The sequence below is a fragment of the Aromatoleum sp. genome, from assembly GCF_035254505.1.
Classification (GTDB): Bacteria; Pseudomonadota; Gammaproteobacteria; order Burkholderiales; family Rhodocyclaceae; genus Aromatoleum.
Genome location: NZ_DATFAO010000017.1, coordinates 57,042 through 111,000, shown reverse-complemented (window position 1 = coordinate 111,000; position 53,959 = coordinate 57,042). Strand labels below are relative to the sequence as shown.

Sequence of the window (53,959 nt, the reverse complement as noted above, 5' to 3'; positions counted from 1 at the left end):
GAACATCATCGTTGCCCCGACCAGCGCGGTATTGCCGCTGGGGTCGAACGGCGGCGACACTTCGACAACGTCTCCTCCGACCAGATTGAGGCCACGTAGGCCACGCAGCATCTTTTGGCAGTCAAAGGTGTTCAGGCCACCGATCTCGGGTGTGCCGGTACCGGGTGCATAAACCGGATCGAGTGCATCCACGTCGAAGGTCACGTAAGTGAGACCGTCACCGACTACGCGTCGAACTTCCGCGATGACGGCGTCCGGCCCCAAGTCGTTGTATTCCTCAATGGTGATTACGCGGATACCCTGCTCAAGTCCCCAGTCGCCGTCGTTTGCGTCGTATACGCCGCCGCGGATTCCGATCTGGATCGTGCGCTTCGGATCAAGGACTCCTTCTTCGATTGCGCGGCGAAACGGCGTGCCGTGGGTGTACTTGTAGTCGCCGAAGTAGGTGTCCCACGTGTCCGTGTGGGCGTCGAAATGAACCATGCCCATCGTTCCGCGCTGATGAGCCAGCGCACGAAGGATCGGCAAGCTTACCAAGTGGTCGCCACCTGCAGATAAGGGCGCAATTCCTCGGCTTACAAGGTCCCGATAGAAGGTCTCGATCATGTGGATGGTATCGTCGATGCTGACCGGGTTAACGGGCGCATCGCCCAAGTCGACACAATTTGCCAACTCGTAGGGGCTCATCCGCAAGACCGGATGATAATTGCGCATGAGCGAAGACAGCTCACGCACTTGCCGAGGCCCGTGTCGCGCGCCGGGTCGGTTGGTCGTGCCGCCATCCCACGGTACACCGATCAAACCGATATCGGCGCGATCCGCATCACTTGGTGACCGATACGGAAGCCGCATGAAGGTGGACAGACCCGCGAAGCGAGGTACGATTTCCGAGGGAGTAGGGGTGTAGAGAATCTCTTTCGCAGACATATTTCACCTTTTGTCAATTTGCTTGAACGGAGCCGACGGTTTCTCGCGGAGGGCGTGATTCCGACGTAGAAAAAGTATCTGCGTGAGCGTATGTTTCAATAAATGATTTTTATTGAACATTTGGATGACAAACATGGAAACAAAAGCGGTCAAGCGAAAGGGCCTCTATGGGAAGGTCAGCGACATGGATATCCACTTACTGCGGGTGTTTCGAACCGTAGTGGAATGCGGCGGCTTTTCCGCTGCTGAGGTCGAGTTGAACGTCGGGCGTTCGGCAATTAGTCGGTATATGAAGGATCTGGAGATAAGGCTCGATCTAAGACTGTGCATGCGGGGGCGGTCGGGCTTCACGCTCACAGATCACGGCCGTGTCGTGTACGACGCTACCCGGCAGCTGTTCTTGGACCTCGAACGCTTTCGCACCGCAGTTAATGCCGCCCATAGTCGATTGGTGGGCACTCTGACCTTGAGCTTGACCGACGATATAATTACGGACACAAACGCGCGAACCAGCGTTGCGCTGGCGCGATTTCACGAGATTGCGCCGGACGTGAGGATCGATTTAAATGTCGGTTCGCCGAATGAGGTAGAGCGCGCCGTCATTGAGGGGCGTGCGCTCGTTGGAGTCGTTCCGTTTCATCATCAGCTTCCAGCGGTGCAGTATTTCCATCTGTATGATGAGACGCAGTTTCTGTACTGCGGGGCGGGGCATGACATCTTTCATGTCGCAGATGCGGATCTGAGTGTCGATTTGATCAGGGATCAGGACTTTGTGGTTCCAGGCTACACGCTCAATGCCAAGTTCCAGGCGCTCTTCCCCGATAAGAGCCCAGCTGCCCGGACAAACAAGATTGAAGGTGTGACCACCTTGATTCTGAGCGGAAAGTACATCGGTTTTGTGCCGGAGCAGTTTGCACAACGATGGGTGGGTGAGAACAGATTGCGATCCCTGTTACCAAGGAGTCTGTTCTTTCACTCGCCATTCGTGGCTATCACGCACAAGGACGCTCAACCCAATCTGCTGCGCGATGCATTCTTGGCGGAGTTGCGCACAGCACATTCAAGAACCTACAGAGAGAAAAAAGGGTCAGGTCTAGAATAGCTGCACTCCCGCCATTCTCACCTACACTCAATCCATGCGCAGACCTTTGCGACTGGAATTCTTCGGTGCCCTATACCATCGGCACTCAGCGACATATGGGTAGCTGCGGTAGCCCTGTTCGCCTATATGCTTTACAGGCGCAATCTCGAATATGTGTTACTCATGTCTCCCGACGATTTTGCCACCTATGTCCCCAGCCCCAATGCGTTTTGATTTACGGGCTATTAGACGAAATGCTGCATTTGGCGGTGGTTCGTGCATCCGATCAGCGTTTTGCACTTGTCTTTCAACGCTTGAAACATAACGGGCACCGGTTGTTGCCGATGCCCGTTATGCCGGCTTAACGGTTCCGTCCTGGACCCATGCCACCCATGCCACCCATGCCACCCATGCCACCCATTCCGCCTCCCGGTCCCATCTGGCGCCCCTGACCAGCGCCTTGGGCCGGCGGCGTATCCGGTAAGGTGACTCCTCGCTCCTTCGCGCGCAATTGCATCTGTTCATGATGCTGTAGCCGAATTTGCTCGCGTTCTTCAGCGGTTTTCGCCGCCCGAAGCTTGTTGCGATGTTCGATACGTTCCTGACTCGTCATCAACTGGCTACCGTAAATTGGCGGCTCCTCAGCCAGAACGCCAACGCTGAAGCCGACGGCAGCGAGCGCGAGCAGCAGTGCTTTGATATATGTCTTTGTCATTTATTCTCTCCTTGCGACTGAGGTTAATCGTCTGACTGGAGCAAACGATGAAGGCAACCAGGCCGGTATTTGACCCGATTGTGGGATTGCCTTAGGACCACATCGAGACGCGAGACTAGATTTGTGCGCTAACGACTTCGCCTGCCAATTAATTGAAACTTCACTCTTCTTATAGCCTGTCATATTAGAGATAGATTATTAAGAGATGATTTGTTGCAGGTCTCGGTGGGCGAAACCGTGAGTTCAGGCAGGAGGACCGCACAGAAATGGGCCGCTGAGTCCACCTACCTGTTGACGGCTGAGAGCTGGCGGCAGCGCACCCTATTGAGTGATGGCGAATCCGTCACGTGAGTCGATCTACAATATCTCCGTCATTGCTCCGCAACATCTCCCCCAACCGCGTAACAGCCCGCTCGATCTCCTCAGACCACGGGTGCCCGAAATTCAGCCGTATGCAATTCCGGTATTCCCGTTTCGCCGAAAAGATCGGCCCAGGCGCGAGACTGATCCCTTCGTCGAGCGCGCGCCGATGCAGGGCGAGCGCATCGCAGTTGGGTGGCAGTTCGACCCACACAAAGTAGCCCCCGCGCGGTCGGGTGATGCGCGTACCCACGGGAAAGTGGCGTTCGATGGCTGCGGCCATCGCGGCTTCCTGGACTTCGAGAGCACCGCGCAGGCGCCGCAGATGGGTGTCGAAGGCGCCTTGCCTGAGGAAGTCGGCAATCGCGATCTGTACCGGAATGGTCGTCGCAAGGCTCGCGGAGAGCTTCAAGCGCTGGATCTTCTGCGCGTAGCGGCCGGCCGCGACCCAGCCGACGCGGTAGCCCGGTGCGAGGCTCTTGGAGAAGCTCGAGACGTGCAGAACGAGCCCGGTGCTGTCGAGCGCCTTGGTCGCGAGTGGGGCCTGGCGGTCGAAGTGCAGTTCGGCGTAGGTGTCGTCCTCGATCAGAGGCACATCGTGACGGCGCATTAGGTCGAGGAGTGTGCGGCGGTTGTCGTCCGGCACGAGGCTGCCCATCGGGTGCTGGAAGTTGAGCATCAGCAGGCAGGCCTTGACCGGGTGGTGGCGCAGCGCGTCGGCGAGCGCGGCGAGACTCACGCCGTCGCGCGGATGGGTGGGGATCTCGATGACCTTGAGGCCGCGCCGTTCGATCATCTGCAGGCCGGCATGGAAGGTCGGCGATTCGACTGCGACGAGGTCGCCCGGTTGGGTGACGGCTTCGAGGCAGAGGTTGAGGGCTTCCATCGCGCCGGAGGTGATGACGATTTCGTCGGGCGCGAGGGCGACGCCGCCGGCGAGGTAGCGCAGCGCGATCTGGCGGCGCAGTTCGTCGTTGCCGGGCGGCAGGTCGGTGACGGTGGCGCGCGGGTCCATGTGGCGCGAGGCGGCGGCGAGGAAGCGGCCGAGCTTGTCGAGCGGATACAGGTAGGGGCTGGCGAAGCTGGAGCCGAGCGGGACGACGGCCGGGTCCTTGACCGCTTCGAGGATCTCGAAGATGAAGTCGCTCACCTGCAGTGCGGTCGAGGCGCCGACGGGGTGCGTCATGCGCGGCTCGGGCAGAGCGCCCAGCGCGCGTGGGCGGACGTAGTAGCCAGACTGCGGGCGGACTTCGATCAGCCCGCGACTTTCGAGCAGGTAGTAGGCCTTGAGGACAGTCGAGGGGCTGAGACGTTGCGATTCGCAGGCCTTGCGCACCGAGGGCAGGCGTTCGCCCGCGCGCAGCACGCCGTCGCGGATGCGTTGTTCGATGTCGAGGGCGAGGCGGTCGTAGAGATTCAAAGCGCCTCCAGGCGCGGAAGACGAAGTGCGGCGAGATTGCAGCAGCATTGCCACTGTGCCCGCAGGTTCGGTCGGACAACATTGATTTCGGTCACGTTGTCTCTGCCGGCACCAGACTCCGCAGGTTCAATCGCATGTTTTCGATTGCACGGTCGAAGGGCGTGCTTTCCCACGGGAAAAACGACAGAGGCATGCGTAAAAAGGCAGCGTTTGCTTTTCGGCGCACTAGAATGGGGAAGCAGAATACCGAAAACAACTGCACGACGTACCCCCCGACAAGGAGTAAGGACGATGAGGCACATTGCACTGCTGGCTACCGGCCTTCTGCTGTACGCGCAGACGTCGATCGCGAACGAATTCGCCACCACGAAAGATGCCGAGGCGATGGTTGCGAAAGCCGTTTCGGCTATCAAGACGAACAAGCAAGCGACTTACGACGAGATCACCGCGAAGGACCCGAAGTGGATCGATCGCGACCTTTACCCGGTCGTCTACAATCTTCAAGGCAAGGTGCTGGCCCATGGCCAGAATGCCAAGCAAGTCGGCAAGGACCTTATCGACATGAAGGATCCCGACGGCAAGCTCTTCGTCAAGGAGCGGGTCGATCTCGCGCAGAGCAAGGGCAAGTTCTGGCAGGACTACAAGTTCACCGACCCGGTGACGAAAAAGGTGCTGCCCAAGCAGATGTACTGCGAGAAGCTCGAAGACACCGTCGTCTGCGCAGGCGTCTACAAGCGCTGACTCTTCTTCCTCACGACGTGCTGCGCGTCGGCGCCGCAAGGTACCGGCGCGGGTCGGCACTCGGATTTCATTCGGATTTGCGCCATGAATCTTTACCAGAAGGCTCTCGTGGCGCCGGCGATCACCCTGGTCTTTCTGTTGTTGCTGGCCGTCGCCGGCCATATGACGATGAGCACGCAGCGTGAGGTGCTCGACGATCTCTTCAATGTCAGGCAGCAATATCTCCAGACCGCGGAAGCGGTGAGGTCCGGCGTTCTGGAGAGTCACGCGCGCGTGTATCGCTTGCTGATGTGGGCGGACCTTTCCGGCTCCGACACTCTGCAGAAAGAGGGCAAAGCAGCGGACGAAGCGCTCGGGCGGATCGCCTCCGATTTCGACGGATGGATGGCAAGGCCGGATCTTGGCAACGATGAAAAGCAGCTTGGGCAGAAGATCGCCGCACAGATCGCGAAGTACCGGAAGAGCGTCGCGCAGGCGGTCGATATGGCGGACAGCGACATCAATATGGGACGCTCCGCGCTGCAGACGGCCGACGATTACTTCAAGGTGCTGGACACACTCACGGACGAGCTCGTACAGGCGGAACAGAAGTTCAGCCAGGCCGACTACGACGCGGCGACGACCGCGTATGCCCAGGCGCGGCTCGCGGTCGCGCTAACGCTGATACTCGCAGTGGGCGGGGCGGCAGTGAGCGCGTTCATGATGGCCCGAAGCATTGCCCGTCCGGTCCGCGAGGCCTCGCTGGTCGCCGAACGCATCGCGGAGGGCGACCTCGGCGCGCAGTTCGCGTCCGCCGGCCACGACGAGATCGGCGACCTGCTGAGGTCACTGCAACGCATGAAGGAGAACTTGCGGCGCATCATCGGCAGCATGGCAGGCAGCGCGGAAGCGCTGCGCGACTCTGCCGGCGGTATGTCTTCGGCGGCTGCCGAGATCAACCGTTGCGTGCAGGATCAGAGCGAGTCGCTGAACGCGATCGCGGCAGCGGTGGAGGAAATGAGCGTCAGCATCACGCATGTTTCGGATAACGCGGAGAACGCAAAGACGGTCGCCGAACGGACAGTTGATGTGGCCGAAACGGGGAAGTCGCTCGTCGGCGAGGCCGTGGTCGAAATCAACAAGATTGCGTCGGATGTCTCGGCAACCGGCGAAACGATCCATCGACTGCAGGAAACCTCGCAACGGATCAGCCATATCGTCGATGTGATTCGGGAGATCGCCGGACAAACCAATCTGCTTGCACTGAATGCGGCGATCGAAGCTGCGCGCGCGGGCGAACAGGGCCGTGGCTTTGCGGTGGTCGCGGACGAAGTGCGCAAGCTCGCGGAGCGGACCAGCTCATCGACGACCGAGATCAACGTGATGATCGAGGCGATTCGGGATCAGACGGAAGCGGCCGTCAAGCAAATGGACGATGCGACCCGTCAGGTCGGATCCGGCGTGAAACTGATGCATGAGTTGCAGGATCCGCTCGACGAGCTGCAACGCTCGGCGTCGGTGGCGCTGAAGAACCTCATCGACGTGTCGGACGCAGCCCGCGAGCAAGCCAGGGCCAGCACGCTGATCGCAGAGAACGTCGAACGCCTGGTGCAGAAAAGCGACGTCAACACCCACGCGGCCCAGCGTGGCGAAGAGATGGCCAACAATGTTCACGGCCATGCCGGAACCCTGCAGGAGCTGGTTGCGCGCTTTCGCAGTTGAAACCTTATAGCGTCGTCAGGCGCGCGATGCGATCGCCGAACCACGTCGTCAGGATCAGCGCGAGCGGCACGCAGAGGATGAAGGTCCGGACGAGCCGCGCGATGAAGGGATGGGCGAGGTGGGCTTCGATGAAGGACCGGGCGACGATCCAGCCTTTCAGCCAGACGATCGCGGCGACCGGCAGTTGCAGCCACGCGGCGTGGTGCGACCACTGTGCGAGCCACAGGCTGAGCAGGGTCAGCGTCACGAGGCCGAGCCAGGAGAGGAAGAGCGGGGCGAGCGAGGTCGACGGGGAGGTGGGGATCGCTTTCATGGTTCAGGCCAGCACGTAGAAGAGCGGGAAGATGATCAGCCAGATGATGTCGGTGGCGTGCCAGTAGCTCGCCAGCGCTTCGAGGCCGTTGTGTTCATCGGCCGAGTAGCCACCCGCGAGATGTCGCGCCAGCACCCACAGCATGCCGAGGATGCCCCAGAAGCCGTGCACAAGGTGGGTGAAGGTCAGGTAGTAATAGACCGTGAAGAAGATGCCCGATTCGCCGTTGATGCCGTGTGCGAGGTTCCACTGGATCTCGAGGTATTTCGCCAGCGGATAGCCGAGTGCCATGACGAGCGCGGCGATCAGCCAGTAGATGGATTCGCGCCGGCGTCCTGCGCGGATGCGGGCGACCGAGCAGGCGACGAAGAAGCTGCTGGTGACCATCAGCAAGGTGATCACGGTACCGGCGACGGTCGACAGCCGTGTCGCGCCGTCCTGGAACGCCGCGGGAAAGTGCGCGCGGGCGACGAAGTACACCGTGAAGAGCACGAGAAACTCGACGAACTCGCAGGTAATTCCGACCCAGATCCCGTGATTGCCGGGGACGCGTCCTGCGCTCTCGGGTTTGCCGCCGGCATCGAATACCGGTATCGCCGCTGCTGTCATGCTCTTCCTGCCGATGGGTACGTCAAGGCTGCCATTCTTTCACTCCGCGGGCACCAAGCACAGACACAGGTGCGACGGTTTTCGAGCGGAACAGTTGACCGGAGTTCCTCCGTGTCGCATTTCGGCCCGCGTATCGGCGCGCAGGCACTATGCTGGATTATTGCTCGTGCTCCGCGCACGGCCGGTTTGCTTTCGAACAACAACGAGGGAGACAACCATGCCGGACAACCTGATTGCCGCCGCCACGTCGGCCTATGCCTATCCGCTGCTGGTCAAGCAGTTGCTGCTGAACTCCGTGAGCCTGTACGGCGATCAGGAGATCACCTATCGCGGCGAAATGCGCTACCACTTCCGGGACTTCCGCGAGCGCATCGGCCGCCTCGCCTCAGCCCTGAGCGCCCTGGGCGTGCGGCATGGGACGACGGTCGCCGTGATGGACTGGGACAGCCATCGCTACCTCGAAAGCTATTTCGCGATCCCCATGATGGGGGCGACGATGTTCACGGTGAACGTGCGACTGTCGCCGCAGCAGATCGCCTACACGCTGAACGATTCCGAGGCCGAGGTGGTGCTGGTGCATGCGGACTTCCTGCCACTGCTGGAGCAGTTGAAGCCCGAGCTGAAGTCGATACGCCAGATCGTTGCGATTGCGGACGGGAAGCCGCTGCCGGAGTGCAAGCTCACGTTCGCAGGCGAGTACGAGGCGCTCGTCGGCGGGGCATCGCCCGACTACGAGTTCGTCGACTTCGACGAGAACACGAAGGCCGCGACCTTCTACACGACGGGCACGACGGGCGATCCCAAGGGCGTGTGCTACAGCCATCGGCAGATCGTGCTGCACGCGCTGACTACCGCGTTGAGTCTGTGCGCGCCGCGCGAGGGGCAACGGCTGCATCGCGAAGACGTGTATATGCCGATCACGCCGATGTTCCACGTCCTCGCCTGGGGCGTGCCCTATCTCGCGGTGATGCTGGGCTTGCGGACCGTGCTGCCCGGGCGTTATGTGCCGGACGCGCTGCTCAAACTGAAGCGCGACGAGAAGGTCACGTTCTCGCATTGCGTCCCGACCATCCTCCAAATGCTGCTGCACGCCGCGGCGGGAGGGGAATTCGACCTCTCGGGCTGGAAGGTGATCATCGGCGGCGCCGCTTTGCCGGCGGCGCTGTGCAAGGCGGCCGTGGAGCGCGGGATCGATGTGTTCGCCGGCTACGGCATGTCGGAAACGGGGCCGATCGTCGCGCTCGCGCAGATTCGCGATGCGGATGCGCCGGCAGACATCGACGCCGAAGTGCGCCTGCGCAGCCTGACCGGTCGGCCCGTGCCGCTGATCGATTTCCGCGTTGTCGACAGCGAGATGCGGGACGTGCCGCGCGACGGCACGAGTCAGGGCGAAATCGTGCTGCGCGCGCCTTTCCTGACGCAGGGCTACTTCAAGAAGCCTCAGGCGTCCGAGGAACTGTGGGCCGGCGGCTACCTGCATACGCAGGACGTGGCGGTGATGCAGCCGGACGGTTTCGTGCGCATCGTCGACCGCATCAAGGACGTGATCAAGACGGGTGGGGAGTGGGTGTCGTCGATCGCCATCGAGAGTCTGATCGCGGAGGTGCCGGGCGTGCAGGAGTCGGCGGTGATCGCGGTCAGGGACGAGAAGTGGGGCGAGCGGCCGATGGCCTACGTGGTGCGCAAGCCCGGCGCCGAGGTGGCGCCTGAGGCGATCCGCCAGCACTTGCTACGGCAGGTCGAGACGAAGCGCATCAGCAAGTACGCGGTGCCGGACGCTGAGCACGTCCTGTTCGTCGAGGAGATCCCGAAAACCAGCGTCGGCAAGATCAACAAGAAGCTGCTGCGCGAACGCTCGGCGTGATCCTTCAGCGCGACGCCGCGTTGTAGGAGGCGAAGAGCTCCGCAATCCATTCGACGAAGACGCGGACTTTCGCGCTGACGTGGCGGTTCGGCGGATAGACGATGTAGATCGGAATGCTGGGGGTGAGCCAGTCTTCGAGCACCGGAACCAGTTCGCCGCGCTTCACATGCTCCTCCAGTACGCCGGCGCCGCTCTGGATGATGCCGAGCCCCGCCAGCCCGGCAGCCATGTAGGCGTTGCTGTCGTTCACGGCTACCGCATATTGGCCGACGACTTCGATGCGCTCCCCCGCGCGCTCGAACTCGAACGGCGAGAGGCGTCCCGTGCCGGCAGAAAAATAGCCGACGACGCGGTGCGGTCCGTCGAGCTCGGAGGGGTGCGTCGGCACGCCGTATGTCCTCAGGTAGGCCGGCGCTGCACAGGTCATGAATTCGATCTGTCCGATGCGTCGCGCGACTAGTGATTCATCGACGAGCTTGCCGCCCCGGACGACACAGTCGACGTTGTCGGCAATGAGATTTACCAGCCGATCCCCGACGCCCATGTCGACCTGGATGTCGGGATACCGCGCGTGGAAGCTGTGCAGCGCGGGAAGGATGACGCGGCTGGCGACCACGGCCGCGACGTCGACGCGGATCCGCCCTTTGGGCGCGGCCTGGGAGTTCGACAGGCTGGCGTCGATTTCCTCCAGCTCGGTGAGTAGCCGCGCAGTGCGCTCGTAGTACGCGGCGCCGTCTGCGGTGACGGTAACGCGGCGCGTCGTGCGGTTGAGAAGCTTCACGCGCAGGTGCGTCTCGAGGCTCTGGATCAGCTTGGTCACGGTCGGCTTGGGCATCCCGAGCGAGTCGGCAGCCTTCGTGAAGGTGCCCGCTTCGACGACGCGCGCGAACACGCGCAGTGCCTGAAATTGGTCCATTCGCTTCTCCCTCGATATTCCGGTGACGATTGCTGCGTTGCGATTATTCATCAACAGAAATAAAGAAGCCACGAATTCCATATTTATTCATCGTCGGACCATAACTATCTTTCAGGGCGTCAACAAACCACCGGCCGATCTCGAAGGTCGCAACGACGATGCCCCGCTCTCCGCAATCCCGGTCCACCACCCCGACGCCGATGCCGGCCGCCACGGACAGCCGCATCGACGTCGGCCTCTCCGCGTCGCTGGGCGTGCGGATCTACGGGCAACGTCGCGCAGGCGCCGCGCTGGTCGTCCATTTCCACGGAGGCGCTTTCGTATCCGGTTCGCTCGACAGCGGCGCGATCGTGGCTACGCTGCTGGCCGAGGCGGGTGCAGTCGTCGTTTCGGTCGATTACCCGCTGGCCCCAGCGAATCCGTTTCCCGCGCCGGTCGAAGCGGCCTACGCCGCCTTGCAGTGGGCACATCGCAAGCGCGCGCGGCTCGCGGAGCAGGGCGCCGAGGTCTTTGTTGCGGGCGAGGAGGCGGGCGCGAACCTCGCCGCCGCCGCCGCGCTGATGGCCCGCGATCGCCACATGCCGCCGCTCGCCGGACAGATCCTGATTTCGCCGATGCTCGACCCCTGCCTCGGCACCGCCTCGCTGCGCCGGAGCAATCAGGGCCCCGCCGACTGCCCGCTGGCCACCGGCTGGTGCAAGTACCTCCGCGAACCCGCCGCCGCCGAACACCCTTACGCGATCCCCAGCCGCTCGGTGCGCCTCGCGGGCCTGCCGCCAACGCTGCTGCTCACGGCCGCCGACGATCCGCTGCGTGACGAGGCGCTCGCCTACACACGTCGGCTGGTGGGCGCGGGCGTACCGGTATCGGAGTTGGTGCTTCCGGCCCCCACTGGGTGGCCCTGCTCCCTGATGGAGGCGGCGGGCGCGGAGAGCCCGTGGGCAGAGGAGGTCGGCATTCGCCTGAAGGCCTTTCTCGCGCAAACCACCATCGCACCGACGCCGGAATGAACGAGCCCGCCCTTCGAAAGGGCTGTTGACTCCGTACTTAACTACGGACTTTAGGATGTCCCCGACCCCGCGACCGCCGCTCATAACAATTCAACAAGGAGTTTGTCATGTCACCAGAGAGCCAATCGAAACGCCGCCGGATGTGGACCGCCGGCCTTGCCGTCACCGCACTGACCGCCGTTTCCGCTGTCGTCCTGGGCCTGCGCCCGGCGCCGGTCGCAGCGAATGCGCCGGCAACCGCACCGGTCGCAACACCCGTGTCGGTTGCAGCCGTCGAAGTTCGCGACGTCTCGACCTGGGACGAATTCTCGGGCCGCCTTGAGGCGGTCGAGCGCGTGGACATCCGCTCGCGCGTCGCGGGCACGGTGCAGGCGGTGCATTTTCGCGAGGGCGGGCTCGTGAAGGCGGGCGACTTGCTGATCACGATCGATCCCGCGCCCTATGCCGCCGAGGTCGACCGCGCGACCGCGCAGGTCGCCGCCGCCCAGGCCCGGGTCGCCTTCACGACGAGCGAACACGAGCGCGCACAGCACCTGTGGGAGCAACGCGCGATCGCCGAACGCGAACTTGAGGAGCGTGCCAACGCCCACCGCGCCGCTGACGCCGAGTTGCGTGCCGCACAGGCAGCGCTGCAGTCCGCGCGTCTGAACCTTGGCTACACGCAAGTGCGCGCACCGGTGGCGGGCCGGGTAGGGCGGCTCGACGTGACCGTAGGCAACCTCGTCGCGGCCGGCCCTGGCGCGCCGGTGCTGACGACATTGGTTTCGGTGAGCCCGATCTACGCGAGCTTCGATGCCGACGAACAGGTCGTTGCGCGCGCGTTGCAGGATCTGCGTGAAGCCCATGGCAAGTCGGCGCGGCTCGAAAGCATCCCGGTGCAGATGGGCACCGCGACCACGACCGAATTGCCTTTCGACGGCCATCTGCAGCTCGTCGACAACCAGGTCGATGCGCGCAGCGGCACCGTGCGCGTGCGCGCCGTCTTCGACAACCCGGACGGCAACCTGATGCCCGGCCAGTTCGCGAAGCTGCGCATGGGCCGCCCGAAGGCCGCGACCGCAGTCCTCATCGACGAGCGCGCGGTCGGCACCGACCAGAGCCGCCGATTCGTGCTGGTCGTCGACGCCGAGAACAAGACCGAGTACCGCGAGGTGACGCTCGGCGGCACATCCGACGGCCTGCGTATCGTCACAAACGGCCTGCAGCCGGGCGAACGCATCGTCGTCAACGGCCTGCAGCGCGTGCGTCCGGGTTCGCTGGTCGCGCCGCAAGCGGTCGCGATGGACGGACGCAAGGCGGCCAAGGACGCCGCCGCGACGGCCGCCGCGCCGCAATCCTGATCCCCGAGGTTTCGTCATGAATCTATCCCGCTTCTTCATCGACCGCCCGATCTTCGCAGGCGTGCTGTCGCTGCTGATGTTCATCGGCGGCTTGATCGCCGTGCGCGTGCTGCCGGTGTCCGAGTACCCGGAAGTCGTGCCGCCCTCGGTCGTCGTGCGAGCGCAGTATCCGGGCGCGAACCCGAAGGTGATCGCCGAGACGGTCGCGACGCCGCTCGAGGAATCCATCAACGGCGTCGAAGGCATGCTCTACATGGGCAGCCAGGCGACCACCGACGGCCTGCTGACGCTGACCGTCACCTTCAAACTTGGTACCGACGCGGACAAGGCGCAGCAGCTCGTGCAGAACCGCGTCTCGCAGGCCGAGGCGCGCCTGCCCGAGGAGGTGCGCCGGCTTGGCGTCACGACGGTCAAGAGCTCGCCTGACCTGACGATGGTCGTGCACCTCTTGTCGCCCAACGCCCGCTACGACATGACCTACCTGCGCAACTACGCGCTGCTCAACGTCAAGGACCGCCTCGCGCGCATCGAAGGCGTCGGCCAGGTGCAGCTCTTCGGCTCCGGCGACTACTCGATGCGCATCTGGCTCGACCCGCAGAAGGTCGCCGCGCGCGGCCTCTCGGCGGGCGACGTGGTCCGTGCAATCCGCGAGCAGAACGTGCAGGCCGCGGCCGGCGTCATCGGCGCCTCGCCGGGCTTGCAGGGCATCGACCTGCAGCTGCCGGTGAACGCCCGCGGCCGTCTGCAGAGCGAAGAGGAGTTCGGCGACATCATCGTGCGCACCGGCACCGACGGCGCCGTCACGCGTCTGCGCGATCTGGGTCGCATCGAACTCGGCGCCTCCGACTACGCGCTGCGCTCGCTGCTCGACAACAGGGATGCCGTCGCGATCCCGATCTTCCAGGCTCCCGGCTCGAACGCGATCCAGATCTCGGATCACGTCCGCGAGACGATGCAGCAGCTGAAGCAGAACATGCCCGAAGGTGTGGACTACGAGATCGTCTACGACCCGACGCAGTTCGTCCGCGCGTCGATCGAGGCGGTCATCCATACGCTGCTCGAAGCGGTCGCGCTCGTCGTGCTCGTCGTGATCCTGTTCCTGCAGACCTGGCGCGCGTCGATCATCCCGCTGCTCGCCGTGCCGGTATCGATCATCGGCACCTTCGCCGTGATGCATCTCTTCGGCTTCTCGATCAACGCGCTCTCCCTCTTCGGCCTGGTGCTCGCGATCGGCATCGTCGTCGATGACGCGATCGTCGTCGTCGAGAACGTCGAGCGCAACATCGAGGCGGGGCTCTCGCCGCGCGAAGCGACCTATCGGGCGATGAAGGAAGTCTCCGGCCCGATCATCGCGATCGCGCTCGTCCTGATCGCCGTGTTCGTGCCGCTCGCCTTCATCACCGGCCTCACCGGCCAGTTCTACAAGCAGTTCGCGCTGACGATCGCGATGTCGACCGTGATCTCGGCGATCAACTCGCTGACCTTGTCGCCCGCGCTGTCTGCGCTGCTGCTGAAGGGCCACGACGCCCCGAAGGACGGGCTGACGCGCGGCATGGACAAGGTCTTCGGCCGCTTCTTCACCGCCTTCAACCGCACCTTCCGCCGCGGCGCGGAAGCCTACGGCGGCGGCGTGCGCGGCGCGATCGGGCGCAAGGCGGTGATGATGGTCGTCTATCTCGCGCTCATCGGCCTGACGGTAGGGCTCTTCAAGGCGGTGCCCGGCGGCTTCGTGCCCGCGCAGGACAAGCAATACCTGATCGGTTTCGCGCAGCTCCCGGACGGCGCCACGCTCGACCGCACGGAGGAGGTGATCCGCCGCATGGGCGAGATCGCGCTGCAACAGCCGGGCGTCGAGCATGCGGTCGCTTTCCCTGGCCTGTCGATCAACGGCTTCACCAACAGCTCGAACTCGGGGATCGTCTTCACGCCGCTGAAGCCCTTCGACGAGCGCACGGGCAAGGAACTCAGCGCCGGTGCGATCGCGATGGAGCTGAACAAGAAGTTCGCCGGCATCGAGGACGCGTTCATCGTGATGTTCCCGCCGCCGCCCGTGCAGGGGCTCGGAACGACCGGCGGCTTCAAGCTGCAGCTCGAAGACCGCGCCTCGCTCGGATACCAGGCGCTCGACGCCGCGACCAAGGCCTTCCTCGCGAAGGCGTCGAAGGCGCCCGAGCTCGCGGGGCTGTTCTCCAGCTACCAGGTGAACGTGCCGCAGCTCTATGCCGACATCGACCGCACCCGTGCCCGCCAGCTCGGCATCCCGGTCACGGACGTGTTCGACACGATGCAGATCTACCTCGGCAGCCTGTACGTGAACGACTTCAACCGCTTCGGCCGGACCTACTCGGTGCGCGTCCAGGCAGATGCCCCGTTCCGCGCCCATGCGGAGGACGTCGGACTGCTGAAGGTGCGTTCGCAGACGGGCGAGATGGTGCCGCTGTCTTCGCTGATGAATATCCAGTCGAGCTTCGGCCCGGAACGCGCGATGCGCTACAACGGCTACCTCTCGGCCGACATCAGCGGCGCGCCCGCGCCCGGCTACTCGTCCGGGCAGGCGCGCGAGGCGATCGAGCGCATCGCGGCGGAGACGCTGCCGCAGGGCATCTCGTTCGAATGGACGGAGCTGACTTACCAGGAAATCCTCGCCGGCAACTCGGCGGCGTGGGTCTTCCCGCTCGCGATCCTGCTCGTCTTCCTGGTGCTCGCCGCGCAATACGAGAGCCTGACGCTGCCGCTCGCGATCATCCTGATCGTGCCGATGGGGATTCTGGCGGCAATGACGGGCGTGTGGCTCTCCGGCGGGGACAACAACGTCTTCACGCAGATCGGGCTGATCGTGCTGGTCGGGTTGTCGGCGAAGAACGCGATCCTGATCGTCGAGTTCGCCCGCGAGCTGGAGTTCGCCGGACGCACGCCGCTGCAGGCCGCGATCGAGGCGAGCCGCCTGCGTCTGCGCCCGATCCTGATGACCTCGATGGCCTTCGTGATGGGAGTGCTGCCGCTAGTGCTCTCGACCGGCGCCGGCGCCGAGATGCGTAGCGCGATGGGCGTCGCCGTGTTCGCCGGGATGATTGGGGTGACGGCCTTCGGGCTCTTCCTGACGCCGGTGTTCTACGTGCTGATGCGCCGTCTCGCAGGCAACCGGGTGCTGAAGCTGCACGGCCAGGTGCCGCACCTCGAAGCCTTCGCCGCTTCGCCCGTCACCGGCGGCGCCGCCACCGTCCCGGGCCTTGCCGCGCCGCGTGCGCTTCACGATTGACCCGGCCGCCAAGTACCGCTCGACCTGAGCCGGTCGAAGCCCGGCCACCGCCATTCGACAAGCTCAGGGCGACCGGCGGTACTTGATCGCCACACAAGTAACCAGGAGTTCAAGATGGTATTGCTGACTCATCCACTGCGCACCGCGCTTGCGCCGCTCCTCGCCGCGCTTATCCTGGCGGGCTGCGCCACGGCCCCGCAAATCGACCCCGCCGCGCTGCCGACCGCACCGGCGGCCTTCAAGGAAGGCGACGGCCGCTGGACGCAGGTCCTGCCGGCCGAAGCGCAGGCTGACGGCGCTTGGTGGAAGACATTCTCGGACCCGGTGCTGGACGGGCTGGTCGAGCGCGCCCTCGAACGCAACAACAGCATCCAGATCGCCGCTGCCCGCCTCGCGCAATCGCGCGCGCTGCTGCAGGCGACCGACGCCCAGCGCGCGCCGCAAATCGGCCTCGGCGTCAACGCCTTACGGCAGGGCGGGGCGATCACGCCGGCCGGGGGCAACGCCGGCAACCTGTTCCAGGCCGGGGCCAACTTCTCGTGGGAGCTCGACGTCTTCGGCCGGCTCTCGCAGGCGAGCCAGGCAGCGTCGCTCGACACCGACAGCCGCGAAGCGCTTCTCCGCAACGCACGCCTCCTCGTGCAGGCCGACGTCGCCCGCAGCTACCTCGCCTTGCGCGCACTGGACGTCGAACGCGCACTAGTCCGTGAAACGGTCGGCGCCTACCGCGACACGCTCGCGCTCACCGAACGGCGCTTCGAAGCTGGCGACATCGCCGAACTCGACGTCGCCCGCGTGCGCACCGAGCTCGCGGCGACCGAATCCGACGCGCTCGCGCTCGACCGCCGCCGCGCCGAAGTCGAACACGCGCTCGCCGTGCTGGTCGGCGACACCGCATCGGACTTCAACATCGGCGCCGCGGACTGGAACACCGCGCTGCCCGTGATCCCGGCCGGCGTGCCGAGCACCGTGCTCACGCGTCGCCCCGATGTCGCCGCGGCCCGGCAGACGATGCTTGCCGCACAAGCCCGCGTCGGCGTCGCGCAGGCCGCGTGGTTCCCGGACATCGCGCTGACGGGCTCAGGCGGCTACGCCTCGACCGACCTCGGCGATCTCTTCAAGTGGTCGGCCCGCTCCTGGGGCATCGGCGCGCTGCTGTCGCTGCCGATCTTCGACGGCGGCCGGCGCGACGCCGGGGTGAAGAGCGCCAGCGCCGAGCTGGACGCCGCGCTCGCGGGCTATCGTGAACAGGTGCTTGTCGCGTTCAAGGAGGTCGAGGACCAGCTGTCCTCACTGCGGCTGCTCGCCGACCAGAGCGAGGCCCAGTCGCGCGCGGTCGCCTCTGCGAGTCGCGCGACCGTGCTGTCCGACGTCCGCTATCGCAGCGGCTACGTCAGCCAGCTCGACCTGCTCGACGCGCGGCGCAGCGAACTGCGCAACCGCCGCGAGGCGCTGCAGGTGCGTGCCGCGCAGTACCAGGCGACGGTCGGATTGGTGCGGGCGCTCGGCGGAGGCTGGAGCCCGGCCGACGATCGCAACCTCGCCGAAGGACAGACGCGCGCGGTAGTTGGCGGGTAAGCGGCGTGAGGCGGCGCGGAGGGCTCTCCCGCCGCGTGCCGCCCCCGTTCAAACCGTCTCGGCGACGATCCGGTAGCAGGGGTTGTAGACCTTCCCCGGCAGCTTCATCCGCCCCTGCGCGACGAAGGACGCGAGCAGCGCGTCCATCGGCTGCAAGATCTCCGGATCGCCCTGGATCTCGAAACTGCCATGCTTCTCGATCTCACGGATCCCGTCGGCCTTGACGTTGCCCGCAACGACGCCCGAGAAAGCCCGGCGCAGGTTCGCCGCAAGGAGATGCGAGGGCTGATTCTTGTGCAGCGAGAGCTTGCGCATGTTTGCGTGTGTCGGGCGGAAGGGCCGCTGGAATTCGTGCTCGACGCGCAGCAGCCAGTTGAAGTAATAAGCGTCCTGCTTGTCCTTGCGGTAGGCGCGGACCTCCGCGATCCCCGTCTGCATCGCGCGCGCGACCTCGACCGGGTCGTCCACGATGATCCTGTAGCGGCGCTGCGCCTCCGGGCCCAGCGTCTGGGCGATGAAGGTATCGATCTGCCGGAAGTACTCGCCTGCGCTCCGCGGCCCGGTGAACACGAGCGGGAAGGGCAGGTCGGCGTTGTCCGGATGGAGCAGGATGCCGAGCACGTAGAGGATCTCCTCGGCCGTGCCCACGCCGCCGGGAAAGACGATGAAGCCGTGACCCGCCCGGACGAAGGCCTCCAGGCGCTTCTCCACGTCCGGCAGGATGACAAGCTCGTTGACGATCGGATTCGGCGACTCGGCCGCGATGATGCCCGGCTCGGTGAAGCCCAGGTAGCGTGCATTCGTGATGCGCTGCTTCGCGTGGCTGATCGTCGCGCCCTTCATCGGCCCCTTCATCGCACCCGGACCGCAGCCGGTGCAGATGTCCAGCCCGCGCAGGCCGAGCTGGTAGCCGACGAGCTTCGTGTAGTCGTACTCCTCGCGGCTGATCGAATGCCCGCCCCAGCACACCACCGTGTTCGGCTGCAGCGTCGGCTTCACGATTCCCGCGTTGCGCAGGATGTGGAAGACGGCATCGGTGATCGCTTCGGAGCTTCCGACGTCGATCTCGGTGCTCCCGTAGACCACATCGCGCAAGACGGTGAAGAGATGCTCCTGGATACCGCGGATCATCGTTCCATCGACGAAGGCGCTCGCCGGCGCGCCGCGGATGTCGAGCTTGATCCCGCGCGAGCGCTGGATGATGTCGATCTCGAAGGAGCTGTAGCGCTCGAGCAGCTCCTTGGCGTCGTCGATGCCGTTGCCGCAGTTGAGCACGGCCAGCGCGCAGTTGCGGAAGATCTCATGGAGCCCCCGCTGATCGTGGGATGAAAGCTGCGCAGCTTCCGCCCTAGAGAGAACTTCCATGCGTCCGATGGGGGAGATCTGTGCGTCGATCTGTGTGTCGACTACTTCATATTTCATGCGTCTTGCTCTCGTGCTGACTCGATGACGATGGAGAATACATCTTCGGAGCACGGAGGGATGAATCAATCGGCAACCGGTGCCGATGCGGGGTCAGTCGTCGCGGTGATAGTCGTAGGTCACGAAACGCTGATGGTGAGGCGGCAGCTCCAGCCAGTCCTTGTGTTCCAGGCTCGCGCGGATGTCGTCGAGACCGCTCCCCCAGTGGTCATGCATCGTCAGCGGCCCGAACTCGTAGTCCTTCGCCAACCCGTCCCATTCCTTTTCCTGATAGATCAGGTGGATGACGCTGACCTGCCGCCCACAGGACCACTCGGCCGCCTTGCGACACCAGTGATCGGATTCGCGTATCTCCTCCGGCGCGTATTTCAGCATCTCGTGCACGAGATGGCGCAGCTCCTGTTCGCGCGCCATCAGATCGGTGATCGCGCGCGTGCGGCTCGAATACTGGATGTCCTTCTGGCGCTCCTGGGCGTCCCAGATGTTCGTCGGCACCGTCCCGAGCGCACTCCACAGGTCGACCTGGAAGGCCAGCGTGTCATGGCGCGGCTGGTCCTCCAGCACATGCGCGAGCGGCGTGTTCGACACGAGCCCGCCGTCCCAGTAGAACTCGCCGTCGATCTCCACCGGCGGAAAGCCCGGGGGCAGGGCGCCCGACGCCAGGAAATGGTCGAGCCGCAGCCGCCCCTTCCAAGGTCCCACGGTGTTGTCGAAGTACTCGAAATTGCCCGTGCGCACATTGACCGCGCCGACCGATACGCGCGGATGACCGGCGTTGATGCGGTCGAGGTCCACGAGTTGCTCGAGCGTCGCACGCAGCGGCGCCGTGTCGTAATAGCTCGCCTCCACAGGCGGCACCTTCACCTCCAGCCACGGCGGCGGAAGCCGCGGCGTGAAAAATCCCTGCTGCCCCTCGACGACCCCGCGCCATGCCACCACCGCGTTGAACACCCGGCGGGCGTCGTCGCCGAGCTGCCCGACCAAAGACTGCACCGCGTCGGCCATCGGCAGGACGAAGACCGGGCGACACACGGTTTCCCAGAAGGTGCGCAGATTGGCGACTCGATGGCCCGGCGCGCTCCCCGCGATCAGCGCCGTATTGATCGCCCCGATCGAAATCCCTGCGAGCCAGTCGGGCTGGACCCCCGCTTCGTCGAGCCCCTCATAGACTCCCGCCTGGTAGGCCCCCAGCGCACCGCCCCCCTGCAGCACGAGGGCGACGGTCTTGAACGGCAGGCTCAGTCGTCGCACTTCAGTGCATCACCCAACCGTGAGTCAGCAGGAAGGACTGCCCGGTAAAGGCCGCTGTCGGGAACGCCGCGAGGAAGAGCACCGTGTTCGCGACATCGTCCAGGGTCGTGAACTCCCCATCGACCGTCTCGCCGAGCATCACCTTCTTGACCACTTCCTCCTCGCTGATGCCCAGGTCCCGCGCCTGTTCCGGGATCTGCTTGTCGACAAGCGGCGTGCGCACGAAGCTCGGGCACACAACATAGGAATGGACGCCATGCTCAGCGCCTTCCTTCGCCAGCACGCGCGCCAGACCCAGCAAGCCGTGCTTGGCCGCGACATAGGCGCACTTGAGCGGTGACGCGGCGTGCGAATGCACCGATCCGGTGTAGATCACGACTCCCCCGCGCTTGCCGCTATACATATGGCGAAGCGCCGCGCGAGTCGTCAGGAAGGCGCCGTCGAGGTGGATCGCGAGGATCTTCTTCCAGTCGGCCAGCTTGAATTCGACGATCGGATCGACGATCTGGATGCCTGCGTTCGACACCAGCACATCCACGCTGCCATGCTTCGCAGCAATGTCGTCGATCGCCCCGTCGACGGCGCGTTCATCGACGACGTCCATCGCGACGCCGACTGCCCGGCCGCCAGCAGCAACGATCTCGTTCGCCACCTGTTCGGCGCCCGCGAGATTGATGTCCGTCACCGCGACCATGGCGCCGGCCTGCGCCAGCTTCTCCGCGATCGCCTTGCCGATGCCGCTGCCGGCGCCCGTGACCACCGCCACCTTTCCGCTCAATTCTCCGGTCATGCCCGCACTCCTTCGCTTGCCGTGCAAAGCCTCACACCCAGAGAATCTGGGCGACGCGGAGCGGTAAATCAAGAAACGCAGGGTAAGCGTATGTCACGCTCGGCCCTCAGCCCTTCACGCAAACCACCTGACGTAGCGTGTGGACCACCTCCACCAGCTCGCGCTGCGCCTCCATCACGCGGTCGATGTCCTTGTAGGCCATGGGGATTTCGTCGATCACGTCGCGATCCTTGCGGCATTCGACGTGTGCGGTCGCCTTAACCTGGTCCTCGACCGTGAAGCGGCGCTTCGCCTCGTTCCGGCTCATCACGCGTCCCGCACCGTGGCTGCACGAGCAGAAGGCTTCCTCGTTGCCGAGTCCGCGCACGATGTAGCTCTTCGCACCCATCGATCCCGGAATGATCCCGAGCTCGCCCTTGCGCGCCGACACCGCTCCCTTTCGCGTGACGAAGATGTCCGCACCGAAATGCGTCTCGCGCTGCACGTAGTTGTGGTGACAGTTCACCGCCTCGACGTCCGCCGCGAAACTCTTCTTGATCACCGACCGAGCCGCTTCCACGACGTGACGCATCATCACCGCGCGATTGCGCTGCGCGTAATCCTGCGCCCAGCCGACCGCCTCGACGTAGTCGTCGAAGTGCTTGCTGCCTTCCTTGAAGTAGGCGAGATCGCGGTCCGGGAGGTTCGCGAGGTGCTCGCGCATGTCCGCCTGCGCGAGCTCGATGAAGAGGTTCCCGATCGCATTGCCGACGCCGCGCGAGCCCGAATGCAGCATGAACCAGACGCGGTCCTCCTCGTCGAGGCAGACCTCGATGAAATGGTTGCCGGTTCCGAGCGTTCCGAGATGCTTGTAGTTGTTGGTGTTCTTCAGCTTCGGGTACTTCTGCGTGATGTGGTCGAACCCCGGCAACAGCGCCCGCCACGCCGCATCGACCTCCATCGGCGGACGTTCCCACGCCCCGACGTCGCGACCGCCGCGCGGCGTAGTGCGCCCATGCGGCACCGCATGCTCGATCGCCGTGCGCAGCCGATGCAGGTTGTCCGGCAGGTCGGCCGCGGTCAGCGTCGTGCGCGCCGCAATCATCCCGCAACCGATATCGACGCCGACCGCCGCCGGAATGATCGCGCCGCGGGTCGGAATGACGCTGCCGATCGTCGATCCCTTGCCCACATGCACGTCGGGCATCACGGCGATGTGCTTGTAGATGAAAGGCATCGAGGCCGTCGCCATCAACTGACGGCGCGCCTCGTCCTCGACGGGCACGCCGGAGGTCCACATCTTGATCGGCTTGCCGTTTTCCACTTCCAGCAACTGGTAATCCATTTTTCTCTCACGCATTCTTGATACTCACGAGCCCGCTCGGCGCCTCGGTGACACGCATGGCGACCCTCGCCGACGCCGGCGGGATCACCGCGGACAACATTCGCGAAGAAATCGCGCGTCTGCGCAGGACGTGGTCGGGCGGCGAGTCGGTTGATTCCCTCGCCGATGCTGCCTCCGACCTCCTCGGCGAAGAGGCCGCAACATTGGACCTCGTCGACCGCTGCCAGCTCAATCAGGTGATCCAAATCTGCCGATCCGCGACCAGCCTGTCCGACGCTGGACGCAAGCTGTTCGCCATTTCACGCCAGGACAAGGCCCGTCCGAACGACGCCGACCGACTGCGCAAATACCTCGGCCGTTTTGATCTATCCTTTGATTCAGTAAGGGATTTCAGGCAGACCTGACACGCGACGATCGGTTACGGTTGTGATCATTTTGTAACAGGTCGGAAGGACACTTGAGACTATCGTTTGACCTGGAATGATTTCCGCCTTCGGGACTCCTTTGGGTTTCGCAGGTGGTCGCACATTTGCATCGTTCCGGATGTACCAGAAGGAGCCACTCGCTCCAACCGGCGGCATCAATCCGGAGTTAAACACTGACCGAGGAGACGGCAGCATGAGAACAGCACGCCTGGACACGATCCAAACCAACACCCTGGAATACGAATTCATCCCACCGTTCAACCTGGATGAAATGAGCAGGGAAACAATCGGGCTAGCCTGGGAACAACAACTCAGCCTGACGACGGCGTGGCAAGCCGCCATGGCGAGTCTCGAAGAGACGCTCGGGCTGAGCGACAGCGCATCGATGATCGTCCCACCGCTGCCCGACGGCTCGGACTCGCAGCACGCGAGCGAAGCGGCCGGCAACATGAGCATGCGCACGATCATGGTCATGAACACGCTGCTGCTGTCGCTGCGCGAGCGGCTGCTTCAGATCCAGAACGAGACCGCAAATCTCGCGATCGACAACATCTCGCGCCGCCAGACCATGGACGGCGAGACGATGCCGAAGCTCAGTCCCGACAGCGCCGCACGCATGGAAGTGCTGCTTCGCGCATGGTTCGACATCATGACCGCGGCGCAGACCAAGATGCAGATGCTCACCGGCTTCGCGCCCGCGCAAGGCAAGACCGGCCTGCAGCAGTTCTTCCAGGAACGTCGGCACCACGCGCAGATCATCGACTTCCCCGATCGTCGGCTCGCGAGCTGAGCCGACGACGCAATCGGCAGACCGCGCGGCTGGCTTGGTCCTGCCGCGCGCGTCGATGACATTTCCTTACGCCGATCACGCTCTCCGTTCCCGTTATTCCTTCAGAATGATGCCGTCGACAATCTTCGGGCGCGGCATCGAAACGGTGGCGCGAGTCAGGCATGAATCTATCGACGATCGTTCGCCGCGTCGGCGGCGCGATGCTCGCATTCTTCGGACTTGGGGCCACCGCAAGAGAAAAAGCGCCTGCAGCAGAATTCGTGGTTGCAGACGCGGAACTTCCGCCAGCGCCCGTGGCACCGGAACCGCAAGGCGGAGAGTCTGAGTCTGTCGCCGAATTCGAACCGGAACCGCAGCCAGCGTTGAGGCCCGAGGAGGCTCCCCTGGAGCTCGCGGCCTTGCCTGCAGACGACGTTGCAGCCGAGGACGAGATAGTCCAGGAACTCGCCATCGCCGAAACTGCCGTTGCGCAGATCCCCGACCCGGACCTCGACAAGCTGATCGCGAAAGCGGTGATGTTGCAGGGGCAGATGCGCGATCTCACCGTGCGGCTCGCGGAGATGCAGCGACTGGTGTGCCAATTCCAGCAGTCCCAGTACCTGGCCTTGGGCAGCGTGCTCGGGGAATGCCTGCTGCTGCGCGCCGAATACTACCGGCTGAAGGCCGAGCAGACGGGTGAGGCTGCCGACCGCGAGGAGGCGAGCGCGGCCAGGAAGGAACACGATGCCTTTCGCCAGACGGTCGAGGAATCCTCGCAGCAGGCCCCGCAACTGGATGAATCCGAACAGGAAGAGTTGCGCCGTCTCTATCGCGCAGCCGTGATGCGCTGTCATCCCGACCGCGTGGACGACACCGACAAGGACGCGGCACACGCGTCCTTTCTCAGCGTCCAGGAGGCCTATCGCAGAAGCGATTTGGCGGCGCTTCAGCGTCTCATGGGGCGACTCGAAACCGGCGCCGTCGCAAATCAGCGCGACCGAGCGACGGCAAGGCCGTCGACCGACGACTCGGCCTCGCGTCGCGTGCGCGACCTCCAGGAGCAGGTGGCCGACCTGATCCTCGCCGTCCAGACCCTGCAGCTCGACGCCGCCTATCGCCAGGCGAGGAGCGTCGATGACTGGGAAGACTATTTCGCGCATGTGCGATCGCGTTTCGTCGACGAGTGCGCGACGCTGCGAAGCCGAATCAGCGCACTGTCCGGCAGCGCCGCCTGAACGTCGCGGGGCTTGCGGACCGAGGTCGCGATCCCCGAAACTCTCCGGATGCAAGCTGAATTGCCGGGGAGAAGAGAGAGCTTGAAGACAGCAGCACGAGCAGAGACGGTGAGGGCGCCGTCATGAAGCGGATCGACCTCGTTTCGATGCAGCTCTTCGTCGCGGTATGTGAGACGGGCGCGATCGCGAAAGGGGCGGAGCGCGAGCACATCGTCGCCTCAGCGGTCAGCAAGCGGCTCGTCGAACTGGAGCAGCTCTTCGGGTTGCCGCTCCTCGAACGCGGCGCACGCGGCGTGAAGCCGACTGCCGCGGGCGAAGCGCTGCTCTTTCATGCGCGCAACGTGTTGCGCAGCGTCGATCTCCTGCACGCGGAGCTGTCCGAGTACGCCCAGGGCGTGCGCGGCCACGTGCGCATGCACGCGAACATCTCGGCCGTCGTCGAATTCCTGCCCGAAGACCTGCGCGCCTTCATGACCGCGAACGAGGGCATCAAGATCGACCTGCAGGAACACCTGAGCACCGACATCCTGCGTGCGGTGCGCGAGGGGCGGACCGATCTCGGGGTCGTGTCCGACGCGGGCGAGGTGGACGGTCTCCAATGCTATCCCTACCGCTGCGATCAGCTCGTCCTGCTGACGCGGCCCGACCACCCGCTCGCGGCGATGGAAGAGACGGACTACGTCGCGAGCCTCGCTTACGACCACGTCGGCCTGAGCCAGAACAGCGCGCTCTACACGCTGCTCGAAAACGCTGCAGCCGAGGCGGGGATTGCCCGGCGTCTGCGCATCCACGTGACGAGCTTCGACGCCCTGTGCCGCATGGTCGATGTCGGGCTCGGCGTCGGAGTCGTTCCCGAACGCGTTGGGAGCTTCTTCGCGTCCGCGCTCGGACTGCGGCTGGTCCGGCTGACCGACGACTGGGCAAAACGCCAGCTCCACATCGTGGTCCGCGATGCCGCCTGTCTTCCCGTCGCGGCGCGCCTGCTGCTGGCACACCTGACCGCCTGATCGACGAGCCATCTCCAACGGAGATGGCTGCCGTGGCGAAGCACCGTTTTTCAGCGTCGCCGTCCTTTGCGACCATGTCCTCGCGCTTAATCGACCAGGAGCCAGGACGCGATGGGAAAGACACTCTATGACAAGATCTGGGACGCGCACGTCGTCCGGCAGGGCGACGATGGCAGCAGCCTGATCTACATCGACCGCCACATCATGCACGAGGTCACGAGCCCGCAGGCCTTCGAAGGCCTCAATCTCGCGGGACGCAAGCCGTGGCGCGTCGGCAGTATCGTCGCGACGCCGGACCACAACGTGCCGACGAAGGACCGCGAAAAGGGGATCGAGGACGAGATCGCAGCGCTGCAGGTCAGCACGCTGATCGAGAACTGCAAGGCGCATTCGGTCACGCTGTTTGGCCTCGACGACAAGCGCCAGGGCATCGTCCATGTCGTCGGCCCGGAGCAGGGCGCGACGCTGCCGGGCATGACCATCGTCTGCGGCGACTCGCACACCAGCACGCACGGCGCGTTCGGCGCGCTCGCGTTCGGTATCGGCACCTCGGACGTCGAGCACGTGCTCGCGACGCAGTGCATGGTGATGAAGAAGTCGCGCAACATGCTGGTCCGCGTCGAAGGTCGGCTCGCGGCGGGCGTGACGCCGAAGGACGTCGCACTCCACGTCATCGGTCGCATCGGTACGGCGGGCGGCACGGGGCACACGATCGAGTTCGCCGGCAGTGTCTTCCGCGAGATGTCGATGGAAGGCCGGATGACGGTGTGCAACATGGCGATCGAGGCCGGCGCGCGTGCGGGCCTCGTCGCGGTCGACGATACGACCGTCGAGTACCTGAAGGGCCGCCCTTTTGCTCCCTCGGGCGCCGAGTGGGACGCGGCCGTCGAAGCATGGAAAGCGTTGCATTCCGACGCGGACGCGGTCTTCGATCGCGTGGTCGACATCGACGCTGCCGACATCGCGCCGCAGGTCACCTGGGGCACGTCGCCGGAGATGGTCGTGCCGGTCGGCGGCCGCACGCCAGACCCGGCCGCCGAGAGCGATCCGGTCAAGCGCGATGCGATCGAGCGTGCGCTCGCCTATATGGGCCTCGCGCCGCTGACGCCGATGACCGACGTCGCGGTCGACAAGGTCTTCATCGGTTCATGCACCAATTCACGCATCGAAGACCTGCGCGCCGCAGCCAAGGTGGTCGAAGGGCGCAGCATCGCCGCGAACATCAAGCTCGCGATCGTCGTCCCCGGTTCGGGGCTCGTGAAGGAGCAGGCCGAGCGCGAAGGGCTGGACCAGGTCTTCGTGCGCGCCGGCTTCGAGTGGCGCGAGCCGGGCTGTTCGATGTGCCTCGGCATGAACAACGACCGCGTCGGAGCCGGCGAGCGCTGCGCCTCGACCTCGAACCGCAACTTCGAAGGACGCCAGGGGGCAGGGGGCCGCACCCACCTCGTGAGCCCGGAAATGGCTGCTGCCGCCGCCGTCGCCGGCCGCTTCGTCGATGTCCGCGAATTGAACTGAGGGGAAGTCATGAACAAATTCACCGTCCTCAACGGCCTCGTTGCGCCGCTCGACCGCGAGAACGTCGACACCGACGCGATCATCCCGAAGCAGTTCCTGAAGTCCATCCACCGCAGCGGCTTCGGTCCGCATTGCTTCGACGAGTGGCGATTCCTTGATACCGGCTACATCGGCATCGACCCGGCGAGCCGCAGGCCCAACCCGGACTTCGAGCTCAACCAGCCGCGTTACCAGGGCGCGAGCATCCTGCTGACGCGCGACAACTTCGGTTGCGGCTCGTCGCGCGAGCACGCGCCGTGGGCGCTCGAGCAATACGGGATCCGTGCGCTGGTCGGCCCGAGCTTCGCGGACATCTTCTTCAACAACTGCTTCAAAAACGGCTTGCTGCCGATCACCTTGCCGGCCGGTGTGATCGACCGCCTGTTCGACGAAGTCGCGGTGACCGAGGGCTATCGCCTGACGATCGACCTGGAGCAGCAGGCGGTCGTGACGCCCGCGGGCGAGGCGATCCCCTTCGACATCGATCCCTTCCGCCGCCGCCGGCTGCTGAACGGACTCGACGACATTGGCGAGACGCTGCTCCATGCGGCCGAAATCGTCGCGTTCGAGCGGGCCCACCACGCCAGCTCACCCTGGCTGGCGAAGTAAGCGGAGCAGTGAGAAGGAAGCCGGCGCTACGGACGGGCGGCGGCTTCCGGTCCGTTCGCCCAATCGCCGATCAGCTTCGCCAGCGCCGGAAGCCCTTCGCGGATCGCGACCGGTCCGGGGGCGAGGATGATTGCCGATTTGACCTCATGGACGTGCCCGTCGCGCACCGCGGGTACGTCCTCCCAACCTTGCCGCGCCACGACCTTTTCCGGACGGAAGCGCTTGCCGCACCATGATCCGATGATGAGGTCCGGGCACCTGCGGGCGGCCTCCAGGGGATCGGGAAGGATTCGGTCGCGTGCGGACGGGCGCGAGGCGAGTTCGCCGAAGATGTCCTCGCCCCCCGCGATCGCGATCAACTCCGACACCCAGCGAATGCCGGAGATCGCCGGTTCATCCCATTCCTCGAAGTACACGCGCGGGCGACGGGGCAGGCGGGCTGCGGTCGCGCGCGTCGCCTCGATCACGGCTTCGAGCTCGCCGACCAGCTTCAACGCCTTTTCCTCCGCACCGACAAGGCGCCCGACCGTCTCGATCATCGCGAGGATGTCCTCGACGCTGCGCTGATTGAAGACGTGCACCGGGACGCCCGCCTTGACGAGATCGCGCGCGATGTCGGCCTGCATGTCACTGAAGCACAGCACCAGATCGGGCTGGACCGCGAGGATCCGTTCGAGGTCGCCAGTAGAGAACGCGAACACCTTCGGCTTTTCCTTGCGCGCCTCGGGCGGGATCACGGTGTAGCCGGAAATCCCGACGATGCGATGCGCTTCGCCGAGCGCGTAGAGGACCTCGACGGTTTCGGTAGTGAGGCAGACGATGCGTTGGGGAAGTCGGGACATGAATGATCGGCGTGAAGAGGGCAGGGGACGCTATTGTGCCGCCAAGGGCGGGAGTTTTCCGTTTGCCGCGGAGCCCGATTCTTGATAAAAGGCGGAGCCGGGCTCGGACGCTTACATCCTCCGGTGCCGCTCTGAATTCGTCTTTTCCCCTTTCCCGATGCCGCATCTCGCTCCCGCCATCCTCTTCGCCGACGACGCGATCGTCGTGGCCGACAAGCCGGCCGGCCTGCTCTCCCAGCCCGCCCGCGGCGAAGAACGGCAGGACTGCCTCGAAGCCCGGGTACAGGCGCTCTACGACGATGCACTGCTCGTGCACCGGCTCGACATGGCGACCTCCGGGCTGATCCTGCTCGCCCGCGGACCGGAAATGCTGCGCCGGATGAACGCCGCCTTCGCTCAGCGCACCGTCGGCAAGCGCTATGTGGCGTCGGTGCATGGCCACGTCACGAACGACAGCGGCGAGATCGATCTGCCCCTCGCCGCGGACCCCGACAACAACCCGCGCCAGATCGTCGACGCCGTGAACGGCCGCCGCGCCTTGACCCGGTATCGCGTCGTCGCCCGCAGCGGCGAAGGTGCCGACGCCGTCTCGCGTATGGAGCTCAAGCCGGTCACCGGCCGTACCCATCAGTTGCGCGTACACCTGATGTCGCTGGGCCATCCCATCCTCGGCGACGTGCTCTATGCACCGCCCGAAAGCGCTGTGCTGAACGCTCGCATGCATCTGCACGCAGCGTGGATCGCGTTCATCCATCCCGAGAGGCGGGTGCCGATGACTTTCGAAAGCGTCGTCCCCTTCTGAGGGAATAGCGCCTGCAAGGATTGCCGCCTTGAAACAATTGCTGCGCCGGTCGCCGATTGACCCCGCTACGCCGGGCCACGATACTTGAGCCCCTTCGCGGCTTGCTCCCGATTTTTCCGACTTTTTCTTTCCCCCCAGGGCCAAAAAAGTGCTGCAAAAACTTTCCTCTTTCCCCGGAGTTCAAGGCCCCGTCGTCATCATCGTCATGGATGGCTACGGCATTCCCAAGTCCGAGCTCGGCAGCGCCATCGCGGCGGCCAGGAAGCCGACTCTCGACCGACTGTTCGCCGAATACCCGAACATCGCGTTGCGCGCACACGGCACGGCCGTCGGCATGCCTTCGGACGAAGACATGGGGAACTCGGAAGTCGGCCACAACGCCATCGGCGCCGGTCAGGTTTACAGCCAGGGCGCGGCGCTCGTGTCGAACGCGATTTCCTCGGGCGAGATCTGGCAGGGCGAAGCGTGGCAGCAAATCGTCGCTGGCGCCAAAGCCGGCCGCCGGGTGATCCACTTCATCGGCCTCTTCTCCGACGGCAACGTCCATAGCCACATCGACCACCTCAAGGCGATGGTCGCGAAGGCCAAGGAAGAGGGCGTCAAGGCAGTTCGCATCCACGCACTGCTCGATGGTCGCGACGTGCCGGAAACCAGCGCCCTCGACTACGTCGAGCCCTTCGAAGCCTTCCTCGCCGGGCTCAGCACCGGCGGCTTCGACGCGCGCATCGCCTCGGGCGGCGGCCGCCAGAACATCACGATGGACCGCTACGACGCCAACTGGAAGATGGTGGAGAAGGGCTGGCACGTGCACGTGCTCGGCGAAGGCGACCAGTTCGCAAGTGCCTCGGCCGCGGTCGTCGAGCTGCGCAAGCGCTTCCCCGGCACCATCGACCAGGATCTGCCGCCCTTCGTGATCGCCGAAGGCGGCAAGCCGGTCGGCACGATCGAGGACGGCGATTCGGTCGTCTTCTTCAACTTCCGCGGCGACCGCGCGATCGAGATCACGCGCGCCTTCGAGGACGCGAACTTCGACAAGTTCGACCGCGTGCGCGCGCCGAAGGTGACCTACGCCGGCATGCTGCAGTACGACGGCGACCTGAAGCTGCCCAAGCGCTTCCTCGTCGCGCCGCCGGCGATCCGCGACACGATGGGCGAATGGTTCTCGAAGGCCGGCATCGCGCAGTTCGCCTGCTCGGAGACGCAGAAGTTCGGCCACGTGACCTACTTCTGGAACGGCAACCGTTCGAGCAAGTTCAGCGGCGAGACCTACGAGGAAGTGCCGAGCGACGTCGTGCCCTTCGAGCAACGTCCGTGGATGAAGGCGGCCGAGATCACCGACGCGATGATCGCGGCCGTGCAAAGCGGCAAGTACAAGGTCCTGCGCTGCAACTACGCCAACGGCGACATGGTCGGGCACTCGGGCAACTTCCGCGCCGCGACGATGGCGATCGAGGCGGTGGACCTGCAGCTCGCGCGCCTGCTGCCCGTGATCGACGCGGCCGGCGGCGTCGCGCTGATCACGGCCGACCACGGCAACGCCGACGAGATGTACGAGTTGGACAAGAAGACCAAGCAGCCCGCCACCAATCCGGACGGTTCCTACAAGGCCAAGACCGCCCACACGCTGAATCCCGTGCCGCTGATCCTCTACGACAACGTGAGCGGCGGGAAGCTGGGACTCAAGGCGGACGCGAAGGCCGGGCTGTCGAACATTGCGGCCACGACCGCCAACCTCGTGGGCCTCGAAAAGCACGAGAAGTGGGATGCAAGCCTGCTGGAAGTGAAGCAGGGCTGATTCCGGAAAGACGAGGGGAAGGCCGGGAGGCCGTCCTTCCCCGCAGCGCTCAACGCTGGACGCAGTATTCGCTGCCGAAGTTACCGCCCTTGAACTCGGGCTCGTAGTAGTACTTCGTGAAGGCCCACTTGCCCTTCTTGTTCTTCGCGAACGACGCGAAGCCGGTGCCGTAGTCCTTCGTGGCGGGATCGGTGTTCGCGAAGTGGATCCCCATCTCCTTGCCCTTCGCCGCCGCGTGGCCGGGGTAGGCCCCGGAACCCGGGACCTCCAGCTTGAAGCGGTACGCGCCGTATTCGCCGTTGCTTTGCGCGCGCACCAACTCCAGCGTCACGATGCCCGTGTAAGGGCCTTCGTGGCTGTCCTTGCCCGTGCAGTCGTACACTCCGCTGTAGTCCACGCCCTTGAACGGTATGGGGGCCATCGGCATTTCCGCGACTTGCGCCTGCGCGGTACAGCATCCCAAGGCCAGGACAACGGTAGATACAAGCTTCATATGCGCGCTCATGAAGACGATGATGGGCGGTCATTCTATACGCATCACCGTTGCCTCAAGCGCGACCGCGCCCGGCATCCGGCAAGTCTCGAATTCGGCCCTTAAATTGTTGCGACTTTCAGTTCACGTGATCTGATTAGTTGTTGCCATTATTGCAACAGTGAATCACCGAATGGATGATTTTTCCGCCGCCCGAACGCGCCTAAAGTGATCTCCACCAACCCCAACAGGAGATACAACAAAATGATCACGATCAGAAGAGCGAACGAGCGCGGTGTGGCCGATTTCGACTGGCTGAATTCGAAGCACAGCTTCTCGTTCGGACACTACTACGACGCAGCCCACATGGGCTTCGGCCCGCTGCGCGTCATCAACGAGGACCGAGTCATTCCCGGCGAGGGCTTCCCCACGCACGGCCACCGCGACATGGAAATCATCTCCTATGTGCTGGAGGGCGCGCTCGAGCACCGGGACAGCATTGGCACCGGCTCGGTGATTCGGCCGGGGGATGTGCAGCGGATGAGCGCGGGCACCGGCATCAGCCACAGCGAGTACAACCATTCGGGTTCGGAGCCGGTCCACTTCCTGCAGATCTGGATCGTGCCGGCAGCGCGTGGCCTCAAGCCGGGCTACGAACAGAACCACTTCCCGAGCGAGGAGCGCGACGGGCGTCTGCGACTGATCGCGAGTCCTGATGGCCGGGACGGCTCGGTGACCGTGCATCAGGACGTGCGCCTGTACTCGGCCCTGCTCGATGGCGGTCAGAGCGCGGAACATGGGCTCGCCGCGGGGCGGATCGCCTGGGTGCAGGTCGCGCGTGGCGAAGTCACGTTGAACTGCCAGCGTCTCGGCACCGGTGACGGCGCGGCGGTCGACGGTGAATCGGCTATCGTCCTTGGCGACGCGCAGGCGGCCGAAGTCCTGGTCTTCGATATGCCGGCAGAAGAAGTCTAGTCGCAGGCCTCGCGCTGCGCCCCTTCGAACGGACGCAGCGCGAACGCCATCCCGAGTGGGCTCGCGTCGGTTTCCCGCCTCAGATCGCCCAGCAGGAACAACCGAGCGCACCCCAGAAGCCCGTGAAATCGGACACCGGGACATTCGACCGTCGCGCCCGGTCGTGATGATGGCCGTGCACGGTGCACGCCCCGGCGCACTGATGGAACGCAGCCCGTTGCGCGGGAGCAGGGCGGAAGTGGCCGGGAACACGGGCCACGGGCGACCAGTCGGGCAGCACGGGCAACGGAGGCGGGGCGAGCGGCGCGAACTCGTTGCTGGCATGGACGATCTTGCCGCCGACCACCGTGAGTACCGATTCGATGCCTTTGATCGCTTCCTCGGGCACGCTGAAGTAATCGTCCGACAGCACTACGAGGTCCGCGAGCTGGCCGCTCTTGATCGCGCCCTTCCTGCCCTGGTCGGAGGAGAACCAGGCGCTGCCCGCGGTCCACAACTCCAGCGCGGTCTCGCGTGACAGGCGGTTGCCGTCGTCGTACAGCGAGAGCCCGCCGACGGTGCGGCCGGCGACCAGCCAGTACAGCGCGGTCCAAGGGTTGTAGCTCGCGACGCGGGTGGCGTCGGTGCCGGCGCCGACCGGAATGCCTGCGTCCAACATGCGGCGGATCGGCGGTGTGTGGCGCGCGGCCTCGGCACCGTAGCGATCGACGAAGTACTCGCCCTGGAAGGCCATGCGATGCTGGATCGCAATGCCGCCGCCAAGCGCTTTCACGCGCTCGATGTTGGGTGCGGAGATCGTTTCCGCGTGGTCGAAGAACCACGGCAGTCCGGCGAAGGGAATCTCGCGGTTCACCTTCTCGAACACGTCGAGCATGCGGCCAATCGACTCGTCGTAGGTGGCATGCAGCCGGAAGGGCCAGCGGTGTTCGACGAGATGGCCCACGACCTTTTCGAGGTCCGCTTCCATCGTCGGCGCGAGATCCGGTCGCGGTTCGAGGAAGTCCTCGAAGTCCGCCGCCGAGAAGGTCAGCATTTCGCCAGCGCCGTTGTGGCGGTAGAAGTCGTCGCCTTGGCGAAGTTTGACCGTGCTCGTCCAGTTCTGGAAGTCCGCCAGCTCTTCCTTCGGCCGCTGCGTGAAGAGGTTGTAGGCGATGCGGACGGAGAGCTTGCCGTCGCGGGTGAGTTCGTCGATGACGCGGTAGTCGTCAGGGTAGTTCTGGAAGCCGCCGCCAGCGTCGATCGCGCTCGTCACCCCGAGCCGGTTGAGTTCGCGCATGAAGAGGCGGGTGGAGTTCACCTGGTGCTCGAAGGGCAGCTTCGGGCCCTTGGCGAGGGTTGCGTAGAGGATCAGCGCGTTCGGGCGGGCGATCAGCATGCCGGTTGGTTCGCCTTGCGCGTCGCGCTGGATCTCGCATCCCGGCGGCGCCGGCGTGTCCTTTCCGTAGCCCACGGCGCGCAGCGCAGCGCGATTGAGCAGTGCGCGGTCGTAGAGGTGCAGCACGAACACCGGCGTGTCCGGCGAAACAGCATTGATCTCGTCGAGCGTCGGCATGCGCCGTTCGGCGAACTGGAACTCGGTCCAGCCGCCGACGACGCGCACCCACTGGGGCGTCGGCGTTCGCTCGGCCTGGTCCTTCAGCATGCGCAGCGCGTCGGCGAGGGAGGGCACGCCTTCCCAGCGCAGTTCGAGGTTGTAGTTGAGGCCGCCGCGGATCAGATGCAGGTGCGAGTCGTTGAGGCCGGGAATCACACGCCGGCCCTGCAGGTCGATGACCTGCGTGTCGGAGCCGCGCTCGGCCATCGCTGCCGCGTCGTCGCCGACGACGATGAACTCCCCATCACGGATGGCGACGGCGCTCGCCGCGGGCTTCTCGCGATCGACGGTATGAATGCGGGCGTTGTGCAGGATCAGGTCGGCCGGCATGTGGAAGCTCCTATCAGCGCTTTTCAGGGATGTTTGTCGATGTTTTCGCGCCGTGTAGCCAAGGGCGCGCGATCCGGACGAGGAGCGGCATCGCGCCCCAGGTCAGTACGATGACGATGCCGCCGGCAACGACGCCGGCGAACAGGAATTTCGGCAGGAGTTGGCCGAGCAGCGGCGCGAAGAGCGCGGCCACGATCATGCTGACCGGCCACACGGCAATCCAGGTGAGCAGCGCCATCTTCCACCGCGGCGGCGGCGGGCCGGGGGAGCGGAACCAGGCTTCGAGCCCGTCGAGCCGGCGATATTCGGGTTCGCCTTCGGTCATCGTTTTCGCCCGTTCGTCCCATTCCTTGAACATCGGCGAGTCGTAGAAGGCATCCCGCTCCTCCTCGTTGCGGAAGGTGCGCAGGATGCCGTATTCGCGGGCGTCCGACCCCGGCGGCGGAACGAGCAGGCTGGCGCCCATCACGCCGCGATGGCCGAACGAGGTCTGGAAGAATTCGCGCAGCGCCTGCTGGAAATCGGCCTCGCAGCCGGCGCGTACGCGGCGGGTAATGGCGACGTGTATGGACATGGTCGGTTCCGGGTGAGCTCTTGAAGGGGCCCGCAGGCCCCGTGCTTCGGATTGCTCAGTGCTCCCTCAGTGCTCCTTATGCGGAACCACTTGCGGCGTTTTCGCCGACTGCGGCGCCTTGTGGACCATCGTGTAGGCGTATTCGACACCGACGCCATAGGCGCCGGCCTGCTGCTTGAGGATGCCCATCAGCGCGTCGTAGTGCTCGCGGTTCTTCCAGTCGCGCTGGAACTCGAGCAGCGCGGGGATCGTGGTCAGGCGCACCGCGCCCGCCTGCACCATGCGCGAGAGTGCCGCGTCGTGCGCAGCCTGCGAGGTCGCGCCGCAGCAATCCTCGACGACGTAGACGTTGTAGCCCGCGCCGAGCATCTCGATCGTCGGCCAGGTGACGCAGACTTCCGTCCACAGGCCGGTCATGATGATGTTCTTGCGGCCGGTGGCCTCGATCGCCTGACGGAAGCCGCTGTCGTCCCAGGAGTTCATCGACGTGCGCTCGACCACGGGCTGGCCGGGGAACACATCGAGCAGTTGCGGCCAGATGTAGCCGCTGAAGGATTCGGTCTCGACGGCCGTCAGCACCGTCGGCACGTTGAATTCCTTCGCGACCTTCGCGAGCAGGCTCACGTTGTTGATGAGGGTCGCGCGGTCGATGTTCGCGACGCCGAACAGCATCTGCGGCTGGTGATCGATGAATACGATCGCCGCGTCTTCGGGCGTGTAGAGCTTCTGGTAGGGGGTCATGCGGTTTCTCCGTGGGGTTGAGTGGCATCGGGTCGCGTTTGCGACCGATCCTCATCGCTGCTCAGGACAATGAGCCTGGCTCTTTGCTGCAATGATCTACAAGGGCAGGGCAGTGCTCCTTCATGATCGCCATCACATCGGCGCGATGCGCCTCGCGCGACCAGTCGCGCTGCAGTTCGAGCAGGAACTGCAAGGCCGTCAGCGACACCGCGCCCGCCTGCTCGACGCGGCGGATCGCGGCGTCGTGCGCGGTACGGCTCGTTCCACCCGATGCATCCTCCACGACGTACATGCCGTAGCCTTCTTCGAGCATCTGCAGCACCGCGAACGCGAGCGCGGTTTCGCTCCAGAGGCCGGCGACGACGAAGTTCCGGCAGCCGCAGTGCCTGACGGCGGCGACGAAGCGAGGGTCGTCCCATGCGTTCATGCCGGTGCGGACGATGCATTCCTGCCCAGGGAAGAGCTCGACCAATTCCGGCACCAGATCGGCGCCGAGTGCGGGAAAATCGACCGTCGTCAGGACGACCGGTACCCGGAAGACCTTCGCGGCCTTGGCCAGCAGGACGACCTTGTCGAGCAATTCGTCGCTGCCCATGCTCGCGACGCCGTCGAGCATCGGCGGCTGCTGGTCAATGAAGACGAGGGCGCAGTTCTCGGGGGTCAGCAAGCCCTTGTCGGTCGAACTCATGCTCATGACGGCCATCCCTTTGCATGCGATTGACGTGCATAGGATGGTCCGTTGCGAATGCGAGCACCATTGACCATCCCGGCGAATTTACGGTCGCGGGAATGGAGGAGGGTGGTCTCCTCCTTTTGGAGGAGAGGGGAATCTACAGATGGACCAGGCCGCGGCGGTTCGCGACCGTGACGGCCTCGATGCGGCTCAGCACGTTCAACTTGGTGAAGATGCTGCGCAGATGAGACTTGACCGTCGTTTCGCCGATGAAGAGATTCGCGCCGATTTCCCGATTGCTCTTGCCCTGGGCCAACAGCGACAGCACGTCGAGTTCCCGTCCGGTCAGCGTTTCGCTGCTGATGCCGTTCGCGAGCTTGGTCAGGAGGCCCGCGGGGATCGACGTCTCGCCCGCGTGCACGCAGCGGATGGCCGCGAGCAGGTCGTCGCGCGGAGCATCTTTCAGCAGATAGCCTTTGGCGCCGGCCTTGATCGCGCTGGCGATATCGGTGTCCGTGTCGAAGGTGGTCAGCATGACGACGCGCGCCGCGGGGTCGTGCCGGCGGATTTCCTCGAGCGCGCCCACGCCATCCAGCACGGGCATCCGCATGTCGAGCATCGCGACATCGGGACGCAGGGCCAGCCACAGCTCGACCGCTTCGCGCCCGTTCGCTGCCTCGCCGACGACGGTCATGTCCGGTTGCCGTCCGATGATCGCGGCCAGTCCTTCCAGCACCGTCACGTGGTCGTCCGCCACAAGAATCCTGATCTTGTTGGCGCTGTCCGTCGAACCGCTCGAAGTCATCCTCTTGCTCCATTCACAACCATGTTCGCGATGGGTAGGACGACCGTGATTTCGGTGCCCGCACCCAAGGCGCTGACCACGCCCAACGCGCCGCCCATTTCCTTGACCCGTTCGCGCATGCCGACCAGGCCGAACCCGTCGCGAACGCGATCCGGATCGAATCCGCAGCCGTCGTCGCGCACATACAGCCGCAGTTCGCCGTCGGAAAACGAAATCCGGACCGCGATATGCTGCGCATGCCCGTGCCGCAGCGCATTTGTGAGCGCCTCCTGCCCGATGCGCAGGACGTTGTCCTCCCAAGCGGGCGGGATGGGGCGCGATTCACCTTCGAGCGTCAGTTCGGCGACGATGGAAGTGCCTGCCGTCACCTCGCTCATCAGGCGCCGCAAGGCTTCGCATAGGTCGGCCGTTTCCAGCCTGCGCGGACGCAGGGCATGCACGGAACGCCGCGCCTCCTGCAGGCTCTCGCGGGCGAGGTTGCCGGCACGCGAGAGGTGGTCCTCGGACTCCTGCGCGAGGCCTCGCCCCCGCGCATCGGCCGCGGCTTCGAGTTGCACGATCACCCCGGTAAAGCCTTGTGCGAGCGTGTCGTGGATGTCGCGCGCCATGCGGTTCCGTTCAGCCGCCACCGCCATCTGGCGGCTCTGCTGCGACAGTCGCACGAGGTGGACCGTCAGCATCGTCTGGTGAGCCAGCGCTCGTGTCAATTCGATATCGTCGCGGAGGAAGGACGGCTTACGCGTGAAGCACACGCCGATCACCCCGGCGACGCTGCCGGCGACGGTCATCGGCATCAAGAGAATCGTGCGCAGCTGCAGCGCACGCAGGCGCTCCTTCAGGGAAAGCACCGCCGGATCCCCGTCCCCGTCGTCGAGCACACGACTCCAGCGCGCCTCGGCGCCGCATCCGATGCACATCCGTGCAGACGGCTCGTCGAGGTCGTCGAGCAAGCCGTGCTCGCCGGTGCGCAGGAGCTCACTCCACGCCGGATAGGGCGCCAGCACCGCCGGAAGCCTCTGCACGGGATGATTCGTATCGCGGCTGAGCCGCCCGTCGCCCGACGAGATGGCGGCCCGCAGAGCGAGCGATCCAGCATCCTCGCACCGATCCCACACGCACACGCTGTGCGCATCCGATTGCTGGATGATGGTGCGCAGCACATGCTCGAGCAGCCGGTCCGGATCGGACTCGCGGGCGAACGCATCGAGCGTGTGCATCAGGGCATCCAGCTGCCCGCGGGCGAGATGCTCGGACCCGCGCAGCGCCTCGGCCGCCTGCTGGCGCTCCGTGACGTCGCGCAGGATGGCGGTGAAGATCTGCTTGCCGTCGATCGCCAGCTTGGAAATCGTGGCTTCGGCCGGAAACTCGCTCCCATCCTTGCGGCGACCGACGACGGAGCTGCGTTGCCCCATCGCGCGCGCAACCTCGGGCGAGCGCGCGAAGTCCTGCAGATGTTTCGAATGCGCAGCAGAAAACCGTTGCGGGATGAGCGTGTTCAGCGGCTGCCCGATGAGCTCGTCGCGCGAATATCCGAACGCCGCTTCCGCGCCCCGGTTAAACAGGACGATCCGCTCCTCGGAATCGACTGAGATGATCGCATCCTCGGCGATGGCGAGAACGCCTTCGAACAGGGTCTTGGCGGCGCGCGTCTCGTCTTCGGACTCGGGGACCGGTTCCATCGATGCTCCTTTCGCGCCGTGCGCGGAGAACCATGATAGTGCTGGCCTGCGAGCGCTGCCATCACACCCGCGCGGACGGGGAACGGGGGAGGGGCAAGAAATTGTAAGGGCGGAATATTCCTCGCCGGCGGCTGTTGTGAACGCGTTGCGCCTCTGAGGCGCACACGACCAACACAAAAAAATCCCCCCCGACAAGGAGACCCGCATGGAACAAGACCCCGCACGCCGCCGCGCGCTCAGGGCAATGGGCGCGCTCGGCGCCGGAGCCGCCCTGATGCATCCCGCGCTGAAAGCGCTCGCCGCCACGACCGATCATGTCGAGCTTCCCTTCGACAACGGCGGCCGCGAGCTCATCGCCTTTCCACAAAAGCGGCCGCTGATCGTCCTGACCAGCCGGCCGCCGCAGCTTGAAACGCCATTCCCGGTTTTCAGCGAAGGGCCGATCACGCCCAACGACGCGTTCTTCGTCCGCTACCATTGGAGCGCGGTCCCGACCGCGATCGATCCTCAAAGCTATCGGCTGCGCGTAGGCGGAAAAGTGAACGCGCCGCTGGAACTATCGCTCGACGAGTTGAAGCGACTCGCGGATCCGGTCGAAATAATCGCTGTCAATCAATGCTCAGGCAACAGCCGCGGCCATTTCAGCCCGCGGGCGAACGGCGGGCAATTGTCCAACGGCGCGATGGGAAACGCCCGCTGGACCGGCGTGCCGCTGAAGAAGGTGCTGGAGAGAGCAGGGGTCCAGGCTGGATCGGTACAGGTCAGTTTCGACGGACTCGATCGGCCGCCGCTCGAAGGCGGCCCGGACTTCATCAAAGCATTGCACATCGACCACGCGCTCGATGGCGAAGTGATGCTCGCATGGGCGATGAACGGCGAGGATCTGCCGATGCTCAACGGCTATCCCGTCCGCCTGATCGTCCCCGGCCACTACGGCACCTACTGGGTCAAGCATCTTTCCGACATCCGCGTTCTCGATACGCCCTTCGACGGATTCTGGATGGCCGCCGCTTACCGTGTCCCCGACAACGCGTGCGCCTGCGTCGAACCGGGCAGCGCGCCGACGAAGACGATACCGATCAGCCGCTTCAACGTGCGCTCCTTCATCACCAACGTCGCCGACGGCGCAAAGCTGCCGGTCGGCCGCGAAACGGTCGTTCGGGGCATCGCGTTCGACGGCGGCTACGGCGTCACGGGCGTCGCTTTCTCAGCGGACGGAGGGCAGACCTGGACCGAGGCGCGCCTCGGCAAGGACCTCGGAAAGTATTCGTTCCGCGAATGGCAGGCGACGTTCAAACCGGCCCGACGCGGGACCTACGAACTCAAGGTCCGCGCCATCAACCGAATCGGACAGAGCCAGCCCACGGACAGCCTGTGGAACCCGCCGGGCTACATGCGCAACGCCGTCGAAACCACGCGCGTCATGGCAGCCTGAGGAGAGCGCAATGAAAATGCCCATCTGCAAGATCGTCCGCACGCTCGTCCTGACCGCCGCTACCTGGACGTCCGGCGCCCACGCGCTCGAGATCGCGCTGCCGCCCGATACTGTGACGTACGAGCAGAGCGATCTGCCTGGTTACCGTCTGGTGCAGCAAAACTGCCTGATCTGCCACTCGGCGCACTACGTCGCCTACCAACCGCCGTCGAGCCCGCGAGCCTACTGGGACGCGACCGTGAAGAAGATGAAGAAGGTCTTCGGAGCGCCCGTCACCGACGAGGCTATCCCCGAGATCGTCGATTACCTGGTCAAGACCTACGGGGCGGAACGTTCGCAGTTTGCAGGTAGATCGGGCACTGACACGCGCCGGACAAACTGAGCGGCACTGAGCGTAATAGTGGCAAGAGATGGCGCTCTTCGGGTGGCAAGAGCGCCGTCTCATGGGGACTTACTTCGATAGTGCAGTGCGGGCGGAGGGAAGGGTTAAGTCGAACGATGTTGTTATCCGCTCGCTCTCGAGCAATATCGTAGTTTACATAATACCAACTCGCCTAGCCAGCGACTCCCAAAGGGCGCGCGTGCGCTCGTCTTTCGCGCGCTGAAGATGCGCGGAAATCAAAACCTCAAGCGGATCACATTCGAGTAGTTCGGCGATCTTGGCGGCGTTCGTGTCGCTGAATGAGTCGTCGCCGTTGCGGAAGCGGCTTGCAGAGGCGCGGGTAACGCCAAGGAGGGCGGCGGCTTGCGAGTCGCTCTTGAGGGCGTACTTGTCGCGGATCGCGTCGAGGTAGGCGGCAGACGTTTTCATGTGGCGCTCCGTAGTTAGGGGGGTGGCTACGTAGGGGCTACGTAGGTCGTGTTTTACCGCGAATCACAGCAAAGCGCAACGTAACGCTTGACGCTTGTCAAACTCTGTTACTCGGCGCTTGACATTGTTTCGTGTCGCGTGACAGGATTCGCCTCGTCGGCCCTGTCATCGGTGCCAGCTTTTCCCCTGCCGGGTGGGCAACGGGGGTCGACAGTCTTCAGGCGGGGAATCTCTGGCAGGGGATGAACATGAAACGAGAGCTTGCGGCGCCCGGATTCAACGCGATGACGGGGTACGGGAACGGAATGGGAATGCGCGAAGAGTTCGGCGGTTTTCCGTCTGGTCGCTTCTGGATGGAAGAGTACGGATGTCTGGATGCGCCGTCGTGGGTATTGGCGGGGTCGTTGATTTCAAGCGATCTCTTCGACAACCGGAGCTTTCAGCGCATCACGTACCGGGGGGATTGGCGGTAATGAACGCCCATGACATGCCGGCCGAGCTGGCCGAAGAGGCGATCAAGGCGGGCGACCGGCTCGCCGTCGTCGAGCTGCTGCGACGCGAGTTCGGCGAGATCCTGAAAATGGACACCGTCCTGCGCTCGCTGGTGGATGCCGAAGAGGCGCTAGGCATCGACGTGTGCGCCGGGCAGTTTGAGGAATGCCTGTGGTCGCTGAATTCGGGCCTGCGTCGGCTGCTGGCTGAGTTGAATCGGGTGCCGGCGTGAGCGTCTATTCCTACGCAAGATACATGAGAGAGCGGAAGCAGCTCGGGCGGCGGGCAAATGTGCTCGCCGCCTGCTGTGGGCTGGTCGTGTTCGGTGGCGCCATGGTTGAGGCGCTGTTCCGTTGAAAGTCCGGCTTTCCCATTCCGATCTAGAGCGCATCGGCCGCAATCAAGCGGCGGCGCTTGAAACCTGGGGCGCGACGCTCGCCGGTCACATGCCGGCGCCGTGGCGTCATCAGGTGCTGTCGGACTGGAAAAGCCGGCGCGCGGCCGACGAGCGCGACGGGAATACGTGGCTGCGCCATCTCGTCGAAGAGATGCAAGAGGGCTGCGCGGTCGGCCTGGGGCTCGATGCCTCGGACGAAGACATCCGCGAAGCCGGGAAGCAGCTCGCCGCGCGGGCCTTCCAAGTCGCCGAAGACCTCCATATCAAGACGCTGCCGGCGCTGCGCGAGCGGCTCGCGTCGCTGTGCGAGCAGAACGGCGTCCAGGCGCCGGAATGCCGGATCAAGGATAAGGGCGCGGTGCGCCGCATGACGACGGCGGCATGGTGGGTGCGCAAGCTCCGCGCCGCACACGGGCAGCGGATCGAGGCGGCGGCAATCTCGTTGGGCTACGTGCACAAGCGGGGGCAGCGCTACGCATCCGACGTAGGGGTCAAGCGGCGCCGAGAGCAGAAGGCGCGCAACGCGGCATCGCTCGCGGCAACGATCGCCGTCAATCAGGACGGGCAGGAATTCACGCTCGCCGAGCTGGCCGAAAAGAGCAACGCGAATCCGCGGGTACGCCGCGCCGAGCTGATGACGCGCATCCGCGGCTTCGAGATGGTGGCCGACAGCCTGGGGCATGTCGCGGAGTTCCTGACGATGACCGCGCCGAGCCGATTCCATGCGATCAAGGTCGATGGCCTGCGCAATCCGAAATACGACGGCACGAAGCCGGCCGACACGCAAAAGCAGCTCGTGAAGCGGTGGGCGCGGGCGCGGGCGGCGATGGCGCGCGACGAGATCCGGCTCTACGGCTTTCGCATCTGCGAGCCGCATCACGACGGGTGCCCACACTGGCACATGCTCGCCTTCCTGCCGGCCGACAAGGTCGAGCGGGTGCGCGAGATCGTGCGCCATTACTTCCTAGAAACCTGGGACGGGCACGAGGCCGGCGCCGCAGAAAACCGCGTGAAGTTCGAAGCCATCGACAAGGCGCGCGGCGGGGCTGTGGCCTACGTCTCCAAGTACATCAGCAAGAACATCGACGGCATGACGGTCAATGGTGACTTGCTCGGGGATGGGCAGGTCGAGGTCGCGGAGCGGGTCGAAACCTGGGCGACGACGTGGCGGATTCGTCAGTTTCAACAGCTGGGCGGCGCGCCGGTCGGCGTGTGGCGCGAGCTGCGCCGGCTGAAGGTCGAGGACGGGCTATCCGACACCGTCGAGCAGGGGCGAATCATGGCCGACGTGGGGCGCAATTCCGACTACGGGCAGTCGGCGCCAGGGTGGGCGGGATACGTCGCGCTCCAGGGCGGGCCGCTGGTGTCGCGGGCGGATCTCGCCATGCGCGTCGAGCGCACCGAAGCCGGGGAAAAGATGGATCCGACGACGGGCGAGTGCGTCGAGGCGGTCAATTGCTACGAAGAGCCGTGCGCGCCGAACGTGTGGGGCGTGCGGGATGCGGAGGCGGGGCGGGTGTTCCTGTCGCGTCGGTTTAAGTGGGAGGTGCGGCGTGGGTCGGGGAATAGCGGTCAAGTTCAAGGTGGGGCGCCCGTGGTTGTTCGGGGTGGTGATGGGTCGCGGGTGTCTGAACTGGGTAGTGATGGGGTTCGGGCCGGTGCGAGTGGAAATAGGGGCGGGGGATTAAGGGGTTCGGGGTTTGCGCCCGCTAGGGCGCCTCGGACCCGTGTCAATAACTGTACGCGGAGCAAACAGGATGGAAGCGATGAAACGGGCAGTAGCGGACGCGGAAGTGGCCGTGATGAAGGCGGAACGGGCATTCGCAGATATGCCGATGCACAAAAAGGCCATGGCGGGGGCGGAATTCGGGGCGCTGGTCGGGGCGATTCGGGCGGTGCATGTGGAAATTCTGGCGATTTATGACGAAGTGGCGACGGGGGGCAAGTGATGGCGCACATTGAAGCGACGGCATGGGGCGAGTGCCACGACTGCGGCAAGCCGGTAGCAGTCAAGAAGAACCGAAGCGGCTTGGCGTATTACCGCTGCGACCATTGCGGGGTCGAGCATAAGCACCACTCGCAGCGGTCGAGCGATCGCTATTTGTCGCGATTCGCGGCGCCGGTCGGCGGCGGGGAAGGCGACGGCGGCGCGTCGAATCGCGGCGACGCGACCGAGCCGAAGCCGGTAGCGAAGAAGCCGGCCGCGGGTCTCGCGGCGTTGTTTTCGTAAGGGGGAGTCATGGAAAAGGTGGAAGTGCAAGGCGGGATGCAGGACGAGCAAGCGGCAGACTTCGCCGCGCTGATGGCGGCGGCGACGGATGGCGCGCCGCTGCCCCAGGGCGAAGAGCCGGCGCCGGAAGTCGAACCGGGCGAACAATGGGCGATGATTCCTGCGATGCTCGGCTCGGCGCTGTCGATGGCGCTGCCGGAACTTAAAGAGGTGTATTCGGAAGATGCGTGCCGAGCCTGGGGCTCGAGCATGGTCCCGGTGGCGGAAAAGTACGGCTGGAACGCGGACGGCATTCTGTGTCCGGAAGTCGGTCTGCTCGCCGCCTCGCTGCCTTTCATCGTCGGCACCCTGGGCGCCGTGAACCGACGCAAGGCGCTGGCCGTGGCCGAAGCGCGCAAGGCGATCGCGGGCGGCGAAAAGCCGCGAATCATGGAAGCGGCGCCGGCCGTGAAGGCGGGCACGGTGCAGTTCGGTGAAGTCCAGGCGCACGGGGCGAGCTGATGGGCGTAGCGCGGGCACTCGTCAAGGTCGCCATTGACAGCGAAGAGAAGCGCCGCGCCGGCAAGCCGGCCGCGCCATCGGCCATGCAAACGGCCGATGGTCGGCTCGTCGTGATCGGCGGCGCGTCACGCTCGGGAAAGACCGCCTATGTCCGAAAGCGCACCGTCGCCGAGCGGCGCATCATCGCCTGGGATCCGGAGGACCAATGGGCGCAGGAGCGCGGCTATCGCAAGGTCACGACAAGGAAAGCCCTGCTCGATGCGATCCAGACACCGGGGGCGCTGCGCGTGGCCTACGTGGCGGGCGGCGATCTGAAAGCCGAGTTCGATTTTTGGGCGCAGTGCGTCATGTACGCGGGGCGCTACGTCGCGGGGCTGGTGGCGATCGCGGAAGAGCTGGCGGACGTCACGAGTCCTGCGAAGGCGCCGGGGGGTTGGGGGATCTTGCTGCGCCGGGGGCTGAAGCGCGGCATCACGATTTACTGCATATCGCAGCGATGGAGCGAAGCCGACAAGACGGCGATTGGCAACGCGAGCGAGTTCGTGTTGTTCCGTCAATCGTCCATGGATGACGCGCGTTACCTGTCCCGTAAAACGCGGGTGCCATACACCATGCTCGAAGTCCTCAAGCCTCTGGAATACGTGCGATTCGATGCGGGAACGGGTGCGACAGAGGGCGGGCGCCTCAGATTCTAAAAATATTTTTGCGCCCATCAGGGTCGCGAATCACAGCAAAAAGCCGCGAATCGCGGCTTTTGTCATTTGTCAAGGGGGCGCGGACGATGCGGACTCAAGCGCCGGGGGGCGCGATCCGCAACTTTCGGAGCAACCACAAATGAACAAAAGCACTTTGATCAGCGTCGCCAAGATCCTCGCGATCTATGCCGCCGCTGCCGCGTTTCAGCGTCACGTGATGGCCGTCCCGGTCGTCGGCGCCTACCTGCCGAAGTAAGGGGAAACCATGTCTGTAGGAATCCTCAACCGCTACGGTCTGTCGTTCGGGAACGTCGTCGGCGATGGCACGGCGAGTAATAACATCACGGTCGGCCGAACGCTCGAAACGGTGTCGCTGAAGCTCGGCGGAACCACCTTTACCAAGGCGATGATCGAGCAGGTTCGATTCAAGGCGAACGGCAAGACAATTCTGGATGCGACAGGCGAACAGCTCCAGGCGATCAACGCATACCGCGGTGATCCCGAGGATGCGGCCTATCTGGATATCCAGTTTTCCGACTTCACCGGTCAAACCGAATTCGACAAGCAGGTAGGCGCGTTCGATACAACCGTCGGAATTGGCAACATCACGACCGAAGTCAAGATCGCAGGCGCCACGGCGCCGCAACTGACCGCGCTACTGCGCGAGTCGGCGCGCAGTCGCCCGTCCGAAGCGGCCTACGCGGGCATGATGTGCAAGCTACTCAGCTACCCGTTCAATATCTCGGTGGGCGGTCGTCTGCCGGTGAGTTTCCCGTTCGGGCCGAGCCTGGGCGCGATCATCAAGCGCGTGCACGTTTTCCACTCGGGCAACATGACGGGCGCCACGGTCAAGCAGGACGGCATGCCGATCCACGAAAAGACCCTCGCCGAAAACGAGCGCGAGCAGGACCGTTTCGGCCGCGTGCCACAGGCGAACGTCTACACGCTGGACTTCGTTCTGGATGGCTCGATCGGAAAGGCGCTGAACACGCGCGATGCCAAGTCGCTCGAATGGCTCTTCGACTTCTCCGCGGCCGACAACGGGACCATTCTCGTCGAATACCTTGACGTGCTGGGCAACCTGTAAGGGGGTTCCATCATGGACGAGGTAAGCGGCTGGGACTTCGGTCCCGGCAATTTCGAGGATGCCGGCGTCAATTACGGGTGGGAGTCCGACTACGCGGCGAGCAATGCCGGCGCCGCGACGTCGGGCAACTCGTTCAACTACGGGGCGGGCCTCTTCGGGCTGGCGAATACCTACCTGAAGACCGATGCAGCCATCCGCATGCAGCAGTCGCAAGACGGACGGCGCTACATGGAGGGGCAACCCTACGTGCAGCGTAACGGCGGGCTAACGCTGTCGCCGGGTCTGCTGCTGCTGCTCGTCGTCGGCGCCATTGCCTACGCGGCGAAGGACTAGCCATGGCGGCGGTATGGGTCGGGCTTGCAACGGCGGCGATTGCGGCATCCAAGGCGCCGCCGTCAATGGCGGTGCCGGTGGCGTCTGATCCGTTCGGGTGGTTCGATAACTCGGGCTGGACGGTCGCGACGGGCGGAAGCACGGCCAGCGCGAGCCGCACGCAAGCCGGTGAAGGATCGGAGATTACGCGCATGGTGCCGTGGCTCGCGGTGGCGCTGGTCGGCGTCATGGCGGCAAAAGCCTGGGGCAAGAAATCGTGATCGAGCTGCGGCCGGCCGCGTGGAGTGACGACATCGCGGCGCTGCTCGCAGCGGCGGAAAGCGGGGCATCGCTTGCGGATCTGCGGGGGCAGATAGAAGCGGGCGCCGCGTCGCTTTTCGAGGTCGTGCGCCAGGGTGACGGCGCGCGGCTCGCGGCCTACGTGCTGCGGGTCGATCGCGGGGTATGCGGTGACGAAGGGGTCGTGCTGTCTGCCGGGGGGCGGGCCGATTTCGACCTCTTCGCCACCTGCATGCCGGCGATCGAAGCGCAGTTCTCAAACGTCGTCGCGATCCGCATGCACACGGCGCGTGCTGGCCTGCTGAAGAAAGCGGCGGCGCTGGGCTATCGGCCGGTCGAAATCGTGCTCAAAAAACAGGTGAATCATGAGCAGCAGTAACAGCAAGTCGAGCGCGGCAACGACGTACAGCAATGCGGATAACCGCGGCGTCGCAGATGGCGGCTCCACGCTTTCCACGCTGTCGGCCTCGGGCCAGAAGAGCAACGCGGCGGGGGCGGGCGCCATCCTCGTGCCGGGGGACAGGAATCTCATTTCCACGAACACGACCACGAATTACCAGACGATTGACGCCGGCTCGGTGCAGATGGCCGGCGACACGATCAGCAAGGCGCTTGACGTGGTGGCGGGGGCCGATGCCACGGCGGGCGACGGTTTCGAGCGGGTGATTACGCTCGCCGGAGACATGATGGACGCGGGCCGGCAAATGGTCGCCGATACGCAACAGGCGGCGCTGTCGGCCTACTCGCAGGCGACAACCGAGAAAGCCGGGACCATCGACAACAAAACAATCATCGTGCTTGGCATCGCAGGCGCGGCGGTCGCCTTCGCGCTGGCGAACGGTTCAAAGGGGTAACGAATGTCTGATCTCATTCGGCAGACGATCGCAGCGGGCGCAAGTCTGCAACTGGAACGGGCGGCGGGGATGTTCCTGCTCAACGAAGCAGCGGCGCCGCTGCGGCTCAAGCTGTATCGCCAGGGCGGGACGCTCTTTGACGCGGTGGACGTGACGCGCGGGATCAAGGTTCGGCCGGAAGGCGGATTTGATCGCGTCGCGCTGACGAACGAATCCGGCGCTCCGATCTACATGGAAGCCTTCATCTGCGCGGGCGACGTGGATGTGCAGATCCAGACGGGCATTCAGGTGACGGTTGAAAACGCCGATGCGGCGCCGGTGCCGGTCTATGTGAAGAACGCGCCGGCCGTGACGGGCGTGTCCGATGCAACGCAAGCGGTGTCGGCGGTCGCGGCGCAGTTGGTCGCGTCGAGCGGCGGGCGGCGGTCGCTGCGCGTGCGCAATACCGGAACCGTCGATGTTGCGATCGGAGGCGCGGCGGTCGCGTTCGCCGGGGCGGCGGTCGTGCTGATGCCGGGGGAATGCTGGGTGGAGGATGACGGCGCACCGTGCGAATGGTGGGCAGTCACGGAAACGGCGGCGGGATCGGTCGCGGTGCAGGAGGTCGCGTAATGGCGGGCTACGCAACGCGGGCATTCAAGGTCAAGGGTGTCGCGGGCGCCGTGGCGCGGACCTATCAGGACAAGGCCGCGGAAGCCTTGAGCGTGTGGGACTTCATGACCCAGGCGCAGCGGGACGAAATCGCCTCGGGCGTCGCGTACTCCGACATGACGGCGCCGATCAATACCGCGCTCGAAGCCGGCAAGGCGCTGCGCCGGCCGGTCTATGCGCCGGGGGGAAAATACCGAATCACGCAAATCGTCGTTCCGTCCGGCGTGGATTTCTTCGGCGCCGGGGTCGGCGGGTACGGCTCGCAGCTTTTCACGAACGCCGATGACGTGACGGTGTTCATGCAAATGGCCGGCGTCAATGACGATGCAATCGTCTTCGATATGCCGTTGCAGAGCGGGTTCTATCGCCTATTCAACGTCCACATGCATGACTTCGTGCTGCTCAAGGAAACCGGCGCCGATACCATCGGCAACGGCATTTCAGTGCGACAGGTCGGCACGGATCGGGCCTTGCTGGCAAGCCATGGCCTCATAAACGCGATTACGGTCTTCGAACGCCTGCTCGTGCGCGGCTTCCCCGAAGACGGGCACTACTGCCGCCAGGGCGCCGCGCCGGGTTACTTCAACGATCTGGATTACATTTTCAACGGCGGCTATGGCCTGCGCATCGACGGCGCCAACTACATGCGCGGCGTCAATATCCGCAACATCGCGGGCGACGGCAACAAGGGGCGCGCGGTGCTGCGCATCGGGGCGGCGCCGGCTGACAACTTGATTTCGATTGACGGCGTGTTTGCGGAATTCCGCAGCGATAGCCCCTACGGCAACACGGCCGGATTTACCGGCGCTCAACCGGACGCGATCGAGATAGTAGATTGCGGCGACAACACGGTGGTAAGCGTCAAGAACGTCTATGGGAATAGCATCGTCGCCGATACCGCGATGCGCTCGGCGATCTTCGTCAATGCGTCGAGCCAAGCCACGACGCCGACGATCTTGTTCGATGCCATTTCGCTGCGCAAAACCGGGCTGGCGAGCGGCAGCAAGTATTCGCTCTACGACAACCGGCTCGGCACGGGAGTGCCGAGTTCGATCCGGTCGGGCTTCTACTCGCTGAACGAAACGCCGATGGCTTTCGTCAGCGGCTTTACCGTGTTCGGCGAAGCGTCGCTATCGAAACCACCTGTCGGCACGGAAGGGGTTCAGGTCAAGGGCAACACGCCAGCCGTGTCGTGGTGGGAGTCGGATGCAGCGGCGGATTCCAAGGGTTGGACCTTCGGGCCATCGGGCGGGAATCTTTACCTGCGGACCTACAACGACGCGCTTGCGACCAATGACATTGTGATGACCTATGTGCGATCGGGCGGGCTGGTGACGCGGATCGAAGCGCAGAAGGAACTGCGCGCGACGGCGAAGCTGTCGGCCACGGCGCTCGGCACCTTTGCGGATGACACGGCGGCGGGGGCGGGCGGATACGTGAGCGGCAACATCTACAAGACGGCAACAGGCGAACTCAGGATAAAGCTCTGATGCGCGCGGCGCTCGTCGGCGGGCTAGTGGTGATCGGGGCGGCGGGCTTCGCGGCCTACCGCGCCGGCATGCTGCCGACAGAAGCCGCGGACGTCATTGACGAAGTGATGGACATGCCAACGCAAATTGACACTGCCGATTCGAACCTGCGCGCCTTCCTGCGGGCGATCCGCTACGCGGAAGGCACGGCGGGCGACAACGGCTACCGGATGCTATTCGGTGGCGGGCTCTTCGAGTCCTACGCGGATCACCCGCGCGTCGCCGTGATCCGCTCGGGATACCAATCGACGGCGGCCGGCGCGTATCAGATCCTGGCATCGACCTGGGACGAATACCGGGCGGGCCTGCCGGACTTTTCGCCGGCCAGTCAGGACGAATGTGCGGCGCGGCTGATCCGGCGCCGCGGGGCGCTCGGCGACGTGTACGCGGGGCGCTTCGGTGACGCGATCCGCAAATGCGCAAAGGAATGGGCAAGCCTGCCGGGGAGTCCCTACGGGCAGCCGGTGCGGACGATGGCGCAGATGGAGCAGGCTTACAACAACGCGGGGGGGGTGTTCGCGTGAAAACGGAAGATGCAATCGTGTTGGCAGCGGCGGCGGCGATCGGGTGGTTCCTGATCCGCAAGGCGCTGCCGGGTGGGGTGACGATCGGCGCGGACTTCACGCCGAAAGCGGCCGCAGGCGATGCCGGCTTCGGCAACCTGGTGGCGACCTGGGAAGGATGGCGCTACTACGATTCGGGCTACGGAAAAGACCCCTCGGGCGCGATCTACTACCAAGGGCAGAAGATCACGTGAACGCCGAAAACGTCAAAGGCTTGGCGCTGCTCGTCGGGCTGCTCGGAGCCGGATACGTCGCATGGAAAGCCTACGACGCGACGGCCGGCGCAGTCTCGAGTATCGGTTCTGCCTTGAATGGCGCCTATGACGCGGTGACGGAAGTGCTCTCCGACGTCGGAGACGGCATATCGAGCGCGGCGGCAGTGGTGACGCAATCCACCCCTGCGCGGGTGATCGTCGCCAACGTCATGAAACCGCCTGTCCCGGTGGGCGGCTCTTCGGTGCAAATCCCGTTCGTTGAGGATCTGCCGGAGGGCAGCTATCAGGCGGCAAATATGTTCTGGTCGATGCACCCGAACGAAGTTTTCTACGACTAAGGGGAATCACATGGCAAACGGACAAAACACGGCGGCGATCGCGGGGCGGCTCGCCGAGCCTTCAACCTGGGCGGGGCTTGCGATCTTCGGGCAAGGGGTCGCGATGGCGGCGGCGGACTGGAAGAACGGCGCGGCCTGGGGGAATATCTTCGCGGGACTCGCGGCGGTCTTCGTGCGGGAAAAGGGTGGCGCAGGTGCCTGACTGGCTGATGCAGATCGGATTCGGCCTGCTGTCGGCCGGCGCGCTGTATGGGGCGATCCGTTCGGATCTCGCCAATGCTCGCGAGTCGGCGCGGCGGGCACACGAACGGATTGACGAACATCTGGGCGACCATCTGCGCGGCCAGCTTCAGCGGGGGCCGGCATGAACATCAAGCAGGTGATTCCCAAGGCGCCGGACATCCTGCGCGAAGCCATCATTGTGATGGCCGGCGCGCTGCTCGCGTCCATCGTCGTGCGCGGCCTGCCGCCGTCGCTCAGTAAGTATTTCAGCTGGCCCGGTTCGAGCGAATGAGCGGGCCGGACTTCGCGATCCTCGGGCTGCCGCGTTCGGGAACGACCTGGGCGGCGAATTGGCTGTCCGATGGGTCGGCGATCTGCCTGCACGATCCGGAGCAGGATCACGCGCCGGAGGACATTCTGCGGCTCAACCTGGGGAGAAGCTTCGGCATTTCGTCGTCGGGCCTGTGGGCGTGGCCGGATGTGATCGCACGGCTTGAATGCCCGGTGCTGATCCTCGATCGCGATCCAGGCGAATCCGATGCATCCATGCAGCGGCTGGGGCTCGATCCTCTGCCGAGCTGGGCGCACGATCGTTTCGCGGGGATCAAGGGGCTACGCGTGCCGCACGAATGGCTATGGCGCGTCGGCGGCGCGCGGGCGATCTGGAACTATCTCAGGGCGGGGAAGGAATTCGACGTGCTGCGCTGGCGCGAGCTGGCGCGGGTGCGGGTCGAGCCGGTGATTGAAAAGATCCGCCTGTGTGACGGTACGCGGGCGGCAATGCGGAGCATTCAACAGGGGGTGTAGCCATGGCAAAGCGCAAGCAACCGCGCGGCAAGAACGGCCGATTCAAGCGGAAGTAAAGAGAGCCGGGGCAACCCGGCTTTTTCACGTTCACCGGCGCGGGAGGTCGGACATTGCGCGCTCGAAGCAACCGAAGATCGCGCCGCCTGGATTCATCAGCGTGCCGAAGCCGTGATTGTTGCCCTCGCCGTAGTAGATGCTGTCGCCGGTCGCGGCATCGGTAATGCGGACGGTCGCGGACGTATCCGTCGCGGCGAACTGGTAACGGGCCTTCAGGCGCATGGATGCCTTCGAGGGGTCGGATACCGGGTCATAGCCGCGCATCGCCAGATAGCTTTCGATCTTCTGTTGCAGGCCGAATCCGTCGCCGTCCATGGGTTCCACATAGACAGACGGCGGGCGCGTGGTGTCAATCTGGCGGATCAGGGCGCCGGAGCCGGAGCAACCGGCCAGGATCAGGACGAAAAGCGAAAGCAGGACGGCGCGCATGCAAACCTCATTCAGTGGAAAAAGACGCGAGCATCATGCCCATGCGGGACTCAAGCCGCAACTGCTGCCGATACCACGCGGCGCGCTCTTCGGCGGCATCCTGGGCGGCGGTCGCGCGCTCGGCGTCCTGCTTTGCGCGGGTCAGGTCGAGTTCAAGTGCCGTCACTTGCTGGGAACGCCAGAACATCGCCTTCAGTTCGCCGCACTCGAAAGGTCGGCGCCAATACGGATGGTGCAGCCCGTCGACAGACAGCCGGAAGCCTTCCCACTCGCTACCAAGCAACTCGCCAAGGTCAAGCGATTCATGCGACGAAAGGGAGCCGGGGCGGGGTTTGGCGGCGGGCATGCCTCAACGGTAACGCTTAGTTGCATTTGTCCGAACGAAAAAAAAGCCCGCGGATGCGGGCCTTTTCGTCGATTTGATGCGCTTGGATCTGTTCGCCGGGGTCGTCACGGAAGCCGGGGCGCCTGCGGTTCGAAGTTGACATAATACCAATTATGGCGGTTTCGCAAACCCGCCGCACACCGTCTT

Annotated in this window: 62 protein-coding genes (2 of these 62 only partly in view); 39 read left to right on the top strand and 23 right to left on the bottom strand. The window is 64.8% G+C overall.

Annotated features, from left to right (window positions below; all coding sequences use genetic code 11):
• Window positions 1-927, bottom strand: the 5' portion of a protein-coding gene (gene speB / locus VJ673_RS02960) for an agmatinase (RefSeq protein ID WP_324124533.1). It extends 45 nt beyond the left edge of the window; only the first 927 of its 972 coding nucleotides appear in the window; it begins with the start codon at window positions 925-927; its stop codon lies beyond the left edge, outside the window.
• A gap of 133 nt (window positions 928-1,060) precedes the next feature.
• Here speB and VJ673_RS02955 point away from each other — a divergent pair, with 133 nt between their 5' ends.
• Window positions 1,061-2,029 (top strand): LysR family transcriptional regulator, encoded by a 969-nt coding sequence (locus VJ673_RS02955; RefSeq protein WP_324124532.1) that lies wholly within the window; start codon window positions 1,061-1,063, stop codon window positions 2,027-2,029.
• 340 nt (window positions 2,030-2,369) lie between these two features.
• On the opposite strand, the gene VJ673_RS02950 is transcribed toward VJ673_RS02955, so the two are convergent.
• Window positions 2,370-2,723, bottom strand: coding sequence for a hypothetical protein (locus VJ673_RS02950; protein WP_324124531.1), 354 nt, complete (start codon window positions 2,721-2,723; stop codon window positions 2,370-2,372).
• 343 nt (window positions 2,724-3,066) lie between these two features.
• The gene (locus VJ673_RS02945; RefSeq protein ID WP_324124530.1) at window positions 3,067-4,503 is read right to left on the bottom strand and encodes an aminotransferase-like domain-containing protein; all 1,437 of its coding nucleotides are present in this window, start codon (window positions 4,501-4,503) and stop codon (window positions 3,067-3,069) included.
• A 291-nt stretch (window positions 4,504-4,794) separates the two neighbouring features.
• Here VJ673_RS02945 and VJ673_RS02940 point away from each other — a divergent pair, with 291 nt between their 5' ends.
• Together VJ673_RS02940 and VJ673_RS02935 are read left to right on the top strand one after the other, a co-directional pair.
• Window positions 4,795-5,244: a cache domain-containing protein gene (locus VJ673_RS02940; protein ID WP_324124529.1), complete on the top strand. Its 450-nt coding sequence runs from the start codon at window positions 4,795-4,797 to the stop codon at window positions 5,242-5,244.
• A gap of 84 nt (window positions 5,245-5,328) precedes the next feature.
• Window positions 5,329-6,945 (top strand): methyl-accepting chemotaxis protein, encoded by a 1,617-nt coding sequence (locus VJ673_RS02935; RefSeq protein WP_324124528.1) that lies wholly within the window; start codon window positions 5,329-5,331, stop codon window positions 6,943-6,945.
• 4 nt (window positions 6,946-6,949) lie between these two features.
• Here the strand turns inward: VJ673_RS02935 and VJ673_RS02930 are convergent, their stop codons facing one another.
• Both VJ673_RS02930 and VJ673_RS02925 read right to left on the bottom strand, forming a co-directional pair.
• Window positions 6,950-7,258: a hypothetical protein gene (locus tag VJ673_RS02930; RefSeq protein ID WP_324124527.1), complete on the bottom strand. Its 309-nt coding sequence runs from the start codon at window positions 7,256-7,258 to the stop codon at window positions 6,950-6,952.
• A 3-nt stretch (window positions 7,259-7,261) separates the two neighbouring features.
• Window positions 7,262-7,867, bottom strand: coding sequence for a cytochrome c oxidase subunit 3 family protein (locus VJ673_RS02925; RefSeq protein ID WP_324124526.1), 606 nt, complete (start codon window positions 7,865-7,867; stop codon window positions 7,262-7,264).
• Between the two features lie 217 nt (window positions 7,868-8,084).
• Here VJ673_RS02925 and VJ673_RS02920 point away from each other — a divergent pair, with 217 nt between their 5' ends.
• Entirely contained in the window at window positions 8,085-9,731 is a 1,647-nt protein-coding gene (locus VJ673_RS02920; RefSeq protein WP_324124525.1) for a fatty acid--CoA ligase, read from the top strand.
• A 4-nt stretch (window positions 9,732-9,735) separates the two neighbouring features.
• Here VJ673_RS02920 and VJ673_RS02915 read toward each other — a convergent pair whose 3' ends face one another.
• Window positions 9,736-10,647: a LysR family transcriptional regulator gene (locus VJ673_RS02915; RefSeq protein ID WP_324124524.1), complete on the bottom strand. Its 912-nt coding sequence runs from the start codon at window positions 10,645-10,647 to the stop codon at window positions 9,736-9,738.
• Window positions 10,648-10,690: 43 nt separating this feature from the next.
• On the bottom strand, window positions 10,691-10,873 hold the full coding sequence (locus VJ673_RS02910; RefSeq protein ID WP_324124523.1) for a hypothetical protein: 183 nt from the start codon (window positions 10,871-10,873) through the stop codon (window positions 10,691-10,693).
• Here VJ673_RS02910 and VJ673_RS02905 point away from each other — a divergent pair.
• The 4 genes from VJ673_RS02905 (at window position 10,848) to VJ673_RS02890 (ending at window position 17,834) form a co-directional block, all read left to right on the top strand.
• Window positions 10,848-11,657: an alpha/beta hydrolase gene (locus VJ673_RS02905; protein WP_324124522.1), complete on the top strand. Its 810-nt coding sequence runs from the start codon at window positions 10,848-10,850 to the stop codon at window positions 11,655-11,657. The genes VJ673_RS02910 and VJ673_RS02905 overlap by 26 nt on opposite strands.
• Window positions 11,658-11,764: 107 nt before the next feature.
• Entirely contained in the window at window positions 11,765-12,997 is a 1,233-nt protein-coding gene (locus VJ673_RS02900) for an efflux RND transporter periplasmic adaptor subunit (RefSeq protein WP_324124521.1), read from the top strand.
• 16 nt (window positions 12,998-13,013) lie between these two features.
• The gene (locus tag VJ673_RS02895) at window positions 13,014-16,256 is read left to right on the top strand and encodes an efflux RND transporter permease subunit (protein ID WP_324124520.1); all 3,243 of its coding nucleotides are present in this window, start codon (window positions 13,014-13,016) and stop codon (window positions 16,254-16,256) included.
• A gap of 114 nt (window positions 16,257-16,370) precedes the next feature.
• The gene (locus VJ673_RS02890) at window positions 16,371-17,834 is read left to right on the top strand and encodes an efflux transporter outer membrane subunit (protein ID WP_324124519.1); all 1,464 of its coding nucleotides are present in this window, start codon (window positions 16,371-16,373) and stop codon (window positions 17,832-17,834) included.
• A gap of 48 nt (window positions 17,835-17,882) precedes the next feature.
• Here the strand turns inward: VJ673_RS02890 and ppnN are convergent, their stop codons facing one another.
• The 4 genes from ppnN to VJ673_RS02870 all read right to left on the bottom strand — a co-directional run bounded on the left by ppnN (window position 17,883) and on the right by VJ673_RS02870 (window position 22,636).
• Window positions 17,883-19,256 (bottom strand): nucleotide 5'-monophosphate nucleosidase PpnN, encoded by a 1,374-nt coding sequence (gene ppnN / locus VJ673_RS02885; protein ID WP_324124518.1) that lies wholly within the window; start codon window positions 19,254-19,256, stop codon window positions 17,883-17,885.
• A gap of 93 nt (window positions 19,257-19,349) precedes the next feature.
• Complete coding sequence (locus VJ673_RS02880) at window positions 19,350-20,507, bottom strand: patatin-like phospholipase family protein (protein WP_324124517.1); 1,158 nt, start codon at window positions 20,505-20,507, stop codon at window positions 19,350-19,352.
• 1 nt (window position 20,508) lies between these two features.
• Window positions 20,509-21,297 (bottom strand): 3-hydroxybutyrate dehydrogenase, encoded by a 789-nt coding sequence (locus VJ673_RS02875; protein ID WP_324124516.1) that lies wholly within the window; start codon window positions 21,295-21,297, stop codon window positions 20,509-20,511.
• Between the two features lie 106 nt (window positions 21,298-21,403).
• Window positions 21,404-22,636, bottom strand: a complete 1,233-nt coding sequence (locus VJ673_RS02870; protein ID WP_324124515.1) for an RtcB family protein — start codon at window positions 22,634-22,636, stop codon at window positions 21,404-21,406.
• A gap of 41 nt (window positions 22,637-22,677) precedes the next feature.
• On the opposite strand from VJ673_RS02870, the gene VJ673_RS02865 reads away from it, so the two are divergent.
• The 6 genes from VJ673_RS02865 to leuD all read left to right on the top strand — a co-directional run bounded on the left by VJ673_RS02865 (window position 22,678) and on the right by leuD (window position 28,220).
• On the top strand, window positions 22,678-23,025 hold the full coding sequence (locus tag VJ673_RS02865) for a hypothetical protein (protein WP_324124514.1): 348 nt from the start codon (window positions 22,678-22,680) through the stop codon (window positions 23,023-23,025).
• 214 nt (window positions 23,026-23,239) lie between these two features.
• A complete protein-coding gene (locus VJ673_RS02860; RefSeq protein ID WP_324124513.1) occupies window positions 23,240-23,836 on the top strand; it encodes a hypothetical protein in 597 nt (198 codons plus the stop codon).
• Window positions 23,837-24,234: 398 nt separating this feature from the next.
• Complete coding sequence (locus VJ673_RS02855) at window positions 24,235-25,050, top strand: J domain-containing protein (protein WP_324124512.1); 816 nt, start codon at window positions 24,235-24,237, stop codon at window positions 25,048-25,050.
• A gap of 122 nt (window positions 25,051-25,172) precedes the next feature.
• Window positions 25,173-26,057, top strand: a complete 885-nt coding sequence (locus VJ673_RS02850) for a LysR family transcriptional regulator (RefSeq protein ID WP_324124511.1) — start codon at window positions 25,173-25,175, stop codon at window positions 26,055-26,057.
• A 111-nt stretch (window positions 26,058-26,168) separates the two neighbouring features.
• Window positions 26,169-27,572, top strand: a complete 1,404-nt coding sequence (gene leuC / locus VJ673_RS02845; RefSeq protein WP_324124510.1) for a 3-isopropylmalate dehydratase large subunit — start codon at window positions 26,169-26,171, stop codon at window positions 27,570-27,572.
• Window positions 27,573-27,581: 9 nt separating this feature from the next.
• On the top strand, window positions 27,582-28,220 hold the full coding sequence (gene leuD / locus VJ673_RS02840) for a 3-isopropylmalate dehydratase small subunit (protein WP_324124509.1): 639 nt from the start codon (window positions 27,582-27,584) through the stop codon (window positions 28,218-28,220).
• A 26-nt stretch (window positions 28,221-28,246) separates the two neighbouring features.
• On the opposite strand, the gene VJ673_RS02835 is transcribed toward leuD, so the two are convergent.
• Window positions 28,247-29,062 (bottom strand): cobalamin-binding protein, encoded by an 816-nt coding sequence (locus VJ673_RS02835; protein WP_324124508.1) that lies wholly within the window; start codon window positions 29,060-29,062, stop codon window positions 28,247-28,249.
• A gap of 157 nt (window positions 29,063-29,219) precedes the next feature.
• On the opposite strand from VJ673_RS02835, the gene VJ673_RS02830 reads away from it, so the two are divergent.
• Together VJ673_RS02830 and gpmI are read left to right on the top strand one after the other, a co-directional pair.
• Window positions 29,220-29,864 (top strand): RluA family pseudouridine synthase, encoded by a 645-nt coding sequence (locus VJ673_RS02830; RefSeq protein ID WP_324124507.1) that lies wholly within the window; start codon window positions 29,220-29,222, stop codon window positions 29,862-29,864.
• 148 nt (window positions 29,865-30,012) lie between these two features.
• Complete coding sequence (gene gpmI, locus VJ673_RS02825; protein WP_324124506.1) at window positions 30,013-31,659, top strand: 2,3-bisphosphoglycerate-independent phosphoglycerate mutase; 1,647 nt, start codon at window positions 30,013-30,015, stop codon at window positions 31,657-31,659.
• Between the two features lie 49 nt (window positions 31,660-31,708).
• On the opposite strand, the gene VJ673_RS02820 is transcribed toward gpmI, so the two are convergent.
• Window positions 31,709-32,080: a hypothetical protein gene (locus VJ673_RS02820; RefSeq protein ID WP_324124505.1), complete on the bottom strand. Its 372-nt coding sequence runs from the start codon at window positions 32,078-32,080 to the stop codon at window positions 31,709-31,711.
• A gap of 315 nt (window positions 32,081-32,395) precedes the next feature.
• On the opposite strand from VJ673_RS02820, the gene VJ673_RS02815 reads away from it, so the two are divergent.
• Complete coding sequence (locus VJ673_RS02815) at window positions 32,396-33,106, top strand: pirin family protein (protein WP_324124504.1); 711 nt, start codon at window positions 32,396-32,398, stop codon at window positions 33,104-33,106.
• A 79-nt stretch (window positions 33,107-33,185) separates the two neighbouring features.
• Here the strand turns inward: VJ673_RS02815 and VJ673_RS02810 are convergent, their stop codons facing one another.
• The 6 genes from VJ673_RS02810 to VJ673_RS02785 form a co-directional block, all read right to left on the bottom strand.
• Window positions 33,186-35,030: an amidohydrolase gene (locus VJ673_RS02810; protein WP_324124503.1), complete on the bottom strand. Its 1,845-nt coding sequence runs from the start codon at window positions 35,028-35,030 to the stop codon at window positions 33,186-33,188.
• 13 nt (window positions 35,031-35,043) lie between these two features.
• Window positions 35,044-35,604, bottom strand: coding sequence for an antibiotic biosynthesis monooxygenase (locus VJ673_RS02805; RefSeq protein ID WP_324124502.1), 561 nt, complete (start codon window positions 35,602-35,604; stop codon window positions 35,044-35,046).
• A gap of 66 nt (window positions 35,605-35,670) precedes the next feature.
• Window positions 35,671-36,345, bottom strand: a complete 675-nt coding sequence (locus VJ673_RS02800; protein ID WP_324124501.1) for a hydrolase — start codon at window positions 36,343-36,345, stop codon at window positions 35,671-35,673.
• A gap of 61 nt (window positions 36,346-36,406) precedes the next feature.
• Window positions 36,407-37,039 carry an isochorismatase family protein gene (locus VJ673_RS02795; RefSeq protein WP_324124500.1) on the bottom strand — a complete coding sequence of 211 codons (633 nt, stop codon included), beginning with the start codon at window positions 37,037-37,039 and terminating at the stop codon, window positions 36,407-36,409.
• Between the two features lie 136 nt (window positions 37,040-37,175).
• Window positions 37,176-37,823 carry a response regulator transcription factor gene (locus VJ673_RS02790; RefSeq protein WP_324124499.1) on the bottom strand — a complete coding sequence of 216 codons (648 nt, stop codon included), beginning with the start codon at window positions 37,821-37,823 and terminating at the stop codon, window positions 37,176-37,178.
• Window positions 37,820-39,502 (bottom strand): PAS domain S-box protein, encoded by a 1,683-nt coding sequence (locus tag VJ673_RS02785; RefSeq protein ID WP_324124498.1) that lies wholly within the window; start codon window positions 39,500-39,502, stop codon window positions 37,820-37,822. Before VJ673_RS02785 ends, VJ673_RS02790 begins: the two co-directional genes overlap by 4 nt.
• Window positions 39,503-39,707: 205 nt before the next feature.
• Here VJ673_RS02785 and sorA point away from each other — a divergent pair, with 205 nt between their 5' ends.
• Together sorA and sorB are read left to right on the top strand one after the other, a co-directional pair.
• Window positions 39,708-40,937: a SorA family sulfite dehydrogenase catalytic subunit gene (sorA, locus tag VJ673_RS02780; protein WP_324124497.1), complete on the top strand. Its 1,230-nt coding sequence runs from the start codon at window positions 39,708-39,710 to the stop codon at window positions 40,935-40,937.
• A gap of 10 nt (window positions 40,938-40,947) precedes the next feature.
• A complete protein-coding gene (gene sorB / locus VJ673_RS02775; protein WP_324124496.1) occupies window positions 40,948-41,319 on the top strand; it encodes a SorB family sulfite dehydrogenase c-type cytochrome subunit in 372 nt (123 codons plus the stop codon).
• Between the two features lie 153 nt (window positions 41,320-41,472).
• On the opposite strand, the gene VJ673_RS02770 is transcribed toward sorB, so the two are convergent.
• The gene (locus VJ673_RS02770) at window positions 41,473-41,748 is read right to left on the bottom strand and encodes a helix-turn-helix domain-containing protein (protein WP_324124495.1); all 276 of its coding nucleotides are present in this window, start codon (window positions 41,746-41,748) and stop codon (window positions 41,473-41,475) included.
• 248 nt (window positions 41,749-41,996) lie between these two features.
• Here VJ673_RS02770 and VJ673_RS02765 point away from each other — a divergent pair, with 248 nt between their 5' ends.
• From VJ673_RS02765 to VJ673_RS02670, 20 genes are all read left to right on the top strand, one after another.
• Window positions 41,997-42,221, top strand: coding sequence for a hypothetical protein (locus VJ673_RS02765; RefSeq protein ID WP_324124494.1), 225 nt, complete (start codon window positions 41,997-41,999; stop codon window positions 42,219-42,221).
• Window positions 42,221-42,472, top strand: coding sequence for a hypothetical protein (locus VJ673_RS02760; RefSeq protein WP_324124493.1), 252 nt, complete (start codon window positions 42,221-42,223; stop codon window positions 42,470-42,472). The genes VJ673_RS02765 and VJ673_RS02760 overlap by 1 nt, the downstream gene beginning before the upstream one ends.
• 121 nt (window positions 42,473-42,593) lie before the next feature.
• A complete protein-coding gene (locus tag VJ673_RS02755) occupies window positions 42,594-44,561 on the top strand; it encodes a replication endonuclease (protein WP_324124492.1) in 1,968 nt (655 codons plus the stop codon).
• Window positions 44,562-44,585: 24 nt separating this feature from the next.
• Window positions 44,586-44,867, top strand: coding sequence for a hypothetical protein (locus VJ673_RS02750; RefSeq protein ID WP_324124491.1), 282 nt, complete (start codon window positions 44,586-44,588; stop codon window positions 44,865-44,867).
• Between the two features lie 9 nt (window positions 44,868-44,876).
• Entirely contained in the window at window positions 44,877-45,368 is a 492-nt protein-coding gene (locus VJ673_RS02745; RefSeq protein ID WP_324124490.1) for a hypothetical protein, read from the top strand.
• On the top strand, window positions 45,368-46,063 hold the full coding sequence (locus VJ673_RS02740) for a hypothetical protein (protein ID WP_324124489.1): 696 nt from the start codon (window positions 45,368-45,370) through the stop codon (window positions 46,061-46,063). Before VJ673_RS02745 ends, VJ673_RS02740 begins: the two co-directional genes overlap by 1 nt.
• 265 nt (window positions 46,064-46,328) lie before the next feature.
• A complete protein-coding gene (locus VJ673_RS02735; protein ID WP_324124488.1) occupies window positions 46,329-47,150 on the top strand; it encodes a major capsid protein P2 in 822 nt (273 codons plus the stop codon).
• Window positions 47,151-47,162: 12 nt separating this feature from the next.
• The gene (locus tag VJ673_RS02730) at window positions 47,163-47,483 is read left to right on the top strand and encodes a hypothetical protein (protein ID WP_324124487.1); all 321 of its coding nucleotides are present in this window, start codon (window positions 47,163-47,165) and stop codon (window positions 47,481-47,483) included.
• A 2-nt stretch (window positions 47,484-47,485) separates the two neighbouring features.
• Complete coding sequence (locus VJ673_RS02725; protein ID WP_324124486.1) at window positions 47,486-47,743, top strand: hypothetical protein; 258 nt, start codon at window positions 47,486-47,488, stop codon at window positions 47,741-47,743.
• Window positions 47,740-48,141, top strand: coding sequence for a hypothetical protein (locus VJ673_RS02720; RefSeq protein WP_324124485.1), 402 nt, complete (start codon window positions 47,740-47,742; stop codon window positions 48,139-48,141). Before VJ673_RS02725 ends, VJ673_RS02720 begins: the two co-directional genes overlap by 4 nt.
• Window positions 48,128-48,616 carry a hypothetical protein gene (locus VJ673_RS02715; protein ID WP_324124484.1) on the top strand — a complete coding sequence of 163 codons (489 nt, stop codon included), beginning with the start codon at window positions 48,128-48,130 and terminating at the stop codon, window positions 48,614-48,616. Before VJ673_RS02720 ends, VJ673_RS02715 begins: the two co-directional genes overlap by 14 nt.
• Before the next feature lie 69 nt (window positions 48,617-48,685).
• Window positions 48,686-49,228, top strand: coding sequence for a hypothetical protein (locus VJ673_RS02710; RefSeq protein WP_324124483.1), 543 nt, complete (start codon window positions 48,686-48,688; stop codon window positions 49,226-49,228).
• Window positions 49,228-50,757: a hypothetical protein gene (locus VJ673_RS02705; RefSeq protein WP_324124482.1), complete on the top strand. Its 1,530-nt coding sequence runs from the start codon at window positions 49,228-49,230 to the stop codon at window positions 50,755-50,757. Before VJ673_RS02710 ends, VJ673_RS02705 begins: the two co-directional genes overlap by 1 nt.
• Window positions 50,757-51,320, top strand: a complete 564-nt coding sequence (locus VJ673_RS02700) for a glycoside hydrolase family 24 protein (protein ID WP_324124481.1) — start codon at window positions 50,757-50,759, stop codon at window positions 51,318-51,320. Before VJ673_RS02705 ends, VJ673_RS02700 begins: the two co-directional genes overlap by 1 nt.
• Window positions 51,317-51,553 carry a hypothetical protein gene (locus VJ673_RS02695; protein ID WP_324124480.1) on the top strand — a complete coding sequence of 79 codons (237 nt, stop codon included), beginning with the start codon at window positions 51,317-51,319 and terminating at the stop codon, window positions 51,551-51,553. Before VJ673_RS02700 ends, VJ673_RS02695 begins: the two co-directional genes overlap by 4 nt.
• Complete coding sequence (locus tag VJ673_RS02690; protein ID WP_324124479.1) at window positions 51,550-51,912, top strand: hypothetical protein; 363 nt, start codon at window positions 51,550-51,552, stop codon at window positions 51,910-51,912. Before VJ673_RS02695 ends, VJ673_RS02690 begins: the two co-directional genes overlap by 4 nt.
• Window positions 51,913-51,922: 10 nt before the next feature.
• Complete coding sequence (locus VJ673_RS02685; RefSeq protein WP_324124478.1) at window positions 51,923-52,114, top strand: hypothetical protein; 192 nt, start codon at window positions 51,923-51,925, stop codon at window positions 52,112-52,114.
• Window positions 52,098-52,280, top strand: coding sequence for a hypothetical protein (locus tag VJ673_RS02680; RefSeq protein WP_324124477.1), 183 nt, complete (start codon window positions 52,098-52,100; stop codon window positions 52,278-52,280). The genes VJ673_RS02685 and VJ673_RS02680 overlap by 17 nt, the downstream gene beginning before the upstream one ends.
• Complete coding sequence (locus VJ673_RS02675) at window positions 52,277-52,426, top strand: hypothetical protein (RefSeq protein WP_324124476.1); 150 nt, start codon at window positions 52,277-52,279, stop codon at window positions 52,424-52,426. The genes VJ673_RS02680 and VJ673_RS02675 overlap by 4 nt, the downstream gene beginning before the upstream one ends.
• Window positions 52,423-52,941: a hypothetical protein gene (locus VJ673_RS02670; protein ID WP_324124475.1), complete on the top strand. Its 519-nt coding sequence runs from the start codon at window positions 52,423-52,425 to the stop codon at window positions 52,939-52,941. The genes VJ673_RS02675 and VJ673_RS02670 overlap by 4 nt, the downstream gene beginning before the upstream one ends.
• A gap of 87 nt (window positions 52,942-53,028) precedes the next feature.
• On the opposite strand, the gene VJ673_RS02665 is transcribed toward VJ673_RS02670, so the two are convergent.
• From VJ673_RS02665 to VJ673_RS02655, 3 genes are all read right to left on the bottom strand, one after another.
• Entirely contained in the window at window positions 53,029-53,427 is a 399-nt protein-coding gene (locus VJ673_RS02665) for a hypothetical protein (protein WP_324124474.1), read from the bottom strand.
• 7 nt (window positions 53,428-53,434) lie between these two features.
• On the bottom strand, window positions 53,435-53,773 hold the full coding sequence (locus VJ673_RS02660) for a hypothetical protein (protein ID WP_324124473.1): 339 nt from the start codon (window positions 53,771-53,773) through the stop codon (window positions 53,435-53,437).
• A gap of 150 nt (window positions 53,774-53,923) precedes the next feature.
• A protein-coding gene (locus tag VJ673_RS02655) for a 2Fe-2S iron-sulfur cluster-binding protein (RefSeq protein WP_324124472.1) crosses the window boundary here: on the bottom strand, window positions 53,924-53,959 show its final stretch. Its footprint extends 285 nt past the window's final position; 36 of the gene's 321 nt are visible here — the last part of the coding sequence; the start codon falls outside the window, past its right edge; its stop codon occupies window positions 53,924-53,926.

What these genes read in the sequence shown, in the direction of transcription:
- VJ673_RS02955 (WP_324124532.1), top strand. Translation starts at nt 1,061, where the DNA reads ATGGAAACAAAAGCGGTCAAGCGAAAGGGCCTCTATGGGAAGGTCAGC.
- VJ673_RS02950 (WP_324124531.1), bottom strand. Translation starts at nt 2,723, where the DNA reads ATGACAAAGACATATATCAAAGCACTGCTGCTCGCGCTCGCTGCCGTC.
- VJ673_RS02940 (WP_324124529.1), top strand. Translation starts at nt 4,795, where the DNA reads ATGAGGCACATTGCACTGCTGGCTACCGGCCTTCTGCTGTACGCGCAG.
- VJ673_RS02935 (WP_324124528.1), top strand. Translation starts at nt 5,329, where the DNA reads ATGAATCTTTACCAGAAGGCTCTCGTGGCGCCGGCGATCACCCTGGTC.
- VJ673_RS02930 (WP_324124527.1), bottom strand. Translation starts at nt 7,258, where the DNA reads ATGAAAGCGATCCCCACCTCCCCGTCGACCTCGCTCGCCCCGCTCTTC.
- VJ673_RS02925 (WP_324124526.1), bottom strand. Translation starts at nt 7,867, where the DNA reads ATGACAGCAGCGGCGATACCGGTATTCGATGCCGGCGGCAAACCCGAG.
- VJ673_RS02920 (WP_324124525.1), top strand. Translation starts at nt 8,085, where the DNA reads ATGCCGGACAACCTGATTGCCGCCGCCACGTCGGCCTATGCCTATCCG.
- VJ673_RS02915 (WP_324124524.1), bottom strand. Translation starts at nt 10,647, where the DNA reads ATGGACCAATTTCAGGCACTGCGCGTGTTCGCGCGCGTCGTCGAAGCG.
- VJ673_RS02905 (WP_324124522.1), top strand. Translation starts at nt 10,848, where the DNA reads ATGCCGGCCGCCACGGACAGCCGCATCGACGTCGGCCTCTCCGCGTCG.
- VJ673_RS02910 (WP_324124523.1), bottom strand. Translation starts at nt 10,873, where the DNA reads ATGCGGCTGTCCGTGGCGGCCGGCATCGGCGTCGGGGTGGTGGACCGG.
- VJ673_RS02900 (WP_324124521.1), top strand. Translation starts at nt 11,765, where the DNA reads ATGTCACCAGAGAGCCAATCGAAACGCCGCCGGATGTGGACCGCCGGC.
- VJ673_RS02895 (WP_324124520.1), top strand. Translation starts at nt 13,014, where the DNA reads ATGAATCTATCCCGCTTCTTCATCGACCGCCCGATCTTCGCAGGCGTG.
- VJ673_RS02890 (WP_324124519.1), top strand. Translation starts at nt 16,371, where the DNA reads ATGGTATTGCTGACTCATCCACTGCGCACCGCGCTTGCGCCGCTCCTC.
- ppnN (WP_324124518.1), bottom strand. Translation starts at nt 19,256, where the DNA reads ATGAAATATGAAGTAGTCGACACACAGATCGACGCACAGATCTCCCCC.
- VJ673_RS02875 (WP_324124516.1), bottom strand. Translation starts at nt 21,297, where the DNA reads ATGACCGGAGAATTGAGCGGAAAGGTGGCGGTGGTCACGGGCGCCGGC.
- VJ673_RS02870 (WP_324124515.1), bottom strand. Translation starts at nt 22,636, where the DNA reads ATGCGTGAGAGAAAAATGGATTACCAGTTGCTGGAAGTGGAAAACGGC.
- VJ673_RS02865 (WP_324124514.1), top strand. Translation starts at nt 22,678, where the DNA reads ATGGCGACCCTCGCCGACGCCGGCGGGATCACCGCGGACAACATTCGC.
- VJ673_RS02860 (WP_324124513.1), top strand. Translation starts at nt 23,240, where the DNA reads ATGAGAACAGCACGCCTGGACACGATCCAAACCAACACCCTGGAATAC.
- VJ673_RS02850 (WP_324124511.1), top strand. Translation starts at nt 25,173, where the DNA reads ATGAAGCGGATCGACCTCGTTTCGATGCAGCTCTTCGTCGCGGTATGT.
- leuC (WP_324124510.1), top strand. Translation starts at nt 26,169, where the DNA reads ATGGGAAAGACACTCTATGACAAGATCTGGGACGCGCACGTCGTCCGG.
- leuD (WP_324124509.1), top strand. Translation starts at nt 27,582, where the DNA reads ATGAACAAATTCACCGTCCTCAACGGCCTCGTTGCGCCGCTCGACCGC.
- VJ673_RS02835 (WP_324124508.1), bottom strand. Translation starts at nt 29,062, where the DNA reads ATGTCCCGACTTCCCCAACGCATCGTCTGCCTCACTACCGAAACCGTC.
- VJ673_RS02830 (WP_324124507.1), top strand. Translation starts at nt 29,220, where the DNA reads ATGCCGCATCTCGCTCCCGCCATCCTCTTCGCCGACGACGCGATCGTC.
- VJ673_RS02820 (WP_324124505.1), bottom strand. Translation starts at nt 32,080, where the DNA reads ATGGCCCCCATACCGTTCAAGGGCGTGGACTACAGCGGAGTGTACGAC.
- VJ673_RS02815 (WP_324124504.1), top strand. Translation starts at nt 32,396, where the DNA reads ATGATCACGATCAGAAGAGCGAACGAGCGCGGTGTGGCCGATTTCGAC.
- VJ673_RS02810 (WP_324124503.1), bottom strand. Translation starts at nt 35,030, where the DNA reads ATGCCGGCCGACCTGATCCTGCACAACGCCCGCATTCATACCGTCGAT.
- VJ673_RS02805 (WP_324124502.1), bottom strand. Translation starts at nt 35,604, where the DNA reads ATGTCCATACACGTCGCCATTACCCGCCGCGTACGCGCCGGCTGCGAG.
- VJ673_RS02800 (WP_324124501.1), bottom strand. Translation starts at nt 36,345, where the DNA reads ATGACCCCCTACCAGAAGCTCTACACGCCCGAAGACGCGGCGATCGTA.
- VJ673_RS02795 (WP_324124500.1), bottom strand. Translation starts at nt 37,039, where the DNA reads ATGAGCATGAGTTCGACCGACAAGGGCTTGCTGACCCCCGAGAACTGC.
- VJ673_RS02790 (WP_324124499.1), bottom strand. Translation starts at nt 37,823, where the DNA reads ATGACTTCGAGCGGTTCGACGGACAGCGCCAACAAGATCAGGATTCTT.
- VJ673_RS02785 (WP_324124498.1), bottom strand. Translation starts at nt 39,502, where the DNA reads ATGGAACCGGTCCCCGAGTCCGAAGACGAGACGCGCGCCGCCAAGACC.
- sorA (WP_324124497.1), top strand. Translation starts at nt 39,708, where the DNA reads ATGGAACAAGACCCCGCACGCCGCCGCGCGCTCAGGGCAATGGGCGCG.
- sorB (WP_324124496.1), top strand. Translation starts at nt 40,948, where the DNA reads ATGAAAATGCCCATCTGCAAGATCGTCCGCACGCTCGTCCTGACCGCC.
- VJ673_RS02770 (WP_324124495.1), bottom strand. Translation starts at nt 41,748, where the DNA reads ATGAAAACGTCTGCCGCCTACCTCGACGCGATCCGCGACAAGTACGCC.
- VJ673_RS02765 (WP_324124494.1), top strand. Translation starts at nt 41,997, where the DNA reads ATGAAACGAGAGCTTGCGGCGCCCGGATTCAACGCGATGACGGGGTAC.
- VJ673_RS02760 (WP_324124493.1), top strand. Translation starts at nt 42,221, where the DNA reads ATGAACGCCCATGACATGCCGGCCGAGCTGGCCGAAGAGGCGATCAAG.
- VJ673_RS02750 (WP_324124491.1), top strand. Translation starts at nt 44,586, where the DNA reads ATGGCGCACATTGAAGCGACGGCATGGGGCGAGTGCCACGACTGCGGC.
- VJ673_RS02745 (WP_324124490.1), top strand. Translation starts at nt 44,877, where the DNA reads ATGGAAAAGGTGGAAGTGCAAGGCGGGATGCAGGACGAGCAAGCGGCA.
- VJ673_RS02740 (WP_324124489.1), top strand. Translation starts at nt 45,368, where the DNA reads ATGGGCGTAGCGCGGGCACTCGTCAAGGTCGCCATTGACAGCGAAGAG.
- VJ673_RS02735 (WP_324124488.1), top strand. Translation starts at nt 46,329, where the DNA reads ATGTCTGTAGGAATCCTCAACCGCTACGGTCTGTCGTTCGGGAACGTC.
- VJ673_RS02730 (WP_324124487.1), top strand. Translation starts at nt 47,163, where the DNA reads ATGGACGAGGTAAGCGGCTGGGACTTCGGTCCCGGCAATTTCGAGGAT.
- VJ673_RS02725 (WP_324124486.1), top strand. Translation starts at nt 47,486, where the DNA reads ATGGCGGCGGTATGGGTCGGGCTTGCAACGGCGGCGATTGCGGCATCC.
- VJ673_RS02715 (WP_324124484.1), top strand. Translation starts at nt 48,128, where the DNA reads ATGAGCAGCAGTAACAGCAAGTCGAGCGCGGCAACGACGTACAGCAAT.
- VJ673_RS02710 (WP_324124483.1), top strand. Translation starts at nt 48,686, where the DNA reads ATGTTCCTGCTCAACGAAGCAGCGGCGCCGCTGCGGCTCAAGCTGTAT.
- VJ673_RS02705 (WP_324124482.1), top strand. Translation starts at nt 49,228, where the DNA reads ATGGCGGGCTACGCAACGCGGGCATTCAAGGTCAAGGGTGTCGCGGGC.
- VJ673_RS02700 (WP_324124481.1), top strand. Translation starts at nt 50,757, where the DNA reads ATGCGCGCGGCGCTCGTCGGCGGGCTAGTGGTGATCGGGGCGGCGGGC.
- VJ673_RS02685 (WP_324124478.1), top strand. Translation starts at nt 51,923, where the DNA reads ATGGCAAACGGACAAAACACGGCGGCGATCGCGGGGCGGCTCGCCGAG.
- VJ673_RS02675 (WP_324124476.1), top strand. Translation starts at nt 52,277, where the DNA reads ATGAACATCAAGCAGGTGATTCCCAAGGCGCCGGACATCCTGCGCGAA.
- VJ673_RS02670 (WP_324124475.1), top strand. Translation starts at nt 52,423, where the DNA reads ATGAGCGGGCCGGACTTCGCGATCCTCGGGCTGCCGCGTTCGGGAACG.
- VJ673_RS02665 (WP_324124474.1), bottom strand. Translation starts at nt 53,427, where the DNA reads ATGCGCGCCGTCCTGCTTTCGCTTTTCGTCCTGATCCTGGCCGGTTGC.
- VJ673_RS02660 (WP_324124473.1), bottom strand. Translation starts at nt 53,773, where the DNA reads ATGCCCGCCGCCAAACCCCGCCCCGGCTCCCTTTCGTCGCATGAATCG.